The organism is Rhizobium sp. Leaf371, assembly GCF_001424045.1.
Taxonomy (GTDB): domain Bacteria; phylum Pseudomonadota; class Alphaproteobacteria; order Rhizobiales; family Rhizobiaceae; genus Ferranicluibacter.
This window is the reverse complement of record NZ_LMQB01000001.1, coordinates 913,187-969,931: the sequence shown is the minus strand read 5'-3', so window position 1 is coordinate 969,931 and position 56,745 is coordinate 913,187. Positions and strand designations below refer to the sequence as shown.

At 64.0% G+C, this 56,745-nt stretch carries 56 protein-coding genes, 1 tRNA gene, 1 pseudogene and 2 riboswitches (2 of these 60 only partly in view); of the genes and pseudogenes, 38 read left to right on the top strand and 20 right to left on the bottom strand.

The genetic code is table 11. The features are described 5' to 3' along the window. Both ASG39_RS04310 and ASG39_RS04305 read right to left on the bottom strand, forming a co-directional pair. A protein-coding gene (locus ASG39_RS04310; protein WP_062593087.1) for an AEC family transporter crosses the window boundary here: on the bottom strand, positions 1-916 show its 5' portion. 80 nt of this gene lie to the left of the window's left edge; 916 of the gene's 996 nt are visible here — the first part of the coding sequence; its start codon is at positions 914-916; its stop codon lies off the left edge, out of view. Between the two features lie 30 nt (positions 917-946). Further along, entirely contained in the window at positions 947-1,693 is a 747-nt protein-coding gene (locus ASG39_RS04305; protein ID WP_062593085.1) for a cytochrome c biogenesis CcdA family protein, read from the bottom strand. A gap of 361 nt (positions 1,694-2,054) precedes the next feature. Between ASG39_RS04305 and ASG39_RS04300 the strand changes: the two genes are divergently transcribed. Next, a tRNA-Lys gene (locus tag ASG39_RS04300) sits at positions 2,055-2,130 on the top strand. 272 nt (positions 2,131-2,402) lie between these two features. Then, complete coding sequence (locus tag ASG39_RS23640) at positions 2,403-2,543, top strand: hypothetical protein (RefSeq protein WP_156468003.1); 141 nt, start codon at positions 2,403-2,405, stop codon at positions 2,541-2,543. 48 nt (positions 2,544-2,591) lie between these two features. Here ASG39_RS23640 and ASG39_RS24060 read toward each other — a convergent pair whose 3' ends face one another. Then, complete coding sequence (locus tag ASG39_RS24060) at positions 2,592-2,735, bottom strand: hypothetical protein (RefSeq protein WP_162242407.1); 144 nt, start codon at positions 2,733-2,735, stop codon at positions 2,592-2,594. Between the two features lie 247 nt (positions 2,736-2,982). On the opposite strand from ASG39_RS24060, the gene ASG39_RS24660 reads away from it, so the two are divergent. After that, complete coding sequence (locus tag ASG39_RS24660; RefSeq protein WP_277995949.1) at positions 2,983-3,117, top strand: hypothetical protein; 135 nt, start codon at positions 2,983-2,985, stop codon at positions 3,115-3,117. A gap of 45 nt (positions 3,118-3,162) precedes the next feature. Here the strand turns inward: ASG39_RS24660 and ASG39_RS04295 are convergent, their stop codons facing one another. Next, positions 3,163-3,522, bottom strand: a complete 360-nt coding sequence (locus tag ASG39_RS04295; RefSeq protein WP_082476910.1) for a DUF4189 domain-containing protein — start codon at positions 3,520-3,522, stop codon at positions 3,163-3,165. 267 nt (positions 3,523-3,789) lie between these two features. Here ASG39_RS04295 and ASG39_RS04290 point away from each other — a divergent pair, with 267 nt between their 5' ends. Then, on the top strand, positions 3,790-3,975 hold the full coding sequence (locus ASG39_RS04290; RefSeq protein ID WP_244481111.1) for a DUF1508 domain-containing protein: 186 nt from the start codon (positions 3,790-3,792) through the stop codon (positions 3,973-3,975). A 109-nt stretch (positions 3,976-4,084) separates the two neighbouring features. Here the strand turns inward: ASG39_RS04290 and ASG39_RS04285 are convergent, their stop codons facing one another. Then, positions 4,085-5,113, bottom strand: a complete 1,029-nt coding sequence (locus tag ASG39_RS04285; RefSeq protein ID WP_062593081.1) for a murein L,D-transpeptidase family protein — start codon at positions 5,111-5,113, stop codon at positions 4,085-4,087. A 184-nt stretch (positions 5,114-5,297) separates the two neighbouring features. On the opposite strand from ASG39_RS04285, the gene ASG39_RS04280 reads away from it, so the two are divergent. Continuing rightward, complete coding sequence (locus ASG39_RS04280) at positions 5,298-6,407, top strand: mechanosensitive ion channel family protein (RefSeq protein ID WP_244481110.1); 1,110 nt, start codon at positions 5,298-5,300, stop codon at positions 6,405-6,407. A gap of 10 nt (positions 6,408-6,417) precedes the next feature. On the opposite strand, the pseudogene ASG39_RS04275 reads toward ASG39_RS04280, so the two are convergent. Further along, a pseudogene (locus ASG39_RS04275) lies at positions 6,418-6,789 on the bottom strand (copper chaperone PCu(A)C); the annotation flags it as partial. 310 nt (positions 6,790-7,099) lie between these two features. Next, positions 7,100-7,184: riboswitch (glycine riboswitch) on the top strand. Positions 7,185-7,187: 3 nt separating this feature from the next. Next, a riboswitch (glycine riboswitch) is annotated at positions 7,188-7,262 on the top strand. Between the two features lie 83 nt (positions 7,263-7,345). On the opposite strand from ASG39_RS04275, the gene gcvT reads away from it, so the two are divergent. From gcvT to gcvP, 3 genes are read left to right on the top strand one after another with little or no spacing between them, the layout of a single operon-like run. Continuing rightward, complete coding sequence (gcvT, locus tag ASG39_RS04270; protein ID WP_244481127.1) at positions 7,346-8,482, top strand: glycine cleavage system aminomethyltransferase GcvT; 1,137 nt, start codon at positions 7,346-7,348, stop codon at positions 8,480-8,482. Positions 8,483-8,497: 15 nt separating this feature from the next. Next, the gene (gene gcvH, locus ASG39_RS04265) at positions 8,498-8,860 is read left to right on the top strand and encodes a glycine cleavage system protein GcvH (RefSeq protein WP_062473564.1); all 363 of its coding nucleotides are present in this window, start codon (positions 8,498-8,500) and stop codon (positions 8,858-8,860) included. A gap of 11 nt (positions 8,861-8,871) precedes the next feature. Then, complete coding sequence (gcvP, locus tag ASG39_RS04260) at positions 8,872-11,742, top strand: aminomethyl-transferring glycine dehydrogenase (protein ID WP_062593452.1); 2,871 nt, start codon at positions 8,872-8,874, stop codon at positions 11,740-11,742. 114 nt (positions 11,743-11,856) lie between these two features. Here gcvP and ASG39_RS04255 read toward each other — a convergent pair whose 3' ends face one another. The 8 genes from ASG39_RS04255 to ASG39_RS04220 all read right to left on the bottom strand — a co-directional run bounded on the left by ASG39_RS04255 (position 11,857) and on the right by ASG39_RS04220 (position 21,011). Further along, a complete protein-coding gene (locus ASG39_RS04255) occupies positions 11,857-13,704 on the bottom strand; it encodes a PAS domain S-box protein (protein ID WP_062593073.1) in 1,848 nt (615 codons plus the stop codon). Between the two features lie 199 nt (positions 13,705-13,903). Continuing rightward, positions 13,904-14,296 carry a Fe-S cluster assembly scaffold SufA gene (gene sufA, locus ASG39_RS04250; RefSeq protein ID WP_062593071.1) on the bottom strand — a complete coding sequence of 131 codons (393 nt, stop codon included), beginning with the start codon at positions 14,294-14,296 and terminating at the stop codon, positions 13,904-13,906. Positions 14,297-14,369: 73 nt separating this feature from the next. Then, on the bottom strand, positions 14,370-14,762 hold the full coding sequence (locus ASG39_RS04245) for an SUF system Fe-S cluster assembly protein (RefSeq protein WP_062593069.1): 393 nt from the start codon (positions 14,760-14,762) through the stop codon (positions 14,370-14,372). Positions 14,763-14,772: 10 nt separating this feature from the next. After that, a complete protein-coding gene (locus tag ASG39_RS04240; protein WP_062593067.1) occupies positions 14,773-16,014 on the bottom strand; it encodes a cysteine desulfurase in 1,242 nt (413 codons plus the stop codon). A gap of 45 nt (positions 16,015-16,059) precedes the next feature. Then, the gene (sufD, locus tag ASG39_RS04235) at positions 16,060-17,334 is read right to left on the bottom strand and encodes a Fe-S cluster assembly protein SufD (protein WP_062593065.1); all 1,275 of its coding nucleotides are present in this window, start codon (positions 17,332-17,334) and stop codon (positions 16,060-16,062) included. Between the two features lie 14 nt (positions 17,335-17,348). Continuing rightward, the gene (gene sufC / locus ASG39_RS04230) at positions 17,349-18,104 is read right to left on the bottom strand and encodes a Fe-S cluster assembly ATPase SufC (RefSeq protein ID WP_062593062.1); all 756 of its coding nucleotides are present in this window, start codon (positions 18,102-18,104) and stop codon (positions 17,349-17,351) included. A 133-nt stretch (positions 18,105-18,237) separates the two neighbouring features. Then, positions 18,238-19,707, bottom strand: a complete 1,470-nt coding sequence (sufB, locus tag ASG39_RS04225; protein ID WP_062593059.1) for a Fe-S cluster assembly protein SufB — start codon at positions 19,705-19,707, stop codon at positions 18,238-18,240. 137 nt (positions 19,708-19,844) lie between these two features. Next, on the bottom strand, positions 19,845-21,011 hold the full coding sequence (locus ASG39_RS04220; RefSeq protein WP_062593450.1) for a cysteine desulfurase family protein: 1,167 nt from the start codon (positions 21,009-21,011) through the stop codon (positions 19,845-19,847). 267 nt (positions 21,012-21,278) lie between these two features. On the opposite strand from ASG39_RS04220, the gene ASG39_RS04215 reads away from it, so the two are divergent. From ASG39_RS04215 to ASG39_RS04205, 3 genes are read left to right on the top strand one after another with little or no spacing between them, the layout of a single operon-like run. Continuing rightward, on the top strand, positions 21,279-21,956 hold the full coding sequence (locus ASG39_RS04215) for an alpha/beta hydrolase (protein WP_062473597.1): 678 nt from the start codon (positions 21,279-21,281) through the stop codon (positions 21,954-21,956). Between the two features lie 54 nt (positions 21,957-22,010). Next, positions 22,011-22,250, top strand: coding sequence for a hypothetical protein (locus ASG39_RS04210; RefSeq protein ID WP_062593058.1), 240 nt, complete (start codon positions 22,011-22,013; stop codon positions 22,248-22,250). Then, positions 22,247-22,540, top strand: a complete 294-nt coding sequence (locus tag ASG39_RS04205) for a type II toxin-antitoxin system RelE/ParE family toxin (RefSeq protein WP_062593056.1) — start codon at positions 22,247-22,249, stop codon at positions 22,538-22,540. Before ASG39_RS04210 ends, ASG39_RS04205 begins: the two co-directional genes overlap by 4 nt. On the opposite strand, the gene ASG39_RS04200 is transcribed toward ASG39_RS04205, so the two are convergent. Then, positions 22,531-23,655, bottom strand: a complete 1,125-nt coding sequence (locus tag ASG39_RS04200) for an anhydro-N-acetylmuramic acid kinase (protein ID WP_062593054.1) — start codon at positions 23,653-23,655, stop codon at positions 22,531-22,533. The two genes, ASG39_RS04205 and ASG39_RS04200, sit on opposite strands and share 10 nt — an antisense overlap. A 124-nt stretch (positions 23,656-23,779) precedes the next feature. On the opposite strand from ASG39_RS04200, the gene tyrS reads away from it, so the two are divergent. Beyond that, positions 23,780-25,033, top strand: coding sequence for a tyrosine--tRNA ligase (gene tyrS / locus ASG39_RS04195; RefSeq protein ID WP_062593448.1), 1,254 nt, complete (start codon positions 23,780-23,782; stop codon positions 25,031-25,033). A gap of 71 nt (positions 25,034-25,104) precedes the next feature. Beyond that, a complete protein-coding gene (locus tag ASG39_RS04190; RefSeq protein ID WP_062593052.1) occupies positions 25,105-26,106 on the top strand; it encodes a dienelactone hydrolase in 1,002 nt (333 codons plus the stop codon). Between the two features lie 30 nt (positions 26,107-26,136). Here the strand turns inward: ASG39_RS04190 and ASG39_RS04185 are convergent, their stop codons facing one another. Beyond that, the gene (locus ASG39_RS04185) at positions 26,137-29,601 is read right to left on the bottom strand and encodes a DUF3971 domain-containing protein (RefSeq protein WP_062593050.1); all 3,465 of its coding nucleotides are present in this window, start codon (positions 29,599-29,601) and stop codon (positions 26,137-26,139) included. A gap of 356 nt (positions 29,602-29,957) precedes the next feature. Between ASG39_RS04185 and ASG39_RS04180 the strand changes: the two genes are divergently transcribed. The 5 genes from ASG39_RS04180 (at position 29,958) to ASG39_RS04160 (ending at position 35,132) form a co-directional block, all read left to right on the top strand. After that, entirely contained in the window at positions 29,958-30,431 is a 474-nt protein-coding gene (locus ASG39_RS04180) for a peroxiredoxin (RefSeq protein WP_062593048.1), read from the top strand. Between the two features lie 71 nt (positions 30,432-30,502). Then, entirely contained in the window at positions 30,503-31,312 is an 810-nt protein-coding gene (locus ASG39_RS04175) for a ferritin-like domain-containing protein (RefSeq protein WP_062593441.1), read from the top strand. Between the two features lie 90 nt (positions 31,313-31,402). Further along, the gene (locus ASG39_RS04170; RefSeq protein WP_062593046.1) at positions 31,403-32,737 is read left to right on the top strand and encodes a M23 family metallopeptidase; all 1,335 of its coding nucleotides are present in this window, start codon (positions 31,403-31,405) and stop codon (positions 32,735-32,737) included. Between the two features lie 200 nt (positions 32,738-32,937). Further along, positions 32,938-34,554, top strand: coding sequence for a DEAD/DEAH box helicase (locus ASG39_RS04165; protein WP_062593044.1), 1,617 nt, complete (start codon positions 32,938-32,940; stop codon positions 34,552-34,554). A gap of 128 nt (positions 34,555-34,682) precedes the next feature. Next, positions 34,683-35,132: an NUDIX domain-containing protein gene (locus tag ASG39_RS04160; protein ID WP_062593042.1), complete on the top strand. Its 450-nt coding sequence runs from the start codon at positions 34,683-34,685 to the stop codon at positions 35,130-35,132. On the opposite strand, the gene ASG39_RS04155 is transcribed toward ASG39_RS04160, so the two are convergent. The 3 genes from ASG39_RS04155 to ASG39_RS04145 are packed head-to-tail and all read right to left on the bottom strand — an operon-like array spanning position 35,121 to position 38,191. After that, positions 35,121-35,444, bottom strand: a complete 324-nt coding sequence (locus tag ASG39_RS04155) for a TfoX/Sxy family protein (protein WP_062593040.1) — start codon at positions 35,442-35,444, stop codon at positions 35,121-35,123. The genes ASG39_RS04160 and ASG39_RS04155 overlap by 12 nt on opposite strands. 3 nt (positions 35,445-35,447) lie before the next feature. Continuing rightward, positions 35,448-37,148 (bottom strand): molybdopterin-binding/glycosyltransferase family 2 protein, encoded by a 1,701-nt coding sequence (locus ASG39_RS04150; RefSeq protein ID WP_062593038.1) that lies wholly within the window; start codon positions 37,146-37,148, stop codon positions 35,448-35,450. Then, the gene (locus tag ASG39_RS04145) at positions 37,145-38,191 is read right to left on the bottom strand and encodes an XdhC family protein (RefSeq protein WP_062593036.1); all 1,047 of its coding nucleotides are present in this window, start codon (positions 38,189-38,191) and stop codon (positions 37,145-37,147) included. The genes ASG39_RS04150 and ASG39_RS04145 overlap by 4 nt, the downstream gene beginning before the upstream one ends. A 309-nt stretch (positions 38,192-38,500) precedes the next feature. Between ASG39_RS04145 and ASG39_RS04140 the strand changes: the two genes are divergently transcribed. The 13 genes from ASG39_RS04140 (at position 38,501) to ASG39_RS04080 (ending at position 49,079) form a co-directional block, all read left to right on the top strand. Continuing rightward, positions 38,501-39,589 (top strand): ABC transporter substrate-binding protein, encoded by a 1,089-nt coding sequence (locus ASG39_RS04140; RefSeq protein WP_082476904.1) that lies wholly within the window; start codon positions 38,501-38,503, stop codon positions 39,587-39,589. A 10-nt stretch (positions 39,590-39,599) separates the two neighbouring features. Beyond that, positions 39,600-40,619: a P1 family peptidase gene (locus ASG39_RS04135; protein ID WP_062593034.1), complete on the top strand. Its 1,020-nt coding sequence runs from the start codon at positions 39,600-39,602 to the stop codon at positions 40,617-40,619. 148 nt (positions 40,620-40,767) lie between these two features. Next, positions 40,768-41,445 (top strand): ribulose-phosphate 3-epimerase, encoded by a 678-nt coding sequence (rpe, locus tag ASG39_RS04130; RefSeq protein WP_062593032.1) that lies wholly within the window; start codon positions 40,768-40,770, stop codon positions 41,443-41,445. Continuing rightward, positions 41,442-42,008, top strand: coding sequence for a hypothetical protein (locus ASG39_RS04125; RefSeq protein WP_062593030.1), 567 nt, complete (start codon positions 41,442-41,444; stop codon positions 42,006-42,008). The genes rpe and ASG39_RS04125 overlap by 4 nt, the downstream gene beginning before the upstream one ends. 61 nt (positions 42,009-42,069) lie before the next feature. After that, positions 42,070-43,371, top strand: a complete 1,302-nt coding sequence (purB, locus tag ASG39_RS04120; RefSeq protein WP_062593028.1) for an adenylosuccinate lyase — start codon at positions 42,070-42,072, stop codon at positions 43,369-43,371. A 139-nt stretch (positions 43,372-43,510) separates the two neighbouring features. Continuing rightward, positions 43,511-43,813, top strand: a complete 303-nt coding sequence (locus ASG39_RS04115) for a PilZ domain-containing protein (RefSeq protein WP_062593026.1) — start codon at positions 43,511-43,513, stop codon at positions 43,811-43,813. An 85-nt stretch (positions 43,814-43,898) separates the two neighbouring features. Beyond that, entirely contained in the window at positions 43,899-44,471 is a 573-nt protein-coding gene (locus tag ASG39_RS04110) for an alpha/beta hydrolase (RefSeq protein ID WP_062593025.1), read from the top strand. 103 nt (positions 44,472-44,574) lie between these two features. After that, a complete protein-coding gene (locus tag ASG39_RS04105) occupies positions 44,575-46,413 on the top strand; it encodes an EAL domain-containing protein (protein ID WP_062593022.1) in 1,839 nt (612 codons plus the stop codon). 217 nt (positions 46,414-46,630) lie between these two features. Further along, positions 46,631-47,395: a phosphoribosylaminoimidazolesuccinocarboxamide synthase gene (purC, locus tag ASG39_RS04100; RefSeq protein ID WP_062593020.1), complete on the top strand. Its 765-nt coding sequence runs from the start codon at positions 46,631-46,633 to the stop codon at positions 47,393-47,395. A 43-nt stretch (positions 47,396-47,438) separates the two neighbouring features. Next, positions 47,439-47,681 (top strand): phosphoribosylformylglycinamidine synthase subunit PurS, encoded by a 243-nt coding sequence (gene purS, locus ASG39_RS04095; RefSeq protein ID WP_062593018.1) that lies wholly within the window; start codon positions 47,439-47,441, stop codon positions 47,679-47,681. Between the two features lie 18 nt (positions 47,682-47,699). Continuing rightward, positions 47,700-47,957, top strand: a complete 258-nt coding sequence (locus ASG39_RS04090) for a hypothetical protein (protein ID WP_062593016.1) — start codon at positions 47,700-47,702, stop codon at positions 47,955-47,957. Continuing rightward, positions 47,954-48,625, top strand: a complete 672-nt coding sequence (gene purQ / locus ASG39_RS04085) for a phosphoribosylformylglycinamidine synthase subunit PurQ (protein WP_062593014.1) — start codon at positions 47,954-47,956, stop codon at positions 48,623-48,625. The genes ASG39_RS04090 and purQ overlap by 4 nt, the downstream gene beginning before the upstream one ends. Before the next feature lie 64 nt (positions 48,626-48,689). After that, a complete protein-coding gene (locus ASG39_RS04080) occupies positions 48,690-49,079 on the top strand; it encodes a hypothetical protein (protein ID WP_062593012.1) in 390 nt (129 codons plus the stop codon). Between the two features lie 146 nt (positions 49,080-49,225). On the opposite strand, the gene ASG39_RS04075 is transcribed toward ASG39_RS04080, so the two are convergent. Further along, positions 49,226-49,501: a DUF1127 domain-containing protein gene (locus ASG39_RS04075; protein ID WP_156468002.1), complete on the bottom strand. Its 276-nt coding sequence runs from the start codon at positions 49,499-49,501 to the stop codon at positions 49,226-49,228. Between the two features lie 87 nt (positions 49,502-49,588). Here ASG39_RS04075 and ASG39_RS04070 point away from each other — a divergent pair, with 87 nt between their 5' ends. From ASG39_RS04070 to ASG39_RS04040, 7 genes are all read left to right on the top strand, one after another. Beyond that, positions 49,589-50,998 carry a PLP-dependent aminotransferase family protein gene (locus ASG39_RS04070; RefSeq protein WP_062593009.1) on the top strand — a complete coding sequence of 470 codons (1,410 nt, stop codon included), beginning with the start codon at positions 49,589-49,591 and terminating at the stop codon, positions 50,996-50,998. A 208-nt stretch (positions 50,999-51,206) separates the two neighbouring features. Beyond that, on the top strand, positions 51,207-53,438 hold the full coding sequence (purL, locus tag ASG39_RS04065) for a phosphoribosylformylglycinamidine synthase subunit PurL (RefSeq protein ID WP_062593007.1): 2,232 nt from the start codon (positions 51,207-51,209) through the stop codon (positions 53,436-53,438). Between the two features lie 52 nt (positions 53,439-53,490). Next, on the top strand, positions 53,491-53,724 hold the full coding sequence (locus tag ASG39_RS04060) for a BolA family transcriptional regulator (protein WP_062593005.1): 234 nt from the start codon (positions 53,491-53,493) through the stop codon (positions 53,722-53,724). 4 nt (positions 53,725-53,728) lie between these two features. Beyond that, entirely contained in the window at positions 53,729-53,959 is a 231-nt protein-coding gene (locus ASG39_RS04055; protein WP_062593003.1) for a hypothetical protein, read from the top strand. Between the two features lie 165 nt (positions 53,960-54,124). Further along, positions 54,125-54,460: a Grx4 family monothiol glutaredoxin gene (grxD, locus tag ASG39_RS04050; RefSeq protein WP_062593001.1), complete on the top strand. Its 336-nt coding sequence runs from the start codon at positions 54,125-54,127 to the stop codon at positions 54,458-54,460. A gap of 453 nt (positions 54,461-54,913) precedes the next feature. After that, positions 54,914-56,170, top strand: a complete 1,257-nt coding sequence (locus ASG39_RS04045; protein WP_062592999.1) for a multidrug effflux MFS transporter — start codon at positions 54,914-54,916, stop codon at positions 56,168-56,170. 30 nt (positions 56,171-56,200) lie between these two features. Next, positions 56,201-56,745 carry the 5' end (the start) of a multidrug effflux MFS transporter gene (locus ASG39_RS04040; protein ID WP_062592998.1) on the top strand. The gene runs 733 nt beyond the window's last position, so only the first 545 of its 1,278 coding nucleotides appear in the window; the start codon lies at positions 56,201-56,203; its stop codon lies beyond the right edge, outside the window.

Genomic DNA, 56,745 nt, shown 5'->3' with positions numbered 1-56,745 from the left:
TCGTGACGAGGATGGTGGCGGAAGCCCGCTCCTGCCAGACGCCGTACTGTTCGGCGATCACGAAAACATTCGTCGCCGTGGGAAGGGCCGCGAGCAGAACGGCCGCCTGCACCCAGATCGGGTCGAAATTGCCGATGGCGCTCAGGACGAGATACATCACGGCCGGGTGCAGCAGGAGCTTTACCGGAACGATATAGCTCAGTTCCACCGGCACCCGCTTCAGCGGTCTGAGCCCGAGAGTCACCCCCATGGCGAACAGCGCACAGGGCGCCGCCGTCGGCGCCAAAGCCTCGATCAGCCGCCGGATCGCGAGCGGCGGCTGCAGCTGGAATGCAGCGGCGCCGACGCCGATGACGGTCGCCAGAATGAAGGGATGCAGCAGGATCTTGCGCAGGACGGAAAAGGCGAGCCTTGCCGGGTTCTGCTTCTCGCTCCCCGCAATCGCCATCAGCGCCGGCGCCGTGATGAAATGCGCGACGTTCTCGACGGAGAAGATCAACGCCACCGGCACAGCCGCCCGTTCTCCGAGAGCCAGAAGCGCCAGCCCCGGCCCCATATAGCCGATATTGCCATAGGCGCCCGCAAGCCCCTGCACCGTGGCTTCTGCCATGGACGTTCGGCGCAGACACAGCGCGACGACGAACAGCAGGGTGAAGATGGAATAGGTCGCGGCGACATCGGCGAGGATGAAATCGAATCGGGTCAATTCATGGATCGGCGTGCGGGAGATGAGCGTGAAGAAGAGCGAGGGCAGAGCGAGATAGAGAATATAGGCATTGAGCCACGCCATGCCTTCGAGGCCCGGCTTCGACGCGCCAGCCGCCCCCGTCGATCGCCGGCCGAGGAGATACGCGGCACCATAGCCGAGAAGAATGAGGCCGAAGAACGGTGCGACGAGGCTGAAGATATCGCTCATGTCATGATCCCGAAAGGGTGCCTGCCCGTCTCAACCGATCTGCATCAGCACCGGAAACGTCTGCTGGAACCAGATGGAAACGGTGCTGACCAGACCGAACAGGAAGGCAAGGCCGGTGACGATGAGAAGCACGCCCATGATCTTCTCGACCAGCCCGAGATGCCGGCGGAAGCGCGACAGGAACCCCATGAAGGCGCCCGAGAACGCGGCCGCGATCCAGAACGGAATGGCAAGGCCGAGCGAGTAGACGGCGAGAAGCGAGGCCCCCTCCGACACCGTGTCGCGCGCTGCGGCGACGCCGAGGATGGTCCCGAGCACGGGCCCGATGCAGGGAGTCCAGCCGAAGCCGAAGGCGAGCCCCATGATATAGGCGCCCGACAGCGTCGCCGGCTTGCCGCCGCCCTGGAAGCGGGCCTCGCGTCCGAGCAGGCCGATGCGCAGCAGCCCGAGGAAGTGCAGGCCCATGATGATCACGACGATGCCACCGATCCGCGAAAGCAGATCCATATGCTGGCGAAGCAGCAGCCCGACCGATGACGCGCCGATCCCCAGCGAGATGAAGACGGTGGAAAAGCCGAGCGTGAAGAGAAGCGCCGACGGCAGAACGGCCCGGCGCGTCGCCACGGCCGCCTGCCCGTCGCCGCCGCGAAACTGATCGACCGAAACCCCCGCCATGTAGCAGAGATAGGGCGGCACCAGGGGCAGCACGCAGGGCGACAGGAACGACAGTGCCCCGGCCAGCACCGCGGTCCAGATCGAGATATCGGCAATCGACACAGTCCGTCCCTTCGAAACCCGGGTGACGCAGGGTTCGGCGCCATATATCCGCCCACCCCGCTTCGCCCACTCGCTTGACGCCTGTGTTATCGCGCGATGCCGCTCCCAGCAATGGCGCCTGACGTCGCATGTGAAGCCTGCGGTCGCTCATGACGGAAGCAATGCCGCTCATGGCCGGGGGCCGCAAAGGCCGCCACCCGGCAGCCTCCTGTCGATCGTCCCTGCCGAGGCTGACCGTTGATCACGGAACCGCGTTTGCCCGTTGAGAATTAAGCTGACGACGGAATTATGGGTTGACCGCAACCGCACGCCTATGCATATCTCCGCCAACTTTCGCCGGGCAACACACCGACCGGCGCGGGAGCGCGTAGCTCAGTTGGTAGAGCAACGGACTTTTAATCTGTAGGTCCAGGGTTCGAATCCCTGCGCGCTCACCACCACTTCTTCCTATCTCAGACATTGTCGGTGACGTCCGTACCGAGCATTTCCGAAATCATGTCGGCGCGATTCTCGGCCGTCCGGTCCGTCCATGAATCGGAGAACCGCCGGATCGAGAAGGACGAGGTGAGAGAGGGACTCGGCGATACGTTTACGGCATGAGCCCGCAGTTTGACCACTTCGGAACCGTCTTCAGGAAAATCGGAAAGCGGAACGAAACGGCATATTCCTAGTTGAAGCGGCGAAAGCGGGCTTTGACGGGAGAGATGCAATGCTGGATGCATGGAGACGACGGGGCCGAAAGGGCGCCGGGCTGGACGATTACCAGGCGTTCATGCTGCGCGAGCTTCTGGTCTGGCTTGTCGGCGTTCCCGTTCCGATCGCGATGGTGATCGGCATGTTCGTCCTTTAGGCGACGAAAGACGTCAAGGACTGTCATGCCGCCTTCGTTGCAACGCTCTCAAGCGGCGATGGTCAGCGCAAAAAACATTAGGAACGAGACGGCGCAGAGCGCCGCGATGACGACGATCAGCTCCTTCATCATGAAATCATACATGGTGCACCACCCTTTCTCGGCATGAGATGTATGATCGACGTCCGTCAACGCAAGGGCTCCCGCCCAGAGCCGCGCGCACCCTTTCGTGACCGCAACGGTCCGGATCGCGCATGCCGCACACGCCTGGCTGCAGAGGAGACAGCTAGCGGACAGTTTCTCCCGGCATAGTCCTATCTGCGTCGAGGCCCATCTCCGGATGTCGCCAACGCGCTTGTGTGTAAGACCTTGGAGTGCATGCCGCGACGACACCTGTATCGCGCCATGGCTTTCCGTCGACCGAGTGGACGCTGCAACGATGAAACCGACCTCCCTGCCCCTTGGCGTGATTCTGATTGCGTGCCTCGTTGCGACGGTTCTGACGATCGTCCTCGTGCCGCACCGGGGCGCCGCAGCACCCCGCGCCAATATCGAGTCTGTCCATCGGCTTTGATGGACACTGTCCTTCAGGCCATGTCCGGCACCCGTGCTGCCGGCGTCATTGACAATCGGAGACGACGATCTCGCAATTCGGGCACTCGTCCGTCGCCATCTTTTCGGCCGCCTTCACGGTCGAGCCATAGCCGATGCCGTAGTTGACGCGGTCGCCGGCATAGGCACCGCAGCGCTCGAACCAGACAGCCACCGTACACGCGTCGTTTCCGGCCGACTCGCACTCCCGCACGGCATTGCGCTCGGCTTCCTGGCGCGAACCTCCCCATCCCATGCCATATCCCGCTTCGCTGGCCGCCGTGCCTTGCGAATCGTTGACCGCAATCGCCCCGAAGGCGAAGGCGGACGAGACCGGACCGGCGACGAGGACGGTCGTTGCAATGGCCATGCGCAAAAAGGTTTTCATGGATCTCCCCCGAGACAACCCTCTGGACGACCGTTCAGGTGGGCGTCCAGCGTCCCCGCGGCAATCGCAGGGCCCCCGACGAAAAGCTACAGGACGTCGCGCGAGCCCACAATCGGTGGACCCCGGTCCTCGGGCATTTTATGTGCGCGATAGCTAATGCTGTTGGTTAACGAGGAGGATGTTCTCCAAGCCTCAACCTTCCCGAGCAGGCGATTGGTAGAGAAGAAGTCGCGGGTTACCTAAAAGATCATCGTCACGAACAGGGAGATGATGATGGCAGAATGCAAGGACGCAAACGGAGACAAGTGGGAGATCTATTCCTCGAACGGCTGGCGCTGGCGGCGGACGGCGAGCAACGGCAGGATCGTCGGGACGTCGAGCGAGAGCTATGTCAACCGGTCGGATTGCGTCGCGAACGCGCAGCGCAACGGCATGAAGTGCACGCCCGTCTGAAAGCGGCCGGTGACTGACGCGCTGAAAGGCGTCGGACGAACCGGAGGTGAAGATGGTCGGCGCAAGATCGGCGCCGGCCGTCATCCTAGTTGCCGGCTTACTTGCCGGCCTACTTGCCGGCAAAGGGATCGGCGAGGGCGGCTTCCGGACGGCTGATCGGGTACTTCGTGCCCGAAACTTTCGCCGCCATGTTTTTCGCACCCGCCTGCTTCAAAAGCGTGCGGAACACCGGATGCATGCCGCCGTCGACATAGGCGCTCATGGAAGAAGCGATCGGAACGGGCCCGCCGATCAGCGCATCGATTGCGCGATTCTCGTCCGCGATCTTGGCCAATGCCTGCGGCTCGATCCCCGGAGTTGCCTCCGGGCACGGCGCCAGCGGGTCCGCCGGCTCGCCGTTCAGGAAATTCTTGTCGAAGACATAGCGGCCGCCGCACGCCGAAACCTTCGGCTGCCGCCGGGTGACCTCGAAGGCATCGTAGCCCTCCTTCAGGATGCGCCAGAAGGCGAGATTGGCATCGCCGCGATGCGCCGCCATGTTCGCAGCCGTCATGCGGAAGGGATAGGCCTGAACCTGAAAGCTTTCCTGATCGCCGTCGAGCGCCTTTGCGACGATCGCGTAGATCTCGCCGACGCCCTGATCGGTCATGGCGTAGCAGCCCGAGGACGAGCAGGCGCCGTGCACCATCAGCGCTTCGCCCGTGTAGCCGAGCGCACTCTCGAGGCGGTTGGGATAGCCGAGATTGAACGAAACGTAGAATTGCGAGTTCGGATTGAGCATGCCCTTGGTGACATGGTAAAAACCTTCCGGCGCGTGCCGGTCGCCCGATTTGCGCTTCGGGCCAAGGTCGCCGGACCAGCGGCAGATCGGGTAACTCTTCAACAGCGCGTATTTGCCGCTGCGATCGACCTTCCAGATTTCCAGTTCGCTTTCCTGCTTGAAAATGCGCACCAGCACGGGGCTTTCGGCCTTCATGCCCTTCCGGGCCATCTCCGCCATCACCTTCGAAGACAGTTTTGGCGGCGCATCCGTCATGTCGAGCGCCATGCAGCCGCTCAACGCGATGCCCAACGCGGCGATCGCAGCGGTCTGGATGCAGGCCCGGCGAAGGGCTTTCAGGCTCGGAAATGCTGGCATAAGGCCTCTATCGATGACAATCGCGACGAAGTTGTGTCTGATCGGGGTCTGAAGCGCCCGATCCAGACACTCAGCTCTACAGGGTTAATCTTTCCTGAACCCGGTCGGGAAGGTCGCACCCCGAAAAAAGGGAGACGGGGCTGGATTATGCTGCACTGCACACTACCCTTCTCGCATGAGCGATTTGATCACATGGCTTGACCAATCTTTGCGCTGGGTGCCGGCCTGGACGGTCAGCATCGTCCTGCTCGCGCTGCTGTTCGGCATCGGGGTCTTTTCCCATAGGGTCCTGTTCGAGATCGCAACACGGATCGCCGCGAAATACGATCTGTTCTGGCGGTCTCTCGTCGCGCGCTCGGAGCGTCCGACACGTCTCCTCGCCATCATGATCGCTCTCTCCTTCGGCGTGTCGATGGCGCCTCTGACCGACCATCAGGCCGAGACGCTGCACCATATCCTGCTGCTCGGCTTCATCCTCGTCGTCGCCTGGATCGCGAAGGTCACCCTGCATATCTGGACGACCGTCTATCTGCGCCGGTTCAAACTGGACGCGGAAGACAATCTCCTGGCGCGCAAGCATGTGACCCAGTCGCGGATCATGGAGCGCATCGCCGGCTTCGTCATCATCATCCTCGGCGTCGCCGCCTGCCTGATGACGTTCCCGGCCGTGCAGCAATATGGGGTGAGCCTGCTGGCCTCGGCAGGTGTCGCGGGCATCGTGCTCGGTCTCGCTTTGCAGCCTGTGCTCAAAAACCTCTTCGCGGGCATCCAGCTCGCGATCACCCAGCCGATCCGGCTCGACGACGCGCTTCTGATCGAAGGCGAATGGGGCAATGTGGAGGAGATCACCGCGACCTACGTCGTCGTCAAGATATGGGACTGGCGCCGCCTCGTACTGCCGCTGAGCTATTTTATCGAAAAACCGTTCCAGAACTGGACGCGCGAGACCGCCGCCCTGATCGGCACGGTGATGGTCTATCTCGACTACAGTGTTCCGGTGGATGCCATCCGCAAGGAGGCCGAAAAGATCGCGGCCGCATCCACTCTCTGGGATGGGCAGGTCATCAATATCGCGGTGACCGATCTGAAACCCGAGACGGTCGAGATCCGCATCCTCTGCTCTGCCGCCAATGCCGCACGGGCCTTCGATCTGCGCTGCGAGATGCGCGAGAAGATCATCGGCTTTATCGCAGAGACATATCCAGGCGCCCTGCCCCACCTTCGGGCCGAGCTGAAGACGGCCGAAACGACCGGCAACATTGCAGTTAGCGCGCCCCGGCGTGCGCAGGCGTGAGGCAAGCGCGTCACTTGCCGGCGAGCGTGCCCACCGGAAGCGCGTAGGTGACCTTTCCGGCGGTCTCGAACTGCAGCGTCAACGGGATCGTGTCGCCTTGGCGAAACGGTTTTGCGACATCAATGAACATCAGGTGCAGCCCGCCGCCGGCGAGCGTCACCGTCTGGCCGGCCGGGACCGGGATGCCGTCGAGCTTGCGCATGCGCATCACGTCGTTTTCCATCGTCATTTCGTGCAGCTCGACGCGGCCGGCGGCCGGGCTCTCCACGGAGACGAGCCTGTCGGCGGACGGACCCGCATTGACGATGGTCAGTCCTCCGCCACCGACCTTCGCTCCGGGGGGCATCGGCTTTGCCGTCCCGCCGGACAGCGTCAGCGCGCCCGCCACGACCTGCCCGCCCGCGACTTCCGTCTCTGCGGACGTGGCCGGAAGAACGGCAAAGGCCAAGGGCGTCATGACCGAGAGGGCAGCCAGAAGGGTCTTCATCGAAGGCATATCTTCGTCTCCGTGGGCGCCCGCAGGGTGGCGGGCGGTTCGATCCTTCCTATCGTGGGCTCAGGATAAAGCAAGGATACAAACCGGCGGGATGCCGGCCGCCGCCCCGATTCTCCGCCATGCCAGCGGCGACGAAAATCTTGGTCGTTGCGACATTTTCCGCTTGCCAAGGATGGTCGATCCTTCTTATCTGAAGGCGATCTTGTTGGGAGAATCCAGCTTCGAGCTGGTGCCGAAGGAGCAACCGCCCCGGAAACTCTCAGGCCCACGAACCAGCAGGATGCCGGCAGGACTCTGGAGAGAAGCATTTCGCTCGCCGAAGGGATAACAATCTCAGGCACAGGAACAGAGGGGGCTCAATCGACGGCACGACTCCGTGCGCGTTGAAACGAGCCGGCGCATGGCGCCAACCTGGAGACCGGATTTGGACGATCACACCGCCTTGAACGACGCCGCGTTGAAGCAGACGCCCTTGAACGCCCTGCATGTGGAACTGGGCGCCCGCATGGTCCCCTTTGCCGGCTACGACATGCCGGTGCAGTACCCCGCGGGCGTGCTGAAAGAGCATCTGCACACCCGTGCCGCCGCCGGGCTGTTCGACGTGTCCCACATGGGCCAGGTCGAACTGCGCGCCGCCTCCGGCCCGCTGGAAGACGCCGCTCTGGCGCTGGAAAGCCTCGTGCCCGTCGATGTCCTCGGCATCGCCGAGGGCCGTCAGCGTTATGCGCTGTTCACCGACGACACGGGCGGCATCCTTGACGACCTGATGATCGCGCGGCTTGCCGACCGGTTCCTCATCGTCGTCAACGCGGCCTGCAAGGACGCCGATTTCGCGCATCTGAAGGCGCATCTCGGCGATCGCTTCGAGCTGACATTGCTTGAGGACCGCGCATTGCTCGCTCTGCAGGGACCGCGTGCGCAGGATGTTCTGGCCGAACTCTGGGCCGATGTCGCCGCCATGCGCTTCATGGATGTGGCCGAGGCGCTGATCCACGATGTCCCATGCATCATTTCCCGCTCCGGCTATACCGGCGAAGACGGGTTCGAGATCTCCGTGCCGGCCGACAAGGCCGAGGATATCGCCCGCCGGCTGCTCGATCACCCCGACGTCCTGCCGATCGGCCTCGGTGCCCGCGACTCGCTGCGCCTCGAAGCCGGTCTCTGCCTCTACGGCAACGACATCGACACGACGACGTGTCCGATCGAAGCCGCGCTCGAATGGGCCATCCAGAAATCGCGCCGCACGGGCGGTGCCCGCAGCGGCGGCTTTCCGGGCGCGCAGTCCATTCTGGATGCAATGACGAATGGCGCGGCCATCCGCCGCGTCGGCCTGAAGCCGGAGGGCAAGGCACCGGTGCGCGGCGGCGCCACGCTCTATGCCGATGCGACCGGCACGACGGAAGTCGGCAAGGTCACCTCGGGAAGCTTCGGCCCGACCGTCGGCCATCCCGTCGCCATGGGCTATGTCGACACCCCGCTCGCGACGCCCGGAACCACCGTCTTTGCGGAACTGCGCGGCAAGTACATTGCCATGACCGTTTCCACCCTTCCCTTCATCACCCCCACTTACAAGCGCTGATCAGGAGCCGATCCCATGCTGAAATTCACCGACGAACATGAGTGGCTGCAGATCGACGGCGACATCGCCACGGTCGGCATCACCAAGCACGCCGCCGACCAGCTCGGCGACCTCGTCTTCGTGGAGCTTCCCGAAGACGGCACGGCGCTGACGAAGGGCGAAAGTGCCGCGACCGTGGAATCCGTCAAGGCCGCGTCCGACGTGTATTGTCCGCTGGACGGCGAGATCGTCGAGACCAACCCGGCCATCGTCGAAGATCCCGCGCTCGTCAACGGCGATCCCCAGGGCGCCGGCTGGTTCTTCAAGCTGAAACTCTCCGACCCTTCGGCCGCCAATGCGCTGCTCGACGAGGACGCCTACAAGGAGCTGATTGCCTGATGACAACGCCTGTGACCACGCCGGCCGATTTCACCTTCACGGATTATCAGCCCTACGATTTCGCCAACCGCCGCCATATCGGCCCCTCGCCGTCCGAAATGGACGCGATGCTGAAGGTGATCGGCTATCCCACCCTCGACGCCCTGATCGACGATACCGTCCCGGCGTCCATTCGCCAGAAGGCGCCGCTCGCCTGGGGCGCGGCGCTCACCGAGCGCGAGGCGCTCGACACGCTGCGCGAAACGGCGAACATGAACAAGCCGCTTGTCTCGCTGATCGGCCAGGGCTATTACGGCACCATCACGCCGCCGGTCGTCCAGCGCAACATCCTGGAAAACCCCGCCTGGTACACGGCCTACACGCCATACCAGCCGGAAATCAGTCAGGGTCGCCTGGAAGCCCTGCTGAACTACCAGACCATGGTCTGCGACCTCACCGGCCTCGACGTCGCCAATTCCTCGCTGCTGGACGAAGCGACGGCAGCCGCCGAAGCCATGGCCATGGCGGAGCGCGTCTCGAAGTCCAAGCAGAAGACCTTCTTCGTGGATGAGAACTGCCACCCGCAGACCATCGCGCTCTTGCAGACCCGGGCCGAGCCGCTCGGCTGGACGATCCTCGTCGGCAATCCGTTCGAGGACCTGCAGTCGGCCGACGTTTTCGGTGCGATCTTCCAGTATCCCGGCACCTACGGCCATGTCAGCGACTTCACCGGCCTGATCTCGCGCCTGCACCAGACCGGCGCGATCGCCGTCGTCGCGGCCGATCCCATGGCGCTTGCTCTGCTGAAATCGCCCGGCGAAATGGGTGCCGACATCGCCATCGGTTCGACCCAGCGTTTTGGCGTTCCCGTCGGTTACGGCGGCCCGCATGCCGCCTACATGGCCGTCAAGGACACGCATAAGCGCTCGATGCCCGGACGCCTCGTCGGCGTCTCGGTCGACAGCCGCGGCAACCGGGCTTATCGCCTGTCGCTGCAGACGCGCGAGCAGCACATCCGCCGTGAAAAGGCGACTTCCAACATCTGCACCGCGCAGGTGCTGCTCGCCGTGATGGCATCGATGTATGCCGTCTTCCACGGCCCCGAAGGCATCAAGGCGATCGCCCAGAGCATCCACCAGAAGACGGTGCGGCTTGCCAAGGGTCTCGAGGCGCTCGGTTATGAGGTCGAGCCGGAAACCTTCTTCGACACGATCACGGTCGAGGTCGGCAAGCTGCAGTCCGTCATCATGAAGGCGGCGGTGGCGGAAGGCGTCAATCTGCGCAAGATCGGCGAGACCCGCATCGGTATCAGCCTGGATGAGCGGTCGCGTCCGATCACGCTGCAATCCGTCTGGCGCGCCTTCGGTGGCGATTTCCAGGTGGCGCAGTTCGAGCCGGATTACCGCCTGCCTTCGTCGCTTCTGCGGCGCAGCGCCTATCTCACCCACCCGATCTTCCACATGAACCGGGCGGAAAGCGAGATGACCCGCTACATCCGCCGGCTGTCCGATCGCGACCTCGCGCTCGACCGCGCGATGATTCCGCTCGGCTCCTGCACGATGAAGCTGAATGCGACGGCGGAAATGCTGCCGATCACCTGGCCGGAATTTGCCGAAATCCATCCCTTCGTTCCCGCCGATCAGGCGCTCGGCTACAAGGCGATGATCGACGATCTCTCCGAGAAGCTCTGCGCCGTCACCGGCTACGATGCGATTTCCATGCAGCCGAACTCCGGTGCGCAGGGCGAATATGCCGGCCTGCTCACGATCCGCGCCTACCACCTCGCCAACGATGAGGGCCATCGCGACATCTGCCTCATCCCGACCTCCGCCCACGGCACCAATCCCGCCTCGGCACAGATGGTCGGCATGAAGGTCGTCGTCGTCAAGGTCAGCGCCAACGGCGATATCGACATGGACGATTTCCGTGCAAAAGCAGAGCAGTATGCCGATACGCTCGCCTGTTGCATGATCACCTATCCCTCGACGCACGGCGTGTTCGAAGAGAGCGTGCGCGAGGTCTGCGAGATCGTCCACAAGCATGGCGGCCAGGTCTATCTCGACGGCGCCAACATGAACGCCATGGTCGGCCTGTCCCGTCCGGGCGACATCGGCTCCGACGTCAGCCATCTCAACCTGCACAAGACCTTCTGCATCCCGCATGGCGGCGGCGGTCCGGGCATGGGGCCGATCGGCGTCAAGGCGCACCTCGCGCCCTACCTGCCGCGCGACCCGTCCAATCCGGACAGTGCCGGTACGGGTGCTGTTTCGGCTGCGCCCTTCGGCTCGGCATCCATCCTGCCGATTTCCTGGAGCTACTGCCTGATGATGGGTGGCGAAGGCCTGACGCAGGCGACCAAGGTTGCCATCCTCAACGCCAACTATATCGCCGCCCGGCTGAAGGGCGCCTATGACGTGCTCTACAAGTCGGCCAAGGGACGTGTCGCCCATGAATGCATCATCGACACGCGCCCGCTGGCCGACAGTGCCGGCGTCACCGTCGACGATGTCGCCAAGCGCCTGATCGATTGCGGCTTCCACGCCCCGACCATGAGCTGGCCCGTGGCCGGCACGCTGATGGTCGAGCCGACCGAGTCGGAGACCAAGGCCGAGATCGACCGCTTCTGCGACGCGATGCTGGCCATCCGCGAGGAGGCCCGCGACGTCGAGGACGGCCGCCTCGACCGGACGAACAACCCGCTGAAGAACGCCCCGCACACGGTCGAAGACCTCGTCGGCGACTGGGATCGTCCTTATTCGCGCGAACAGGCCTGCTTCCCGCCCGGCGCCTTCCGGGTCGACAAGTACTGGTCGCCCGTCAACCGCGTCGACAACGTCTATGGCGACCGCAATCTGGTCTGCACCTGCCCGCCGCTCGAGGACTACGCCGAAGCCGCGGAATAGGACACTCGCGGCGCCGCTTCGCGTAAGCGGCGCCGCGTCTTGCCATAGACCAGGAATGACGCCTGCCTCATTCTCCGTCGCCCATCCGCTCCGGGCGGCGTCTTCAGCCATATCTCAGGCAGACGGCAGGGTGACGATGAAGCGGGCGCCCGTCCGATAGTCCGGGTCGAGCACGATCGTGCCGCCATGGCTTTCGGCGATCCGTCTGGCGAGCGACAATCCGACGCCGGTTCCGGGATAGATGTCCTCGTTGCGGTGAAGCCGCTGGAAGATGTCGAAGATCCGCTCGGCGTGACGGGGGTCGATGCCGACGCCATTGTCGGGAAACGCGATGTGCACGAGGCCACCCTCGCGCCACCCGTTGACGGTGAGTTCGGGCGTCACGCCTGCCCGGCGATATTTGATCGCGTTTCCGATGATGTTCTGGAACAGGCGCTTCAAGAGTTCGGCGTCGCCGATCACGTCCGGCAGGTCCTCGACCGTCACCCGTGCGCCGCTTTCCTCGATGTGGCTCTGCAAATTGCCCAGCGCGTCCTCGACGACGTCACGCAGCGCCACACGCTGGGGGCTGAAGATCCGATCGGCGATCCGCGCATAGTCGAGCAGGCTATCGACCAGCTGGATCAGGCGCCGCGATTTTCCGCGCAGCTTGGACGCATAATCCGCAACATTGCCAAGATCGTTCGCCGCGATATCGTCGGCGATCATATCGGCGAACATCGAGATCTGCCGCATCGGTGCCTTGAGGTCGTGGGAAACGCTGCTCGTGAACTGTCCAAGGGCTTCGTTCTTGCGTTGCAGCTCGAAACTCTGCTCGGCGATCCGCATCTGCTGCTGTTTCATCTCCGTGATATCGCGCCCCACGGTGACATACTCGCTGAGCTGCTGGCCCTCGAAGACGGCAAGGTTCGACCAGAGGATCCAGACATCGTCGCCCCCCGCCGTCGTGCGACGTTGTTCCCGCGTCGTTGCCGGCGCCTCCGGCGTCAACCCGAAAAGGATTTTTGCCAGCGGGTCGTCCTTAGCGATGAAATCGCGGCAGCGCCGCCCCACGATCTCATCCTGAGACAAGCCGATCAGAGCGGCAAAACGCTGGTTGACGAAGGTGTAGGTCAGATCCGGCGCAAGGCGGGTGATGAGATCGGGTATGGTTTCCACCAGCGTCGCATAATCCTGCCGCTGACGCTCCAGCGCCATCTCGATGCGCTTGAGATCGGTGACGTCGACGCGGATGGCGACGGTGTTGCCGTCGGCCATGAGTGTGTTTTCGGCCCGCAGCCAGCGGCCATTGTTATAGGAGAAGATCTCGGCCTTGCCATCGGCGCGTCGGAAAAGGTCGATCTGGCGCCGCACCCACGCCTTGGCTTCCGGAGAGCCCGAAGGCGCCGGCGCCATGCCGTCTCCCGATGCGATGTCCAGCGCGATCTCGGCCACCGGCATGCCGATCCGCAGGCGCTCTCCGACAGGACCGAGCAGCGCACGATAGGCCCGGTTGCAGAGCAGCAGCCGTTCATCCTTGTCGTAGATCGCAATCCCCTCGGCGATGACGTCGAGCGCGGTATCGACGGCGCGGGAGGACGACGCCATGCCCGACAGTTCCTGATCAGGCAGTTTCTGATCAGGCAGATCGGGGCGATCAGCGGTGGAGATGATGCGGATAAGACGAGCCTCTGCCTCCGCCTCGCCGCCAACGGCGATGGCTCGCGTTCTCCCCGCAAAACGGGAGCCGTCCGCGCGCGTGTAGTGGACGGTGCCTGAGTCGACGCTGATCCCCTGCGCCTCGGAGACGCGATCCAGCAAAACGGAAAAGGGTTGGCCGACCGGGAAAGCGAGGTCGAAGCCAAAAAGGTTCGATGCGGCCGGATTTGCCGAGAGAATCACGCCCGCACGGTCCGTCACGATAACGGCGTCGGCAAGGTCGTTATAGAGCGCCTCGAGAGTGGTCCGGTCCGGGATCGGCAAGTGCAGCCTCTGCAGCTTTGATGGGCAAGGCGCGAGAGAGAAGACGTGACGCCGCGCCGGTTTACGATCGGCCCGGGATCATACGGAAAACCAATGCGGAGGCCAGTGCATCGCGGAAGCAAAGATGTCGCGAAAAATGACGATAACGCTGCAAGGCTCGGTCCGAGGCGTCCCGCACCGCCGCGTCATAAGGTGCCGCTCAGCTGACCCGAACGACAGCATCGCCTTTGGCGGCGAGTGCCGCGAGGTCCGCGGGCTTCAGTTCGACCGATTCGCCGCAACCGCAAGCCGATGTCTGGTTCGGATTGTTGAAGGTGAAGCCGGAGCGCATCTTCGTCACCTCGAAATCCATGCGGGTGCCGAGAAGATAGAGAACGGCCTCCGGCGCGACCCAGACACGGGCGCCGGCATGCTCGATCAGGTCGTCCTTCGCCTTCGGTTCGGTCACGAGATCGACGGCATATTCCATGCCGGCGCAGCCGCCCTTCTTGATGGAGAGCCGGATGCCCTTCGTGTCGCCGCCCGCAGTCTCGACGATGGCGTTGACGCGCTGCGCAGCCGCGTCGGACAGGCTCATGACCGCAAAACCCATGGAAAGTCTCCTTGCAACAACCGGGTTCAAGGCCCGGTGCTGGATGTGAATGTAAGACCCTATCGCCCGGCGATCAATACCAGCCGACGGCGACCTGTGCCTCCTCGGACATCCGGTCCGGCGTCCATGGCGGGTCAAAGGTCATCGAGACCTCGACGCCGGAAATGCCCTCGACGGCACCGACGGCATTCTCGACCCAGCCCGGCATTTCCCCCGCCACCGGGCAACCGGGCGCGGTCAGCGTCATCGCGATCTTCACCATGCGGTCGTCCTCGATGTCGATCTTGTAGATCAGCCCGAGCTCGTAGATATCGGCCGGAATTTCCGGGTCGTAGACGGTCTTCAGCGCCGAGATCACGTCGTCGGACAGACGCGCCAGCTCTTCCGGCGGAATGGCCGACGGAACGATCCCGTCGCGGGCGTCCTGCGTCTCGCCGGCAGTCTCGGCCTGGGTCTCAACAGTCATGCTCGTATCCTCACGCAAAGAATGTCCGCGCCTGTTCCAGCGCGGCGACCAGCACGTCGACTTCGGCGCGCGTGTTGTAAAGCCCGAACGAGGCCCGGCAGGTGGACGTCACCCCGAATCGCTTCAGCAGGGGCATGGCGCAATGCGTGCCCGCCCGCACCGCGACACCGGCACGGTCGATAACCGTGGAGACGTCGTGGGCGTGCACCCCTTCGATCTCGAAGGAGAAGATGCCGCCCTTGCCGGGCGCCTGCCCGATGATGCGCAGGGCGTTGACCGACTGGAGCCGCTCCGCCGCATAGGCGGCAAGATCCGCCTCGTGCCGCGCGATCCTGTCACGACCCACGTTCTCCATGTAGTCGAGCGCGACACCGAGGCCGATCGCCTGCACGATCGGCGGCGTGCCGGCCTCGAACCGGTGCGGCGGCTCGTTATAGGTGATGGCGTCTTCGCTGACCTCGATGATCATCTCGCCGCCGCCCATGAACGGCCGCATCTCCGCCAGCCGCTCCTTCTTGCCATAGAGCACGCCGATGCCAGAGGGGCCGTAAAGCTTGTGGCCGGTCATGACATACCAGTCGCAATCGATATCCTGCACATCGACCGGCATGTGCACGGCCGCCTGGCTGCCATCGACCAGAACCGGAATGCCGCGCTCATGCGCGATCCGGCAGATTTCCTTCACATCGACGATCGTGCCCAGCGCGTTCGACATATGCGTGATCGCGACCAGTTTCGTCTTCGGCGTCAGGCACTTGACGAAATCGTCGATATGGAACGCACCCTGATCGTCAACCGGCGCCCAGACGAGCTTTGCGCCCTGCCGTTCGCGGATGAAATGCCAGGGCACGATGTTGGAGTGGTGCTCCATGATCGAGATCAGGATTTCGTCGTCGGCACCGAGCTTCGGCATGCCCCAACCGTAGGCGACCGTGTTGATCGCCTCGGTCGAGGACTTGGTGAACACGATCTCGTCCACGGACGGCGCATTCAGGAACCGCCGCACCGTCTCGCGGGACAGCTCATAGGCGTCCGTCGCGGCATTCGACAGGAAGTGCAGGCCGCGATGGACATTGGCATATTCATTGGCATAGGCGTGGCTGATCGCGTCGATGACCGCCTGCGGCTTCTGGGCCGACGCGCCATTGTCGAGATAGACGAGCGGCTTGCCGTAGACCGTCCGCGACAGGATGGGAAAATCCTGCCGTATCCGCTCGACGTCATATGCCTGTGTGGAGACCGTCTGGTCCATGATGCCTCTGCTTTCTGCCTCGATGCGAACGCTCGCCGGATACGGTCAGGCGTGCCGCGCCAGCCATTGCGCGATGATGAACTCCAGCGGTTCGATCAGCGCCTCGTTCTCCAGCTCCTCGACGATCTCGTCCACGAACGCATTGACCAGCATGGCGCGCGCCCGGTTTTCCGGGATACCACGCGCCTGAAGATAGTAGAGATGCGTCGGGTTGAGGTCGATCACGGTTGCGCCGTGGCCGCATTGCACGTCGTCTGCAAAGATCTCGAGTTCGGGCTTTGCGGAGAAATCCGCATCGTCCGACAGGAGCAGCGTGTTGCACGCCATCTTCGCGTCCGTCTTCTGCGCGTCCTGCGCCACCCGGATCTGACCCTGAAACACGCCGCGGGCCTTGTCGAAAAGCACGTTGCGAATGATCTCGGTCGAGGTGGTGTTTGCCACGTCGTGGCCGAGCGTGAAGGTCACGTCCGTCAGCGTGTCGCCACCCATCAGGTTGATGCCGCGCAGCTTGAAGTCCGAGCCTTCGCCCGTCACCACGCCGTGCACTTCCTGGCGCACGAGCTTGCCGCCGGCATTGATGACGAACAGCCGGAAGGAGGCGTTTTCGCCCAGCTCGAAATTCAACTGTCCGAGATGCGTGTCCTCCTCGCCCTGCTGCTGCAGCAGAATCCATGTGACCTCGGCACCGTCCTCGATGATGAGGTCGGAAACGGAGGAAACAAGGCTTGGCCGGCCGTCGACCGAGAGATGTCGCTCGATGACGGTTGCCTTGGACTTCGGGCCGAAGGTCACCGGAAAGCGGCTGTGGCTCTGCCCGGCGCTCTGCACGATCTGCAGTTCCAGCGGCTGTGCCAGAACGGTCTCTTCCGGAATTTCGATTTCGAAACCATCGCGAACGAAGGTCCCGTTGATCCGCCCGATCGCATCTTCGGTGTTCCGCGCGACGAGATCGCCGGCCGCGGTGCCATCGAGCAGGCTTTCGCCATAGCGCTTGACGATAACGCCCTCGGGCGCCTGCCCGGCATCCGCCTGACCGTTGACGACGGTCAGGACGGCGGAGCCGACGGCCAGGGGCTCGACCGCTTCCGCGAAGGCGGAGCCGTCATAGGCAGGGACGTTGCGCAGCAAGGCCCGCAGGTCCGTATAGTGCCAGGCTTCCAGCCGCCGCGTCGGCAGGCCGGCATCCTTCAGGTCGGAGAGCAGCGTATCGCGCGCCGAGAGAACGGCGCCGTCACCCGGCAGATCGCTCAGCTGATGGTTATACGCCTCCAGCAGCGCCGTTTCGGCCGCCGTCCGCGTGATCGTGTTCTGAATGTTCATGAGCAAACGCTCCTTCAAGCCGCCGCGCCGATGATGTCGGCATAGCCGTTGGCTTCCAGATCAAGCGCCAGCGACTTGTCGCCGGTCTTGATGACCTGGCCCTTGTAGAGAACATGGACCGTATCCGGAACGATGTATTCCAGCAGGCGCTGGTAATGCGTGATGACGATCACGGCGCGATCCGGCGACCGTAGCGCGTTGACGCCATCGGACACGATCTTCAGCGCATCGATGTCGAGGCCCGAATCGGTCTCGTCGAGAATGCAGAGGCTCGGCGCCAGCAGCGCCATCTGCAGGATCTCGGCGCGCTTCTTCTCGCCACCGGAGAAGCCGACGTTCAGCGGACGCTTCAGCATATCCGGATTGATCTTCAGCTCGGCGGCGGCTTCCTTCACCCGGCGGATGAAGTCCGGGGTCTTCAGCTCTTCCTCGCCGCGATACTTCCGCTGCTCGTTCATCGCCACCTTGAGGAACTGCATGGTGGCAACGCCGGGGATTTCGACCGGATACTGGAAGGCGAGGAAAATCCCCTTCGCCGCGCGCTCGGACGCGTCGAGTTCCAGAATGCTCTCGCCGTTATAGAGGATGTCGCCCTCGGTGACTTCGTAGTCTTTGCGGCCCGAGAGAATGTAGGACAGCGTCGACTTCCCCGAGCCGTTCGGCCCCATGATGGCCGCCACTTCGCCGGCCTTAACGGTCAGGTTCAGCCCGCGAATGATCTCGGTGCCATCCTCGGCGATCCGGGCATGGAGGTTTCTGATTTCAAGCATTGGTTCACTCTTTCGTACGACGATACCAACCTGTCATCCCAAGGTCGGTCGTTCCATTCAATTCGTGTTCGCGGCGATGCCGGCCAGCCTTTTCCAGCCGGCCCGGCTCGTCGAAGCCGATCGTCCCGGCTGGTCAGCCCACAGACCCTTCCAGCGAAATCCCGATCAGCTTCTGCGCCTCGACCGCGAATTCCATTGGCAGTTCCTGGATGACCTCCTTGACGAAGCCGTTGACGATCAGGGCGATCGCCGCTTCTTCCGGAATGCCGCGCTGCAGGCAGTAGAACAGCTGGTCCTCGGAGATCTTGGAGGTCGTGGCCTCGTGCTCGAACTGCGCCGTCGAGTTCTTCGCCTCGATGTAGGGCACCGTATGCGCGCCGCAGCGGTCACCGATCAAAAGCGAGTCGCACTGCGTGAAGTTGCGGGCATTGGTCGCCTTGCGATGGGCCGAGACCTGACCGCGATAGGTGTTCTGCGATACGCCGGCCGCGATCCCCTTGGAGATGATGCGGCTCGACGTGTTCTTGCCGAGATGGATCATCTTCGTGCCACTGTCGATCTGCTGGTGGCCGTTGGAAACCGCGATCGAGTAGAACTCGCCCCGGCTGTCGTCGCCGCGCAGGATGCAGGACGGGTATTTCCAGGTGATGGCGGAGCCGGTCTCGACCTGCGTCCACGAGATCTTCGACCGGTCGCCGCGGCAATCGCCGCGCTTGGTGACGAAGTTGTAGATGCCGCCCTTGCCGTCCTTGTCGCCCGGATACCAGTTCTGGACCGTCGAATATTTGATTTCGGCATCGTCGAGCGCCACGAGCTCCACCACGGCCGCATGCAGCTGGTTTTCGTCGCGCTGCGGCGCCGTGCAGCCTTCGAGATAGGAGACGTAGGCGCCTTCTTCCGCGATGATCAGCGTCCGCTCGAACTGGCCGGTGCCCTTCTCGTTGATGCGAAAATAGGTGGAAAGCTCCATCGGGCAGCGAACGCCCTTGGGAACGAAGACGAAGGAGCCGTCGGTGAACACCGCCGAATTCAACGTCGCGTAGTAATTGTCGGTCGTCGGCACCACGGTGCCCAGATATTTCTTCACGAGATCCGGGTGCTCGCGGATAGCTTCCGAGATCGACATGAAGATCACGCCGGCTTTCTTCAGCTCTTCCTTGAACGTCGTGACGACCGACACCGAGTCGAACACGGCATCGACCGCGATCTTCGACGTCTTCACGCCGGCGAGCAGTTCCTGCTCGCGCAGGGGAATGCCGAGCTTCTCGTAAATCTTGAGGATTTCCGGATCGACATCATCGATGGATGTCGGGCCCGGCGTGCTCTTCGGCGCGGCATAGTACGAGATCGCGTTGAAATCGATTTTCGGATAGTTGACGCGCGCCCAATCCGGCTCGGTCAGCGTCAGCCAGCGGCGATACGCCTCCAGACGCCATTCGAGCATCCAGTCGGGCTCATCCTTCTTGGCGGAAATGAACCGGATGATCTCTTCGGACAGGCCGTTCGGGGCCTTGTCCATCTCGATCATCGATTCGAAACCATACTTGTACTGGTCAACGTCGATCAGCTTCACCTGATCGATTGTTTCCTGCACGGCAGCCATGTCATTCTCCCGTCTTGCCGGATGTCAAGGATCCGGCCCTCTGTGAGGCACGATCGTGTCGTGCCGTTCATGTAATGGGTCGTTCGGGCAGTTTCACCCTGTTCGCACCCGCAAACTTAAGCTTTCACACGCTTTCTTCACGCTGCCGCGCTGTTGGAGCGCCGCCGCCCGGCAATGCGGGCGAAGATGTCGATCGTCCGGTCGATCTCCTCGGCCGTTGTGGTGGGGCCGATCGAGATACGCAGCGCACCGAGCGCCGGATCTTGCCCCATCGCCATCAGCACGTGGCTCTGCCCGACCTTGCCCGAGGAACAGGCCGATCCGGCGGAGAGAGCGACCCCTTCCAGATCGAAGGCAATCTGCCCCGTCTCGGCCTTGAGACCGGGAAGGCTGAAGAATGTGGTATTGCCGACGCGGGCGCTGTCAGCCCCATGGATGAGCACGTCGGGCGCAGCACTCCGCATGCCCGTTTCCAGCCGGTCGCGCAAGGCCGTGACATCGGAGATGTACCCGTCGAGCGCATCCTTTGCCCCGCGCGCGGCCGCTCCGAAGCCGGCAAGGGCCGCGGGGTTCTCGGTGCCGGAGCGATGCCCCTTCTCCTGCCCGCCACCATGGATGAGCGCGCGCGGCATCAGCACTTCGCCGCGGGCAACGAGCGCGCCAGCCCCTTTCGGCCCGCCGATCTTGTGCGAGGCGAGAATGAGGAAATCCGCACCCAGCGCCGAAATCGACACCGGCATGCGCCCGACCGCCTGAACGGCATCGACCAGAAGCAGGCCGCCCGCAGCCTTCACGCGCGCAGCCACCTCCGCGATCGGCTGGATCACGCCCGTCTCGTTGTTGACGAGCATGACGGCCACCATCGGAATGCCGTCCTCTTTCGGATGAACCGAGAGCGCCCGGTCGAGCGACTCGAGATCGACCGTTCCAGCCGGCGTGACCGAAAGTTCCAGCACACGATCCCTTTGAAAGCGGCCACCCTCGCGCACGGCCGGATGCTCGATGGCCGACACATAGAGGCGCCCGATACGAAGCGGTGTCCGGCCCATGCGGAAATCCGGCGTGAGCACCATATTGGCCGCTTCCGTTGCGCCGCTCGTAAAGGTGATGCAGGCAGGCTCGGCGTCGCAGAGTGCGGCCACGTCCCGGCGCGCGGCCTCGATCACCGACTTCAGACGGCGGCCCTCCGCATGGACCGACGAGCCGTTTCCGGTCAGGTCGAACGCGGACAGAAACGCATCGCGCGCGGCGGCCGAAATCGGCGCCGTGGCGTTCCAGTCCATGTAGATCCGCGTCATGGCCATGTCGATCGTCCGTGTCCTCTCCCGCGCCTGCATTCCGCGGGCCGGGAGCTGTTCTTGCCAAATGCGCATGCCGGCCCATCTAAACCGAGGCAGGCACCGCATTTTCCTTGAAGTTTTCGCTACGCTTGCCGTAAGAGACGACACCTGCACGCACGTCGTGCCAAGTTTTGAATGGTTCTAAACTGTTTTAGAAAAGCTGAGTGCTTTCGTCAAGACTGCTCGGCCGTCTTATCCGCAACTTGGAACCATGCTCACGCCGGAGACCCAATGCCCGAAGTCATTTTCAACGGACCCGCTGGCCGACTGGAAGGCCGTTATCAGCCTTCCAAGCAGAAGAATGCCCCGATTGCGATCGTTCTGCACCCCCACCCCCAGTTCGGCGGGACGATGAACAACCAGATCGTCTACCAGCTCTTCTATATGTTCCAGAAGCGCGGCTTCACCACGCTGCGGTTCAATTTTCGCTCCATCGGCCGCAGCCAGGGCGAATTCGACCATGGCGCGGGCGAACTGTCCGATGCCGCCTCGGCGCTGGACTGGGTGCAGAGCATGCATCCCGACTCGAAGAGCTGCTGGGTCGCGGGCTATTCGTTCGGCTCCTGGATCGGCATGCAGCTTCTCATGCGCCGCCCGGAAATCGAGGGATTCATCTCGGTCGCCCCGCAGCCCAACACCTACGACTTCTCGTTCCTGGCGCCCTGCCCCTCCTCCGGCCTGATCATCAACGGCGATGTCGACAAGGTCGCGCCGGAAAAGGACGTCAACACGCTGGTGGAAAAGCTCAAGACCCAGAAGGGCATCCTCATCACCCACCGCACCGTGCCCGGCGCCAACCACTTCTTCAACGGTCAGGTCGATACCCTCATGGGCGAGTGCGAGGACTACCTCGACCGCCGCCTGAACGGCGAGCTGACGCCGGAACCTGCGGCCAAGCGCATCCGCTAGACCGCTTGAGCAGGGGCCGCGATTGGCCTAAAGTCAACGGATGGAGCGTGCGCGATGACCAAGCATACCATCACCTTGACGGAGCCGATCGCAAACCTGCTCGATCGCCAGATGAGCTTGAACGGACACCGCTCCGTCAGCGACTATGTCGCGGATCTCGTGACCCGCGATGCCGCGACGCAGGAAAGCGCAACGGCAGAGCTGAAAGCCATGCTGGAATCGGCAAAGCAAAGCGGCACCAGCAGCCGCGATCTCCATGAAATTCTGCGGGAAGCGCGAGCCAGGCTATCGTGACCGGTCGCATCCGGTTCACCCGGAATGCCGAAGACGATATTTTCAATACCTACGAATACACCGCGAAAACACATGGCGCGCGACAGCTCGAAAAATACGAGATGGCACTGAAGGCAGCGTTCGAGGTGCTGGAGGCCAATCCCGAGATCGGCGTCGATCGCAGCGCTGTGCGTCCGGGCACCCGAAGATACCTGTTCGAGAGCCATGCGATCTATTACGAAGTGGATAGATCCGACATTCTCGTTCTCCGTATCCTCAACGTGAAACAGGATCCCGGCCGTCATCTGTGAGGATTTAGGACGCCCCCGCTCACCTCTTCTCGCACCCCGGTCGTTCCCGGAAACGTCAGCGGCAGCCCACGCACCGACCGCACTGCGAGATAGGCCCACGCCTCTGCCTCCATCGCCCCGCCATCCAGCCCCACCGCATCGGACGACAAGACGCGGGCGCCGCTTCGTCCAGCCAGTGCCGAAAACTCCTGCATGATGACAGGATTGAGCCGGCCTCCACCCGACACGACATAGGTCTTCGGCCGGGCCGGAAGATGCGTCGCACAGCGCAGGATCGCGGCACCGGTTACATGAGCAAGCGTGCGGGCGCCGTCCTCCAGCGAAACCTCGCCCTTCACAGGCGGCGAAAAATCGCTGCGATCGAGCGAACGGCGGAGATTGTCGGTGAAGAACCGGTGGTCCAGATAGCGGGCTGCAAGCTCCGGCACCACGACGCCCGCCGCCGCAACGGCACCGCCAGCATCGAACGATCCGCCGTCATGCGCCTCGATCCACTGGTCGATCAGCATGTTGCCGGGGCCGCTGTCGAAGGCTGAGAGCGCGCCATCCCCGCCGACGAAGGTGAGATTGGAAATCCCGCCGATGTTGACGAAGACGACGGGCGTTTCGAGATCTCCGGGAAGATTGGCCGCAAGCGCCTGGTGATAGACAGGAATAAGCGGCGCACCCTGTCCGCCTGCCCTCATGTCGGCGGCCCGCATGTCATGCACGACATCGATTCCCGTTTCCGCGGCCAGCAGGGCCCCGTCGCCGATCTGGACGGTCAGGCCTTCATCCGGCCGGTGCAGCACCGTTTGGCCATGAAAGCCGATCACGTCGATATCGCCAGGCTTCAGGCCGTTGGCATGCAGAAAGTCATGGACGGCGACCGCATGCAGGAGCGTCAGATCCCGCTCGATCCGCACGAGATCGCCCGGCCGCTCGCCGCGGTCGCGGATCGGCGCTGCCATGACGAGCGCCGCCTTCAGCCGCGCGCGAAAACCGCTGTCATAGGCGAGCCCATGCGACGGGCCGCGCCGCAGGACGGCTTCGCCGTCGGTTTCCAGGAGCGCGAGATCGATTCCGTCCATGCTGGTGCCGCTCATCAGCCCGATCGCCGTCATGATCTGCGCCATACCGTCCGTCTCCTGCCCGATTCGCAGTCTGCGAAGGCTTTCAACATTCATGCCCGAGACGGATGCACTTCGCAAAAAACAATGCTAAAGGCCCGGCTTCAGCCAGATCGAAGAGTTCATGTCCATGTCCAGGTTCAAGTCCGATTTCCTCCGCACCCTCGACGAGCGCGGCTTTCTCCACCAGCTCTCCGACGAGAGCGGCTTGGATGCGCTGTTCCAGAAAGAGGTCGTGACGGCCTATATCGGTTATGATCCCACGGCATCGAGCCTGCATGTCGGCCACCTCACCCAGATCATGATGCTGCACTGGTTGCAGGAAACCGGTCACCGGCCGCTCTCGCTGATGGGCGGCGGCACCGGCATGGTGGGCGATCCCTCCTTCAAGGAGGAAGCCCGCAAGCTGATGACGGTGGAAACCATCGAGGAGAACATCGCCTCGATCAAGCGCTGCTTTGCCAATTACATCGACTACGACAAGCCCGGAAATGCGGGCCTGATGATCAACAATGCCGAATGGCTGCGCCCGCTGAATTATCTCGAATTCCTGCGCGATGTCGGCCGGCATTTCTCCGTCAACCGCATGCTCTCCTTCGATAGCGTCAAGACAAGGCTCGACCGCGAGCAGTCGCTGTCCTTCCTCGAATTCAACTACATGATCCTGCAGGCCTACGATTTCGTCGAACTGGCCAAGCGATACGATTGCCGCCTTCAGATGGGCGGCTCGGACCAGTGGGGCAACATCGTCAACGGCATCGACCTTGGCCACCGCATGGGCACACAGCAGCTCTACGCGCTGACCTCGCCCCTGCTCACCACCTCGTCCGGCGCGAAGATGGGCAAGTCCGCCTCCGGCGCGATCTGGTTGAATGCCGAACTGCTGCCCGTCTATGACTTCTGGCAGTACTGGCGCAACACGGAAGATGCCGATGTCGGCCGCTTCCTGAAACTGTTCACGACGCTGTCGATGGACGAGATTGCCAGGCTGACGGCGCTCGGCGGGGCCGAGATCAACGAAGCCAAGAAGACCTTGGCAACGGAGGTCACCGCGATCCTGCACGGCCGCACAGCCGCAGAGGCCGCCGCCGAAACCGCGCGCAAGACGTTCGAGGAAGGCGCACTCGCCGAGGACCTGCCCTCGGTCGCCATTCCCGCAGCCGAACTCGAGGCAGGCCTCGGCCTGCTGACGCTCATCGTCCGGTCCGGCCTTGCCGCCTCCAACGGCGAAGCCCGCCGCCACGTCCAGGGCGGCGCCGTCCGCATCAACGACACCGCGATCTCCGACGAACGCACATCCATCGGTACGGGCGAACTGACCAAGGACGGCGTGATAAAACTCTCCCTCGGCAAGAAGAAACACATCCTCATCCGCCCCGCGTGAGGGCGTCATATTTATAAGGCATTCCGCATATAGATCCGATATCAGGAATAGTTCTGATTTCGGATCTTACGATGCGCATCCATCTGCTCCACGCGATCGTCTTTTTCATCATCTCGGTCGCTCCGGCCCAAGCCGCAGAAAGCCTCGGCACGGGCCTGAGGAGGATCGAGTTCACCGATCCGGTCGGGCACGGTCCCGTTGATGCCGTCGCGTTCTATCCCGCCGCGGAAGCGACGAGCTCGACGCATCCCGGCCCTTTCGAGGTTGCCGCATCGAAGGGCGTTTCCATTGCCAGCGGACGATACCCGTTGTTTCTCATGTCTCACGGCAGCCTCGGGAGCCTGTGGGGAAACCACGATCTCGCGACGTTTCTGACCCGACATGGCGCCATCGTCGTCAGCGTTACCCATCCAGGTGATAATTTTCAGGACGCCAGCAGGGTCAGTTCGTCGCTTGCCGTGTTCGGGCGCGCCATGCAGATTTCAGCGGCGCTGACCGCCGCATTGAACGACCCGTTCCTGGCTCAGCACATCGATCCCGGCCGTATCGGCTTCGTGGGATTTTCTGCCGGAGGCACGACGGGATTGATCCTTGCCGGAGCAAAACCGGACTTCGCGCGTCTCGTAGCCTATTGCAAGGGCCGCACGCAGGATCGGGTTGTCTGCGAAGCGCGGGGACAAATCCGTCGCGAGCGACCCGATATCGGACCGGTCCCCGACGACCGAATCCGCTCGTTCGCGCTTCTGGCACCGCTCAGCGTCGTCTTTTCGCCCGAAGCTCTCAGGCCCGTCACGGCCCCGCTTTCCGTCTTCGTCGGCGACAAGGATGAGGAACTGTCTCCCCGGGACAATGCCTTGGATCTCGCGCGCGGTCTTGGAAACCGGACCGAGTTGCATGTCATCGAAAATGCCGGTCATTTCACGTTTCTGGCACCGTGCACGGCAGAGTTCATGCGCGAAATGCCTGCCCTCTGCGCAGACCGTCCCGAAATCGACCGTGTCGCCCTGCATCGAAGCGTCAATGCCGATATCGCACGTTTCTTCGACAGCACTTTGGGGAGGTCGCCGCAATAGCTGCGGCGCCAAGCCTTTTGGAATGCCGCCTCAGTTGAACTCGAAAATGTTCCGGAACACGCCCGGCGCGATGAGCGACAGGGGATTGATCGTGAGGCTCGGTTTGGCGAAGGAGCCGGTCAGCTTGAAGGTGATGCCGAGCAGGCCTCGGTCGCGGCCGTTTCCGAGCAGGGTGCCGATCAGGGGCAGTTCGCTGAAGAGACGGTTGAGGCCGTAGGCCGGCATGAAGGTGCCGGTCATGTCGATCTTGCCGTTGGCGTCGCGCACCACACCCTGGAACGTCGCGCCGACGTCGTTGCCGCGCACGACGCCGTTGTCGAGCGCGATCTGGCCTCCATCGAGCGCGAGATTGGCAAAGCCCCGCTCGAACTTCACCGAACTCAGGTCGATGTCCTTCTTCACGGCCTCTCTCAGGCTCTGACCGTTGGATCCCGACGGCGAGGACACCATCGATTGCAGGCGCTGTTCGTTGACGAGCGCGAACTTGCGCAGGTCGAGCGTGCCGCGCCACGAATTGCCGCCCCGATCCCGCAGCTTCAGGTTCAGCAGGCCGCCGCGCATATTGGCGTAGATGTCGGCGAACCGGGCCAGGGCGCCGGCGTCCCCGCTCGTGAGCTGGACGATATTGTCGGCGCCGGACGATACGAGGTCGCCGACGACGGCCTGTCCGGTCGAGGTGACCGCCTTCAGCTTGAGCCCTTCGATCGCGCGGCCGCGGGCCGTGTAGGACAGATCGACATTCGAGAGCGCCTCGGAATGAAACCCCTGCACGCTCTTCAGCGACGCATCGATCGAGACCCGCTTGGCAGCCGCCTGGGACACGTCGCCCTTCGTATCCGGGGATTTCAGGCCGTCGATGACGGATCGGATATCGGCCGAGCTGCCGTTGACGGTCACGCCATAGCCGCTCTTCTGCCGCTTGACCGAAACGGCAAAATCGTCGCCGGCCGCAAGACGTACGGAGGAGAGGTCTGCCGCCGCCAGCCCTGCCTTGTCGATGGTGAGCGATCCGCCGGCCCCGAAACCTTCGCCGGAAATCTTGAAGTCGCTGATCGAGGTCACGCCGTCTTTCGTGACGGCCGACAGGCTCGACGTCGCGGCCACGCCACGCCCCTTGCTCCAGCCGATCCATGGCAGGGAGAGGCTGGCGTTTTCGAGATCCACCTTGACCAGCTGCCGGTCGCCCTCCTGCAGATCCACGTCCAGCCCGATGGGGCCATCCACGATCCCGTTCAGTCCGGGCGCGAACTTCGCAAGCGCCCCGTCCGGCAGGGTTCCGGACACGGTGCGGCTGCGCTTGACCGGGCTGTTCGCCCCGATCGGCTCCACCGCGTCGAGATTCATCGTCACGCCATCGACCGCTGCCTTCGCATCGAGAACGGCGTGCTGGGGATCGATGCGCAGCGTGCCGTCAATGTCGGAGATCGTGCGGCCGGCCATGGCCGGTTTCAGCGAAACGCCATCGAGGCGCATCTCGGCCTGCCATTCCGGCGGCGGCGGATGCTGGTCGCGGGCAAGGCCGAAGCGGGCGCCGACATTCGCGGTCATCGGGCCCGAAAAGTCGTCCGCCTTGAACGGGGTTTTCTGCAGGGCCTCCAGCGGGCGGTAGCTGACGAGTTCGGCGATCGCGTCCGCCTGCCCAGTCACCTGCAGCTTCAGCTCCGCCATCAGCGGTTTGGCGTAGGTGTTCGGGAGAATCAGGTTGCCGTTGTTGACCGCAACCGTTCGCCCGGACGGGAAGTAGGCGGTCCCGCTGTTGATATCCACTTCGGCGCGTTCGCCGCGCAGCGTGAAATGCCCGGTGGCGTCGCGCAGCGGCGGGATATCGCCGGCGATGTTGACGCGCGCGCCGTCGATGCCGAAATCGATCGTCAGCTCGCCGGCCCCCAGCTCGACCGGCCCCGCCGTCTGGGCGAGACGGCCCTCCTCGATCGCCACTTCGATCCTGCCGTTGTTGACCGTGCCGCCGAAGATATTCGAGATGACCCAGGCCCGCGCCTTCTTGCCCACCCACCATGGCCAGAGCTGCTTGATACCGGCCGTCTGCATATCCGTGGTCAGGCCCGCGAAATTGATCTGCGGCGAGGTGCTGGAAAACGCGATCGACAGGGAGCCGGCAAAGGTGCCGAGCTTGCTGGAGACCGTCAGCTCGCGAAACAGCAGAGCATGTCGCTCGGATTGGAAATCGCCCGCGACCTTGGCGTCGAAGGTCAGCGGCGGTTCGTTGACGTCGATGGGCGCGGACGTTCCGCCCTGGACCAGCACATCGATGCTGAAACCCTTCGGGAGGGCAAGGGAAAGAGGATCGGACGGCGGCGTGCCTTCCGCAAGCGTTGCGGCCGGCGCCATGGATGCAGCACTCGCGGAATCGATGTCGCGCACGGCGCCGCTGAACGGAAAGACCGACTTGCCCAGCCGCACGGTCGATGGCTTGACCTCGATGCTGCCCCGACCGAAATCATAAGCGAGATTGACGTCGGACGGCAGAAGTTCGGACTGCAGCCCGCTTGCAACGAAGACGCCCTGGTCGAGAGCGCCGGACATGGTGAGTTCGGGCGCGATGCCCTCACCGGCACGCACGGCCGTCAGATTGACGGAAGCCTTGGTATCCAGCCCGAACGGCGGTTCGGTCTTGGTTTCCGCGCGATAGAGCAGCGCCGAGGTCGGCAGCCCGGTCAGGGCACCGCCGAGCCGGACGATTCGCCCCTTGTCGCTGTCGGCCGTCAGTTGCAGGGCCGTCGAAGTTCCGTCGATCGCCGCGTCGCCGCGAATCGTCATCGATCCGTTTTCGGCACGGGCGAAATCGAGGGAGTGGACATCGAGTTTCACGACGCGGTTGCGTGGGCCAGACAGCGGCAGCATCACATCTGCGATCCGCACCACCTGCGTGCCGCTGCGGGCGATCAGGCTCGAGATCGTGTCCATCTGGGCAAAGATGGCCTCCATCGCCCCGCTGACATCGGCAATGCGGACGCGCGTCAGGTCGAGCGGCTTGCCCTGGGGCAGGATCGCCGGCGCGAGACGAGCGCCTTCAGCCTCGATGCGGGACACGGAGACCCTGCCCGACAGCAGCGACAGCGGATCGAGCTCGATGAAAACCGATTCGGTCGTCAGCAGTTGTTCGCCGGAGGCGCTTCGCTTCAGCGAAACGTCCTGCGCCTTCAGCGCCAGCGCCCCGTCGCCGGTCAGGCGCACCACGGTGCTGGAAACATCGACATGATAGGCATCGCCGAGCGCGTTGTTCAGCGCCATCTGGGCGCGCGTGTTCAGAATGCGATCGATCCCGCCGGCTTCCACAGCGACCACCAGTCCGGCGACCAGCAGAATCAGGACGCAACCGAGGCCGAGGAGACCTTTCAGGCATCGGCGCGGCCAGCGACGACGGGTGGTGGCATGCAGGATGCAGGGATCGTGCGCCTGGGCCGATGGCAGCGAATGCAACGCAACGATATCCTCCTTGCGGAAGACGGTCTTCTCACCCCGTATCTCACTCATGAGAGGTGTCGGCCTCTGCAAAGGTCGAAAAATGCATCTGTCGGCAAAATCCCGTGGCTCGAGGCGTAAGTCTATTCTAACAAATCAGTGCGGCCACCGCCCTCATCCTGCCTCTCGGCGGACGATGCGGCAACCCGGCGTCGAGCGCTTTCGCTATGAACCCGTCCGTGCGCGTCGATGACCAGGATGAAGCAGGCGAGCCGTCGATCCGCCGTCGATGATCGGTCATGATCCCGGAGGGATGACGACATGCTGCCTTGCACCATATAAGTGAGGCGACAAATGGTCGAAACGGCATCGGCGATGAAAAATCGTCGACGATCCGATGAGCATAGGCGATTAAAACAGGAGCCACCATGACCGTCATCTCCACAGGTGCAAAAGCGCCGGACTTCACCCTGCCGCGCGATGGCGGCGGAACCGTCTCTCTCGCCGAACAGGCAGGTCGCCACGTCGTCCTCTTCTTCTACCCGAAAGACGAAACGTCCGGATGCACCGCCGAATCGATCGCCTTCACGGCGAACATCAAGGCGTTCGAGGCGGCAAATGCGGTGGTCATCGGCATGTCGCCCGATTCGGCCAAGAAGCACGACAAGTTCGTCGCCAAGCACGACCTCGCCGTCATCCTCGCGGCAGACGAGGAGAAGACAGTGCTCGAAGCCTATGGCGTCTGGACCGAGAAAAGCATGTACGGCAAGAAATACATGGGTGTGGAGCGCACCACGGTGCTGATCGGCCCGGACGGCATCGTCACGCGCGTCTGGGAGAAGGTGAAGGTACCAGGCCACGTGGACGAGGTCCTCGCCGCCGTTCAGGCTGCCGCGGCGTGACGGACGGGTCGATGTCGGACCCGACCGCGGCGGGTGCCCCCGCCGGCGACGGCGGCAACGGGTCACTCGCCATGCGCTCGCTGCGCGACGGGGCGGCTCTCGCCATCCGCGCCTCCGATCTCGACCTCAAGGCAGACCTCGCGCAGGAGGCCGCTCGACGCTGGAGCGAGCGGCGGCTGTCGCTGCGCTCGCCGCTCGACACGAGCGTCCCCGTCCGCCCCGGTCGGCCCGAAAAGCCGGAGCTCATTCCGCCACAGCGCGTGCCGCGGCGCGCGCTGACGACGCTGCGCGGGCGCATCGCGCTTCTGCATGCGATCGCGCATATCGAACTGAATGCCGTCGATCTCGCGCTGGATATCGTCGCCCGATTTGCGACCGAGCGCGTGCCGAACTCCTTCTTCGATGGCTGGATGCGTGTGGCCTATGAGGAGGCCAAGCATTTCCGGCTGGTGCGAAACCGGCTGCGCGACCTCGGCGCGGACTATGGCGATCTTCCGGCCCATGACGGGCTGTGGCAGGCGGCGCACGATACCCGCAACGACCTGACCGCGCGCCTTGCCGTCGTCCCCCTTATCCTCGAAGCGCGCGGCCTCGACGTGACGCCGGCTCTGCAGGAGAAGATGCGCCAGTCCGGCGACGCAGCGAGCGCCGCGGTGCTCGACATCATCTACGAGGACGAGAAGGGCCACGTGGCCGTCGGTGCCAAATGGTTTCGTTTCCTGTGCGCCCGCGAGGGCAAGGACCCCGCCCGCGCCTTCCAGGATCTCGTGCGCGCCAACTTCCGCGGCCCCTTGAAGGCTCCGTTCAACGATGTCGCGCGGGCCGAAGCGGGACTGACGCCCTCGTTCTATCGCTCGATGACGGCCTCGGTGAACATCTGAGGTGGCGTCAGGCCTCCGCGGTCGCAAGCAAATATTAACCTTAACAGGGTCTACTCTCCCCACAGCAAGTGCATGCGGCGGGAGTGTTTTGTGTCTCAGAGTTCGGGAAGCCCGATATTCGGCAAGCGCAAGGAACAGCCCATCCTGATCCTCGCCCGCGGCGAAAAAGTCCATCACATGACGGTTCGCCCCTGGATGACCGCCGTCGGCGTCTCCATCGGCGCTCTCTTCGCCATCGGCTATCTCGCCTCGACCTCCTATCTCGTTCTGCGCGACGATCTCATCGGCGGCACCATGGCGCGCCAGGCGCGCATGCAGCACGATTACGAGGATCGCATCTCTGCCCTCCGGGCGCAGGTCGATCGCGTCACCAGCCGGCAGCTTCTCGACCAGCAGGTCGTGGAGGAAAAGGTCGAAAAACTTCTCCAGCAGCAGCAGGCCCTGACCTCGCGCCATGGCAAGCTCGGCTCCCTCATCGAGCGTGCCGAGGACTCCGGCCTTGCCGATCCCGGCAAGGACAAGGACGAGACCGAAAAACATGCGGATGCGACCGGCGGCATCCAGGCCATCGAGCGCCTGATGGGCCTTGCCGCAAAGACCGCGCCGAAGGGACCCGCCCTTGCCTATGCCGCGCCGTTTTCGCGCAGCGATCCGCGCGGCGGCGACACGATCACCGACCGCGCCGACCGGCTTTTCTCGCGCGTCACCCATTCCCTGAAGGACATCGAGCGCGGGCAGAAGGACCGGATCGCCTCGCTGACCTCCGGCGCCGTCAGCGCGACGGATGCCATCGAGACGATCGTCGCACGCACCGGCCTTTCCGTCACGCCGGAGGGTGAGCAGGCCCGTGCGACGGGCGATGCCGCCGGTCGGATGACGGAAACGGGCGATACCGGAATGGGTGGCCCCTATGTGGCTCCGGAAGCGACGGACATGTTCGACCGCCAGTTGGTCGAACTCGACACGGCGCTCGTTCGGCTGGAGCAGGTGCGCGGCGAGGTGCGCAAGCTGCCTTTCAGCAACCCGGCCCCGCAGAGCGACATCACCAGCCGGTTCGGCAATCGCATGGACCCCTTCCTCGGACGGCTTGCGCTGCATGCCGGAATCGACTTCCGCGTTGCCATCGGCACCAGCGTCCGCTCGACGGCACCGGGCAAGGTCGTGGTCGCCGGCCGCAATGGCGGCTATGGCAACATGGTCGAGATCGATCACGGCAATGGCGTCAATACCCGATACGGCCATCTCTCGACCGTTCTCGTCAATGTCGGCGACGTGGTGAAGGCGGGAGAAGCGATCGGCCGCTCCGGCAATACGGGCCGCTCGACGGGCCCGCACCTCCATTACGAGGTCCGCCTGCATGGCGATGCGGTCGATCCCATGCGCTTCCTGAACGCCGGGATGAAGCTCAGCAGCTATATCGACTGAACCTCTTCCAAAACCGCATTTCAAACCCATATCAAGCGTGTCCGAGACGGATTTCCCGCCTCGGAGCGTCTCGATCGCCGCAAAGCGCCAGTTTTCTTGACTTTCCGCAAGCTTGGGCCTATGAGCGCCCACGACGGACCTCGAGAGCGCGGCCCGCGGCACCAGAGTTCGTTTGAACCGGAACGGAAACAGATTTCCCTTTGACCACGTTTGCTGATCTTGGCCTGAGCCAAAAAGTTCTCTCCGCCGTTACCGATGCGGGCTACACGATCCCGACGCCCATCCAGGCGAACGCCATTCCGCCGGCGCTGATGCGCCGCGATATCCTGGGGATCGCGCAGACGGGAACGGGCAAAACGGCCTCGTTCGTGCTGCCCATGCTGACGCTGCTGGAAAAGGGCCGCGCCCGCGCCCGCATGCCGCGCACCCTGATCCTCGAGCCGACGCGGGAACTCGCCGCACAGGTCGCCGAGAATTTCGAGAAATACGGCAAGAACCACAAGCTCAACATCGCGCTCCTCATCGGCGGCGTTTCGTTCGACGAACAGGACCGCAAGCTGGAACGCGGCGCCGACGTGCTGATCTGCACGCCCGGCCGCCTGCTCGACCATTGCGAGCGCGGCAAGCTGCTGATGACCGGCGTCGAGATCCTCGTGATCGATGAAGCCGACCGCATGCTGGACATGGGCTTCATTCCCGATATCGAACGCATCGCCAAGCTCATTCCCTTCACGCGCCAGACCCTGTTCTTCTCGGCCACCATGCCGCCGGAAATCCAGAAGCTGGCCGACCGCTTCCTGCAGAACCCCGAGCGGATCGAGGTTGCCCCGCCCTCCTCGACCGCCAAGACCGTGACGCAGCGTTTCGTCGCCACCCACGGCAAGGATTACGAGAAGCGCGCCATCCTGCGCGATCTCATCCGCTCGCAGGACGAACTCAAGAACGCGATCATCTTCTGCAATCGCAAGCTCGACGTCGCCGATCTCTTCCGCTCGCTCAGCCGCCATGGCTTTTCGGTCGGGGCGCTTCACGGCGACATGGACCAGAGCTCGCGCACCAAGATGCTTGCGGGCTTCAAGGACAACCAGATCACGCTTCTCGTCGCCTCGGACGTCGCCGCCCGCGGCCTCGACATCCCGGATGTAAGCCATGTCTTCAATTTCGACGTTCCGATCCATGCCGAAGACTACGTTCACCGGATCGGTCGGACCGGTCGTGCGGGACGTTCCGGTGCCGCCTTCACGCTGGTCAGCCGTCGCGATCTGAAAGCGTCCGATGCGATCGAAAAGCTGATCGGCCAGAAGATCGAATGGCACAATGGCGGTCTCGATGACCTGCCGGCGCCGATGGAAAGCACGGACACCGGTCGCTCCGAGAAGAAGGGCGGCCGTGACGGCAAACGTCGTGGACGCGAGCGGGAGCGTGATCACGCTCCCCGCCACGTCGTGGACCACAATCCCGATGCACCCCGCCCCTACGGCACGAAGCCGGACGGCTACAGCTCTGAAAGCTACAAGCCGGATGCGGTGAAAGCCGACGGCGTCAAGGCCGACAGTCACAAGTCCGACATCAAGACAGACGATACTCCGATCGAAACCGTATCGGCGCAGCCAAGGATTGAACCCGTGAGAGCAGAACGCAAGGCAGACCCGAAGCCGCAGAATGCCGGCCCCCGGAACCACCGCCCGGCTTCGCCTGCCAACGACGACAATCGCGACCGGCGCAATCGCTACCGTCGTGATCACGACGACGGCCCGACCCCGGTCGGCTTCGGCGACGAGATCCCGGCCTTCATGCTGGTTGCCGGCAAGGCCTGATCCACAATCATCGCATTGCGGAAGCGCGGCGTGTTCGAGGAACCGCCGCGCTTTTCGCGTTCTGCACATCCCGTCGCCAGCCGCTCGGGCCCGCCTCTGCGCGCCGAAAGCCTTGAAGGAGTTCCGCTTTGTCCCTCTCGCACACGGCCGCTCCCGGCATCGACTTCCCCGGCGTCGGCTGCGGTCTCGCGATCCTGCGCGACAATCGCATCCTGCTCTGCCGCCGATTGAAGGCGCCCGAGCGCGGGCATTGGACCATCACCGGCGGCAAGGTCGACATGATGGAGGACAGCCGGTCTGCGGCGCGTCGCGAGGGTATCGAGGAGAGCGGGCTCGTCATCGGCGATGCCATCGATTTCCTCTGCGTCAGCGAGCAGGTGCTCGAAGAGGACCGGCAGCATTGGATCTCGCTGATCTACGTGACATCCGACACGCAGGGCGATCCGCAGGAGACCGAGCCGGACAAGCTGGCCGATATCGGCTGGTACGATCTCGACGCCCTGCCCGCGCCGCTCTCCCGCTTTGCGGCCGATGCGATTGCGGCGATCTGCGCCGCACATCTCGATCTACGTGGCTGATCGCACCGCGGCGTCATAGGCAAGCAGGGCCCAGCGGGTCATCTCGTCTGGATCGTCGAGCGCGACATCGGGAATGGACCAGTAGGGCATGAACACCGGCTTCTTGCCGGCTTTCCCTTCGTAGCTCCATTGGTGTGCACCCGCAGCCTCAAACAGAGGCGCGGTCTCGCGGTCCGCCTTCAGCATCAGTTCGCTGTTGAGATCGATCGCCACGATCAGGCCGTTGCGATAGACGCCCTTGCCGCCGAACATGCGTTTGATGGTCACCGGTCCCAGACCGGAGAACAGATCCTCGATCGCTTCCGCATCCATCGACTACCCCCTCAACACGCCGCCAGCTGCCGCGATCGCGTCCGGCGTGTCAAGATCGAGATGCGCCGCCGGGCCGATATCGACATCGACGACCGGCAGGTTGCCGTTTTCGATCACGTGCCGGGCGCCGACATCGCCTTCGAGCCTGCGGAGTGCGGGAAAGAGCGCGCGCGGAAGGATCACCGGATTGCCCCGCTTGCCGCCATAGACGGCCCGCACCACGGCTTCCCCGCCATGCGCCTCGCTCCCGTGCGCCTCAAAGGCCGCGATCAGCCGGCGGAGGTCGTCGGCGGTCACCCCGGGCATATCCGCCAGAAGCACCAGCATCCCGTCCGCCTCCGCCCCGATGCTGTCGAGACCCGTGATCAGCGACGAGGCCATGCCGGAGGCGAAATCGTCGTTCTGTGCAAAAACGAGGTCGAGGCCGGACAGCGCGTCGCGAATGTCCGCCTCCCGATGCCCCGTCACCACCGTGACCGGCGCAGCGCTCGCGGCAAGCGCCACCTCCGTCGTCCGGCGCACGAGCGGCACGCCATCGAACTCCGCCAGCAGCTTGTGATGCCCCGCGGACCCCATGCGGCTCGCCTGCCCGGCAGCCAGAACCACGGACCGGACGATCAGACGGGGCCTGGCCTTCTCCTCGCTGCCATCGACTTTGCCGCGCGCGCGCGGCCGCGGCCTCGTCGGAATCTCCGCCAGCAATCCCCCGACGCCCATGCCCGTGATCTCCGTTGCCCCGACCGTCTCGCCGGCGATAAGCCGGTCGAGCACCCAGTCGAAGCCGTTCTCCTTCGGGCTGCGCGCACAACCCGGCGCTCCGATGATCCTGACATCGCCGATGGTGCCGAGCACCAGGAGATTGCCCGGGTCGACCGGCATGCCGACATGATCGACCGTGCCTCCGGCCAGGCGGATGGCCGCGGGAATGACGTCGTCGGCATCCGTGACGGCAGATGCCCCGAAGACAATGACCAGTTTTGGTCGTTCCGCAGGTTCAGCTCCGGGTTTGGCCCCAGGTTCAGCCCCGGGGTCGTCGATGGCCCGACGGATCGCATCGGCAACCGCATCTTCCCGGTGCGCCACGCGACTTTCGCGCACCAGGCAGCTTCCGGATCGTCGCAGTCGATCGTCCAGCACGCGGCGCGTCTTGTCCATCACCTGCGGTTTCAGCGACGGCAGCGTCGTGGCGATGAGCGAGACCGTGTGCGCGAGAAACGGTTTGACGGCAAATGCGGGCGCTTCTCCGAGAATCGCTGCGGCCTCCTCGGCCCGCCGGCGGTTCACCGCGAGCGGAATGATCTTGATCGTCGCAACCATGTCCCCGGCGCGCACCGCCACATGATCGGCGAGACAGGCGAGCGTCATCGCCGGATCGACGCGGTTGAAACGATCGACACGCGCGCGCGTCGCGACGAACAGGCCATCGACGGCAGCATGCAGGTTGAGGCGACCGGTCGAGGCCGGCGACAATGTCATATGATCCGGCGCGATCCTTGTTGCGATCAGCGTTGCCGCCTCGTCCTCGCCGATATCCTCGGCGTCGAGACGCGCCACCACGATCTCGCCCATCCCGATGGCGGAGAGAGCCTCGATATCGGCGGCGCCAAGAGATCGCCCCTTGGCAAGGCGCCGATCGGGAAGCGCCACCGCATGGGCAAGCACCGAGCCTTCCGCCTCGGCGAGCGGCACAGGACCGAACCTCATGCCTCGACCGTCCCGGCGCGTTTAGGCGCAAGCAGCACACTGTCCGAAGCCGGCCGCACGCGCAGCGACTGGATCACGTCGGCGAGAATGGAAACCGCAATCTCCGCCGGCGTCGCCGCTCCGATGGAAAGGCCGATGGGTGCGGAGATACGGGCAATCGCTTCGGGTGCGAGGCCAAGCGCCTGAAGGCGCTCGACCCGCCGCCCATGCGTCTTGCGGCTGCCGAGCGCCCCCACATAGAAACAGCCCGCCTCGATCGCTGCCTTCAGCGCGGTATCGTCGATCTTCGGATCATGCGTGATGGCGGCGAGCGCGGTATAGGCGTCGAGCGGTCGCTCCGGCAGCACGTCCTCCGGCCAGTCCGCCACGAGATCGACGCCGGCGAACCGCTCGGGCGTTGCAAAGGCCGTCCGCGGGTCGATGACGAGGGTGGCGAAGCCTGCGATCTCGGCAATCGGCACCAGCGCCTGGGCAATATGCACGGCGCCGATGATGACGAGGCGCGGCAGCGGCCGATAGATGTTGATGAACGCCAGCCCATCGGCCGAAAGCTTGGGAAACCCAGAGGCAAGGGCCGCCCGGACATCCTCAGGGCCGCTCTTATCCTCGCCGAAAACCGTCGTGCGACCCGTCGCAAGCTCGGTCCGGGACGCAGCGGCCTGTCGGGCAGAGCGCAGATCATGAAGCCGGCTAAGGGACGACGGGTCCAGTCCGGCGCCGAGCTTCTGGACGAGAACCCGTATCTGCCCACCGCAGGACAAACCGACCTGCCAGGCCGTCTCGTCCGCTACGCCGAACGACAGCACCCGTGCCGCGCCCGATGCGATGATATCCACCGCTTCGGCGACGACGGCGCCCTCGACGCAACCGCCGGAAACCGAGCCGTCGAAATTGCCGTCCGCGTCGATGACGAGATGGCTGCCGATCGGCCGTGGCGCCGACCCCCAGGTCTCGATCACGGTGGCGAGCGCAACCTCCCGACCCTCCCGGGACCAAACCTGCGCGAGGTGGAGCGGATCATGCGCGTCTGCATCGATTGTCATGGAAATGTCCCTGATCGTGGAACCGGCGCAAGGGTGAACCACGCCGCTGCCGCATGAGGCTTTATATAGGACGTCCGTCCCGGTTTTCAGCCTCGGAGTCTTTGATCGATCGACGGACGAGACCGACGCTTGCCGGCAAGACGGCGAAAACATGGGCATCTCGGACGGGACCTGCGGTTTTCCTTTGACGCGGGTTCCCGGATTGCCGAACATGTGGGAAGGCGGGCTTTCCTGGCCTCGATCCGAAGTCCGAGATACGGTCGAAGCCGTCGATATGCCGTCCGTCTCCTCCGTAACGTCGAAAGTCCCATGTTCCGCGTCCTCTCCGTTCTCCTGCCCGTTGTCACACTTGCTGCTGCAAATGCATCCGGGGCCACCGCCGCCGGGCTGAAGGTGGGCGTCGTCGCGCCGGTCGAAGGCCCCCTCGCGCTGATCGGCCGACAGGTCCTCGAAGGCGCGCGGTTTCAGGCCGAGGCGCGCGGCTCCGAGATCGTGGCCATTCCCGAAACCTGTGAAGCCGGCGATGCGGAAGCCCTGAAAGCCGCCGTCGCGGCGGCCGCGGCCGAAGCGCTGGTCGGCTTCCTGTGCACGGAAAGCCTGGAGGCGATCCTGCCGACCCTTGGCGGCACCGGCGTTCCCGCCGTCAGCCTCAGCGTCCGCTCCGATGTCCTGATGGAGGACGTCCGCAAGAACGGATGGCCGTTCTACCGGCTGGTGCCGAGTGCCCGCAAGGAAACCGAAAAGCTCGCCAGCGTCATCCTCGAACGCTGGAAGGGCGAGCCCCTCGCCTTGATCGATGACGGCACGATTCATGGGCGCGATCTTGTGGAAGGTGTGCGTTCCGCCCTGGCCGAGACAGGCCTGACGCCGGTGTTTTCAGACACTTACCGTCCGGCCCAGGAGCAGCAGGTCAGCCTCGTGCGCCGCCTCGGCCGCAGCGGAGCGACCCATGTCCTGATTGGCGGCGACCGGAGCGATGTCGCGATCATCGCCCGTGATGCCGCCAGCGAGAAGCTGGCGCTGACGCTGCTGGGCGGCGAAGCGCTCGATGCGGCCGACCAGCCGGTTCCCCTGGCGGACGGCGTCCTCGCGGTCACGCTTCCGGAGGCAGAGACCTTGCCGGAAGCCGTGCAGACCGCAGCGGCAATGCGTGCCGCCAATCTCGTGCCCGAGGGTTACACCCTTCCCGCTTTCGCCGCGATCGGCTTGTTGGAGCAGGCCAAGGATCGCGCGCTGAAGGACGGAACGCCGCTCGCCGATGCGCTTGCGAAAGCGCCTTATTCGACTGTTCTCGGCACGATCCGGTTCGACGCCGGACACGAGCTCACCGACAATCCCTACAGGCTGATGGTCTGGCGGCAGGGGCGCTTCGTCGATGCGCCCCTGCCGACCGAATGAGACGGCGGAGATGACGTTTCGCCGCGGGCCCCTCAACGCCTTGACCGATGTCCCCGGGCTGACCGTCGGCCACGCGCAGGACGAGAGCCTGAAGTCGGGGGTCACGGCGATCCTCTGCGATCCCCCGGCCGTCGCCGCCGTGTCGATCATGGGCGGTTCGCCCGGCACGCGCGAAACCGACCTCCTGGAGCCCCACAACAGCGTGCAGACCGTGGACGCGCTCTGCCTCTCCGGCGGCTCGGCCTTCGGCCTCGATGCGGCGTCGGGCGTGCAGGCCGCCTTGCGCGCCATGGGCCGCGGGCTGAAGGTCGGGCCGGCCATCGTGCCGATCGTCCCCGCCGCCATCCTGTTCGACCTCAACAATGGCGGGGACAAGAATTGGGGGACCTATGGCCCCTATCGCGATCTCGGCTTCACCGCCGCGATGGCCGCCACGCGTGAGATGGCCACGGGCAGCGTCGGCGCCGGCACGGGCGCCGCCACCGCAACCCTCAAGGGCGGCCTCGGCACGGCCTCCACCGTTCTCGCAAGCGGCATCACGGTGGGCGCGCTCGCCGCCGTCAACCCGCTCGGCTCGGCGACCATCGGCGATACCGCCTGCTTCTGGGCCGCACCCTTCGAGCTGGAGGGAGAGTTCGGCGGCCTTGGCCTGCCCATGCCCATGCCTGCAAACGCGACGGCCGTTCGCACCAAGCTCGACGCCGTCGCGCCGATGGCCAACACGACCATCGCCGTCATCGCCACCGATGTCGCGCTCTCCAAGGCCGAAGCCAAGCGCCTGGCGGTCGCGGCGCATGACGGGTTCTCCCGCGCGCTCTGGCCATCGCACACGCCGCTCGATGGCGATCTGGTCTTTGCCGTTTCCACAGGCCGGCGACCGGGAAATCTCGATCCGGCGGCGTTTCTGGACCTCTGCGCCGCCGCCGCATCCACCATGGCGCGGGCGATCGCGCGCGGCGTCCACAACGCCACACCGGCTGATGGCGACCTGCGCCTATGCTGGCGCGATCTTGCGTCCGTCTCGACCTGACGAGAACGCAGGATCGCTCCCGACATTGCCGGTCCCCCCGACCAATGCTACTGCAGTCAGCATTCGAGCCGGAATCGGCCTGAAGAGCGATGATGCCGGGTTTCTCCTCGTCTTGATCGCGAGGCTCACGCATCCCGGAGATTTCAGCATGCCGCGTCCCATTCGTATCGCCCCTTCCATCCTCGCCTCCGATTTCGCGCGGCTCGGAGAAGAGGTCCGGGACGTCGTGGCCGCAGGCGCCGACTGGGTCCATCTCGATGTGATGGACGGGCATTTCGTTCCGAACATCACCTTCGGCCCGGATGTGGTGAAAGCGCTGCGTCCGGTGACCGACGCCACTTTCGACTGCCACCTGATGATCTCCCCGGCCGATCCCTATCTCGAAGCCTTCGCCAAGGCCGGTTGCGACAGCATCACCGTCCATGCCGAAGCCGGACCGCACCTGCACCGCTCGCTGCAGACCATCCGCAATCTCGGCAAGAAGGCCGGCGTCGCCATCAATCCGGCTACGCCGGAGGCGACGATCGAGTATCTGCTGGATACGGTGGACCTGGTGCTGGTCATGACCGTCAATCCCGGTTTCGGCGGCCAGAAATTCGTGGTCCCCACGCTCGACAAGATCCGTCGCGTCCGCGACCTCATCGGCGACCGCCCGATCGACATCGAGGTCGATGGCGGCATCACGGAAGCGACGATCGCAACGGCCGCCAAGGCCGGGGCCAACGTCTTCGTCGCGGGCTCCGCGATCTATGGCGGCGGCTCGCCGGACGCCTATCGCACGGCCATCGACAGGCTGCGCACGCTCGCGGAAAGCGGTCGCGGATGAGCGGAAACGGCAGCCCTGCGCGGCTGCCGCCGCTGCCGGCAGTACACACTGCGCCGCAAGGCCTCGGCGCCTGGGTCGCCGCCCGGCTGCAGGCGGGCTGGCGCGGCGCGAGTGACAGACTGCCGCTCGCACCGGTCTGGGGCATGCTGATGGCGCTCTGCGCTTTCACCGCCCTGTTCCTGCAGGGGCGCGTCGGCACCGGCCAGATCGCGGCGATCCTCCTTCTCTTCTTTGCCGGCGGCATGCTCGCCTTCCCCATCACGGTTTTCCTCGCGCAGGGCCTTGCGCTCGGTCGCCGCGCCGAGACGCGTTTTGCCGGCAGCTTTCTGTGCCTGACGCTGTCGACGATCGTCGTCACCGCCATCCTCTTTGCCCTGCAGTACCGCTTGTTCTTCGCGCGGTGGCATGCCCCCTTCGCCACGCGGATCTGGTTCTATCAGTTCGCCTTCACCGGTGCGGGCGCGATCTACCAGTTCATCGTCATGGGCATTCGCCTCTATATGCCGCTTGGCCTTCCCGCCCTCCTCGGCATGAGCCTCTGGCTGACGCGCGTTCAGCGTTGAGCTTGCAGGACATCTTTGATAGAGGCTCGGCCAACGATATCCGAGAGAAAGCTGACAGCCGATGATCCCCCGCTATTCCCGTCCGGAAATGGTCGCCATCTGGTCGCCCGAAACCAAGTTCCGCATCTGGTTCGAAATCGAGGCCCATGCCTGCGACGCGCTGGCCGACCTCGGCGTTATCCCCAAGGAGGCCGCCCGCACCATCTGGGAGAAAGGCGGCGCTGCCACCTTCGACGTCGACCGGATCGACGAAATCGAGGCCGTCACCAAGCATGACGTCATCGCCTTCCTCACGCATCTCGCCGAAATCGTCGGCCCCGACGCGCGTTTCGTTCACCAGGGAATGACCTCGTCGGACGTGCTCGACACCTGCTTCAGCGTCCAGCTCGTCAAGGCGACGGACCTGCTTCTGGCCGATATGGACCGCCTGCTGGAGGCGCTGAAGCGCCGCGCGTTCGAGCACAAGGACACCGTCACCATCGGCCGATCGCATGGCATTCATGCCGAGCCCACCACCTTCGGCGTCAAGCTGGCGCTCGCCTATGCCGAGTTCGAGCGGTGCCGCGCCCGCCTCGTCGCCGCCCGCGAGGAAATCGCGACCTGCGCCATCTCGGGTGCCGTCGGCACCTTCGCAAATATCGACCCACGCGTCGAAGAGCATGTCGCAGCCGCCCTCGGCCTCAAGCCCGAGCCGGTCTCCACGCAGGTCATCCCGCGCGATCGCCACGCCATGTACTTTTCCATCCTCGGCGTCATCGCGTCCTCGGTGGAGCGTGTCGCAACCGAGATCCGCCATCTTCAGCGCACCGAAGTGCTGGAAGCCGAGGAGTATTTCTCTCCGGGCCAGAAGGGCTCGTCGGCCATGCCGCACAAGCGCAACCCCGTTTTGACCGAGAACCTGACCGGTCTTGCCCGCATGGTCCGCGCCTTCTCCATCCCGGCCATGGAAAACGTGGCGCTCTGGCACGAGCGCGACATCTCCCACTCCTCGGTCGAGCGCATGATCGGCCCGGATGCGACGGTCACGCTCGATTTTGCCCTCGCGCGTCTAACCAATGTCATCGACAAGCTGCTGGTCTATCCCGACAACATGATGGGCAATCTCAACAAGTTCCGCGGCCTCGTCCACTCGCAGCGCGTCCTTCTGGCCCTGACGCAGGCGGGCGCCTCGCGCGAGGATGCCTACCGCCTCGTCCAGCGCAATGCGATGCGGGTCTGGGAACAGGGCAAGGACTTCCTGGAAGAACTGCTCGCCGACGAAGAGGTCCGCGGTTACCTGCCGGAGGCCGACATTCGCGAGAAATTCGACCTCGGCTATCACACGAAGCATGTCGATACGATCTTCCGCCGCGTATTTGGCTGACCTGACGCGACAGCGTGCCAAAACTGACGGAAACGGTCGTGTTCGATAGAATGCGACCGTTTCCAACAAGGCTTTCGTGACGGTTTCTCCCTATTTTGTAACTCTACGCGAACTTAGAGGGCAAGGGAGCAAACCAGCAATGCCGGCACAATCGGGTATGGAACGCGAGACGCGCTCCCGCTTCAAACTGATGGGGCGCGTCACCTGCCGGGACAAGGCCAGCAGCGCCACGGTGGTGGATCTCTCGGATGCGGGCATGAGCCTGCAACTGACCTACGACATCCAGGCGACGCAAGGGCAGAGCGTCGTGTTCGAGACCGAGGAACTCGGTCGGCTGAACGGCTCGGTCCAGTGGGCGCGCGGCAATCAGATCGGCGTTCGTCTGAACACCTCGTCGAACACGACCGCGAAAATCGCGTCCTTCTACAAATTTTTCCGCTGAGCCCGGCTGCAGCCAGGACCCTCCCGGATGTCAGGAACCTCAGGGGTCTTGACAAGAACGGCGTGCCGCCTCACATCGCGACATCATGAAAGCCTCGGAAGCAGACATTCTCATCGTCCCCGGATACACCAATTCCGGCCCCGATCACTGGCAGACCCGCTGGGAAGGCAAGCTCGCCTCCGCACGCCGCGTCGAGCAAGCGGAATGGGTGAAGCCCGTCCGCGAGGACTGGGTGGCGCGGATGAACGAGGAGATCGCGGCCGCGACGAAGCCGGTGGTCATCGTCGCCCATTCTCTCGGTGTGGCGACCGCGGTCCACGCGATTTCCAAGGAGAACCAGCACAAGATCGCCGGTGCCTTCTTCGTCGCGCCGCCGGACGTCGAAAACCCGAACATTCGTCCGAAACACCTGATGACGTTCGGACCCTACCCGCGCGATCCGCTTCCCTTCCCGTCGATGATCGTCGCCAGCCGCAACGACCATTTCGGATCCTATGAGCATGCCGGCGATATCGCCAATGCCTGGGGCTCGATCCTCGTGGATGCGGGCGAATCGGGACACCTCAACGCCGAATCCGGTCATGGCCCCTGGCCGGAGGGAACCATGGTCTTCGCCCAGTTCCTCAGCCGCCTCAAGCCGCCGCTGCCCAATAGCTGAAGTCTTGACTTACCCCACCAACTGGGTGAAGCCTGATGACCGGTGGAGTGCTTGAGAGCGAGCCTGTCGAGGGCGCCGCTTCCCGAGCGGGGCGGACCTGGATGTGACGAGCGAACCAAGCAACGGGCAGTGCGAGGGCAGCGGCGAGGCTCAAGACAGGCTGCCGCCGGACGATATTGCCCGCCGGCTCAGGCTCGCGCTCGATGTGTCCAAGATCGGCGTTTTCGATGCCGATCTCGAAACCGGCCGCGTGAAGCGGGATGCCGTCCTCATGCAGATCTTCGGCTATGGCGATGAGGCTCACGAAGACGAGGGCGATGTCCTTGAACGGACCCTTCATCCTGAGGATCGCGATCGCACATGGGTGACGATCGACGCGGGCATCGCGTCGGGCGAGCCCTTCTACAACGCCTTTCGCATCATTCGGCCCGATGGTGAGGTCCGTTACATCCGGTCTCGATCCGTCACCTTCAGCGACAGCAAGGGCCATCGTCGCCTGCTCGGCGCCAACTGGGACGCGACCGACGACGTCATGCTCCAGCAGAATCTCGAGCAGGCGCGCGCACTGGCGGAATCCCGCTATACGGCGCTGGAAAGCGCCTGGCGCGAAATCGAACGCCGGGCTCTGCAGGACCAGCTGACCGGGCTCTCGAACCGTCACGCGCTGCTCCTTCACCTCGACAAACTCTTTTCCGAGCCCGCACCTCACATCCATCCCCGCCCCTGTCCCCGCCCCTGTCCCCGCCATGCCGTCTTGCAGATCGACCTCTCCCGCTTCAAGGAGATCAACGATACGCTCGGGCATCAGGCGGGCGATGCCGCGATCCTCTGCGTTGCCGGTCGGCTGGAGGCTCTGCGCGAAGAAAAGGAATGCCTCGCCCGCATCGGCGGCAACGAGTTCGCGCTGGTGCTGGACGCCGGCGACAGATCGGAGAACGCAACGCATCTGGCGACGAAGATCGTTCAAAGCCTCGAACAGCCGATCCCGTGCGAGGGGCACCTCTTTCGCTGCGGCGTCAGCGTCGGGCTCGCCTGGACCAGCGACGATGTCGACGGCCCCCAGGCACTGATCAATGCGGCAACAGCCCTTTCCGCGGCCAAGGCGCGCAAGGGCGGCGGCACGGTCCTCTTCACGGAGGAATTCGACGGCCGCAACCGCGCGATCCGGCAGACGGCGGACGATATCCTGCGCGGGATCGATGAGGATGCCTTCATCCCGTTCTATCAGCTGCAGTTCGATGCAAAAACACTCGATGTCTGCGGCGCGGAGGCTCTCGCCCGTTGGCGGCATCCCTTGCAGGGGATCCTCACCCCGGATCGCTTCCTGAAGATCGCCGAAGACATCGACGTCATGTGGCGCATCGACCGGTCTCTGGCGGAAAAAGCCTGCGCCGACTTCCTGCGCTGGCGGAACAACGGCAGTGGTGTGGATCGCCTTTCGATCAACGTCTCCGTCCGCCGTCTCATCGATCCGCACCTGATCTCGGCCTTTCCGACCAAGGATCTGCCGAAAGGCACCTTCGTCTTCGAAATGCTCGAATCGATCTTTCTGGACGTGCTCGACGACGACATGGCAAAAGCCATCGATCGCATTCGCAAAGCCGGCATCGCGATCGAGATCGACGATTTCGGCACCGGCCACGCGTCCGTCCTCGGTCTCACGACGCTGCAGCCGAAGCGCCTCAAGATCGATCGCGCCCTGATCGCCCCGATGACGCGTGGCGACCGGCATCGTCGGCTCATCGCCGCGATCATCGAGATGGGGCATGCCCTTGAAATCGAGATCATAGCCGAAGGGGTGGAAACCACGGCGCAGGTCCAGCTTCTGCAAGACATGGGCTGCGACGTGCTGCAAGGCTTCGCCCTCGCTCGCCCCATGGACGCTGAAGCGGTCGAGGCTTTCCTGCGGGCACGAAAGAGGGCGCGGCGGCCGTCGCTGTGAGCGACGCCCCTCGCCGTCCATCCCGCGGTTCCGCCGCGCCATGTCCCCGACGCAGGCCTGCATTGCCATTCGCATGCGCTCGTTTCGCAGCCCGGAGACGAGACGCCGATTGTGAAACGGTTTCTTTTCCGCTATGGACCCGGGAGAAAATCCTGCCCGAACTGCATCAACGAAAGGGCGCATCTTCCAGCGCCCGCAACAATAAGAGACAGAGTCTATGAACCGTCGCCGCCGAATCTATGAAGGCAAGGCCAAGATCCTTTATGAAGGCCCGGAGCCAGGCACGCTGATCCAGTTCTTCAAGGACGATGCCACGGCTTTCAACAAGAAGAAGCATGACATCATCGACGGCAAGGGCGTGCTGAACAACCGTATTTCCGAATACATCTTCACGCATCTGAACCGTATCGGCATCCCGACGCATTTCATCCGCCGCCTGAACATGCGCGAGCAGCTGATCAAGGAAGTGGAGATCATTCCGCTCGAGATCGTCGTGCGCAACGTCGCGGCCGGCTCCCTGTCCAAGCGCCTCGGCATCGAGGAAGGCACCGTGCTGCCCCGCTCGATCATCGAGTTTTACTACAAGGCCGATGCGCTCGACGACCCCATGGTCTCCGAAGAACACATCACGGCTTTCGGCTGGGCGAGCCCGCAGGAACTCGACGACGTGATGGCGCTCGCCATTCGCGTCAACGACTTCCTGACCGGCCTGTTTCTCGGTGTCGGCATCCAGCTGGTCGATTTCAAGATCGAGTGCGGACGTCTGTTCGAAGGCGACATGATGCGCATCATTCTCGCCGACGAGATCTCGCCGGACAGCTGCCGCCTCTGGGACGTCGAAACCAAGGAAAAGATGGACAAGGATCGGTTCCGCCGTGACATGGGCGGTCTGGTCGAAGCCTATCAGGAAGTCGCCCGCCGGCTCGGCATCATGAACGAGAACGAGCCGCCGCGCGGTTCGGGTCCGGTTTTGGTCAAGTAAGCCGCCAGAGCCCGAGAGCATCCAGTTTCGAGGAAGACGAAAAGTGATCACCGCACGCGTAACCGTAACGCTCAAGAACGGCGTACTCGACCCGCAGGGCAAGGCAATCGAAGGCGCCCTCGGCGCCCTCGGTTTTGACGGCGTCGGCCAGGTTCGCCAGGGCAAGGTGTTCGACCTCAAGGTCGACACCGACGACCGAGCGAAAGCCGAAACCGACGTAAAAGCCATGTGCGATAAGCTGTTGGCAAACACCGTGATCGAGAACTATACTATCTCCCTCGACTGAAGGTTGCGGGAGAGTGGCATGACGAACGTCACGAACGAACTGATGTACGAACTCCTGAAGCGGATGAATGGCGATATATCGCACATCAGACATGCCGTGACGGAGCTGAAGAGCGAGATGCAGAGCATGCGTGGCACGCTCGTGTCGGTTCAGCAGGACATTCACAACATCTACGGGGTTCTCGGACGCCACGAGACCCGTCTCGACCGCATTGAAAACCGCCTCGAGCTGCGCGAGCTCGCCGAGGCACAGTCAAGGTTCGATCCGCATCCATGAAGTCCGCCGTCGTTCAGCTCCCCGGTCTCAATCGCGACCGTGACATGATCACCGCCCTGACCATGATCTCCGGCAAGCCGCCGGTCACCGTCTGGCAGACGGAAACCGAAATTCCGGATGTCGATCTCATCGTCATTCCCGGCGGTTTCTCCTATGGCGATTACCTGCGCTGCGGCGCCATCGCCGCCCGCATGCCGGTCATGCAGGCGATCAAGGCCAAGGCGGAACAGGGTGTGCGCGTTCTCGGCGTCTGCAACGGCTTCCAGATCCTGCTCGAAGCCGGCCTGCTGCCGGGTGCGCTGATGCGCAACGCCTCGCTGAAGTTCGTCTGCAAGGAGATCAAGCTCGAGGTCGTCAACGCCTCGACCGACTTCACCCGCGCCTATGCGGAGGGCCAGATCATCCGCTGCCCGGTTGCCCATCACGATGGCAACTATTTCGCCGATGCCGAGACGCTGAACGCGATCGAGGGCAACGGCCAGGTGGTTTTCCGCTACGCGGCCGGCACCAATCCGAACGGTTCGATGAACGATATCGCCGCCGTCACCAACGCCCGCGGCAATGTGCTCGGCATGATGCCGCACCCGGAAAATCTGATCGAAGCGGCCCATGGCGGCTCGGACGGTCGTGCCCTGTTCGCCTCGGCTCTCGACGTCATCGCGGCCTGATTCCCGGCCGCGATCCCTTCCGACACTGCTGCCGGACGATCCGGCCCATTTCCGAGACCCAGCGATGAATCCTGCCTGCCTGTCCTCCATCGCTGCCGCCATCGCGGCGCTCCTCTCCGGCTGCCAGTCGGCACCTGCACCCGCGCCGGTGCGCAATGTCGCAGCACTGCCGACGATGGAACGCATCGCGATCAGCGCCAATGCCTGCTGGTTCAAGTCGGGCGATGCCGCCTTCAAGCCCTATCGCCTCGCACCGGAACTCAATTCCTTCTCGGGCCGCCCGCGCATCCTGCTCGTCAAGCGCAACAATCCGGAAGCCCGCCCGCTCGCGGTCATCCAGGCCGAGGGCCATCCGGCCAAGGTCGACGCCTTCGGCCCCTTGTTCAGCGAACCGGTCGGCACCCGTATGACGGGCGACATCAAGCGCTGGATGGCCGGCGACAAAGGCTGCTGAGCGCACGATCGCGCGCATCGAGCCATTCGCACAGCAAGTAACGTCTCGGCGTAGCCCGTAGGGGCGCCGCTGCCCCGTTTCCGTCTGGCAGACTGTCGGCTTGCACGGAACCGTGCGAGCAAAGCCTCACGCCGCTGAAAAGCCATCTACTTGATGAAAGCCGACCTTTCGAGCTCCGCGCGGATATCCCAGCGCGTTAGGCCGATATCGTTCAGCTGATCGTCCGTCAGGTCCCTGAGCACCAGCCGTCCCGCGCGCTTCATCGGCCAATGGGCGAGCCTTTCCCAGACACGCGCGAAAATTCCGGGTCCGACCGGTCCCGTGGCGGACAGCATATCGCCGCTCGAGCGGAACAATCGTTCGCGCTCAAAACCATCTGGATATATTGTATCAATTGTATTGTTATAGCTCTGGGGTGCCATGATCGTAATCCTCGGATGGCGGAAACTCTGGTACTGAGCAATAGATACAATTGACAAATACAATCAGACAATGTCATTATTGTCACCATGACAAACTGGCTTCCCGACCTCTCCGCCGGAGAGGGACCGCTCTATCTCAAGCTCGCGCAGTCCATCGAGGCTGCGATCGACAGCGGCGCTTTGCCGCCCGGTGAAAAGCTTCCGGCCCAACGCAATCTGGCCTTCGATATCGGCGTGACGCTCGGCACGGTCAGCCGTGCCTATGCTCTCGTGCACGAACGCGGCCTCGTTGCGGGGGAAGTCGGGCGGGGAACCTATGTCCGCGAGCGAAAGGCACACACCGATACGCCGACGGGAGGGATCAGATCATTAGCCGGCACACAGCCTTTCGAGGCGCCGGTCGGCAAGCTGCGATTCGATGCGACCGGGGCGCCCCATGTCGGACAGGCCGCCGTGATCGAGGCGATCCTGACAAAGGTCGCAGCCGATCACCCGACGGAGATCTCGGATTACACCCGCTCGGCACCGGGGCATTGGCAGGAGGCGGGCGCCCTCTGGATGGCGCGCGCCGGCTGGACGCCCGAGACAGAGGGCATCGTCGTGACGCAGGGCGCCCATGCCGCCATCGTTTCCGTCGTCACGGCGGTAACGGCACCGGGGGATCGGATCCTGTTTGAAAACCTCACCTACAGCCAGGTCGCCCGGGCGCTGAGCCTCATGGGCCGGCGCATCCTTGCCGGGGAAACCGACGCGCAGGGGCTCGTGCCGGACGATTTCGAGCGCATCTGCCAGCAGCAGCATCCGGCTGTCGTCTTTCTCATGCCGACCCTCCAGAACCCGACCCTTGCCGCGATGGACCGGGCACGCCGCGAGACGATTGCCAACCTCGCCCGGCGCTACAATGTTCTCGTGATCGAGGACGATATCTACGGCGTCCTGTTGAACGACACGCAGCCGATGCTCGCCTCTCTGGCTCCGGAACGGACCTTCGTCATCTCCGGCCTGTCGAAATCCGTGTCGCCCGGCGTGCGCGGCGGCTGGGTGTCCTGCCCGCCCCATTTCGCCGCCCGGGTCAAGATCGCCCACAAGATGCTCACCGGCGGCACGGCTTTTCTGCTTGCGGAATGCGCCGCGAGACTTGTTCTCTCGGGTGAGGCGAAGGCGATCCGGACCCGTGTCGTCGCAGAACTTCAGGCGCGGGAAACACTGGCACGCGCGATTTTCGAGGGGCATACCTTCCGCTCCCTGCCCCAGATCCCTTTCCTCTGGCTGCAATTGCCGGAGCCCTGGCTGTCCGGAACGTTCAAGGCAGCCGCCTTCGACGCCGGAGTCCTCATCGACGGCGAGGACGAGTTCAAGGCCGGGCGCTCCGACAAGGTGCATCATCGGGCGCGCATCGCCTTCTCCAATCATGGCAGCGACGACATCCGACGGGGGTTTCAGCTCCTCCGGAACGTTCTCGACGGCGGCGTCGCCGGCTACGACAGCGCCAGCTAAGCCGAATGCGCCCGTCGCGCGCATGCGCCTCGTCCGCCGGGCCCGGGGCGGCTCCGCAGGACGACGTCTGACCGGCGGGCCGCCCTTCAAAAACAGGATCTGGAAAAACCGCATTTCCCGCCATCCCACGCCATTCCCATGGCATTTTCCTATCGCGCGACGGGCAGGCTTCGGCTAAGAACCGGCCAACGTCTCAGGGAACTTGCACATGGCCATCTCAAATGCCCGCCCGATCACGCCGGACCTCATTGCCTCCCACGGCCTGAAGCCGGATGAATACCAGCGCATCCTGGATCTGATCGGCCGCGAGCCGAGCTTTACCGAACTCGGCATCTTCTCGGCCATGTGGAACGAGCACTGCTCGTACAAATCCTCCAAGAAGTGGTTGAAGACGCTGCCGACCAAGGGGCCGCGTGTCATTCAGGGTCCAGGCGAAAATGCCGGCGTCGTTGATATCGACGATGGCGACTGCGTCGTCTTCAAGATGGAAAGCCACAACCATCCCTCCTTCATCGAGCCCTATCAGGGCGCGGCCACCGGCGTCGGCGGCATTCTGCGCGATGTGTTCACCATGGGGGCCCGGCCGATCGCCGCCATGAATGCGCTGCGTTTCGGCGCGCCGGATCATCCGAAGACCCGCCATCTCGTGTCCGGCGTCGTGGCCGGCGTTGGCGGCTACGGCAATTCCTTCGGCGTTCCCACGGTTGGCGGCGAGGTCGAGTTCGATGCGCGCTACAACGGCAACATCCTCGTCAACGCGTTCGCGGCGGGCCTTGCCAAGACCGACGCGATCTTCCTGTCGGAAGCCAAGGGCGTCGGCCTGCCCGTCGTCTATCTCGGTGCCAAGACCGGTCGCGACGGTGTCGGCGGCGCGACGATGGCCTCGGCCGAATTCGACGAATCGATCGAGGAGAAGCGCCCGACCGTCCAGGTCGGCGACCCCTTCACCGAAAAATGCCTGCTCGAAGCCTGCCTTGAGCTGATGAAGACCGGCGCCGTGATCGCCATTCAGGACATGGGTGCCGCCGGCCTCACCTGCTCGGCCGTCGAGATGGGCGCCAAGGGCGACCTCGGCATCGAGCTGATCCTCGACCAGGTGCCGGTGCGCGAAGAGCGCATGACGGCCTATGAAATGATGCTGTCGGAAAGCCAGGAGCGCATGCTCATGGTGCTCGAACCCTCCAAGGAAGAGGTCGCCAAGGCGATCTTCGTCAAATGGGGTCTGGACTTCGCCATCGTCGGCAAGACCACGGACGATCTGCGTTTCCGGGTTCTGCACCAGGGCGAAGAAGTCGCCAACCTGCCGATCAAGGAACTGGGCGACGAAGCCCCGGAATACGACCGCCCCTGGACGCCGGCCAAGGTTCCGGCCCCGCTGGCCGCAAACGACATTCCCCAGGCCGATATCGCCGACGCCCTGCTCAAGCTCGTCGGGTCTCCGAACAATGCCTCGCGCCGGTGGGTTTACGAGCAATATGACACGCTGATCCAGGGCAACTCGCTGCAGCTGCCGGGCGGCGATGCCGGCGTTGTCCGCGTCGAGGGCCACGCGACCAAGGCGCTCGCCTTCTCCTCCGACGTCACGCCCCGCTATGTCGAAGCCGATGCGTTCGAAGGCGGCAAGCAGGCGGTGGCCGAATGCTGGCGCAACATGACCGCGACGGGCGCACTGCCGCTTGCCGCCACCGACAACCTCAATTTCGGCAATCCGGAAAAGCCCGAGATCATGAGCCAGCTGGTTCATGCCATCAAGGGCATCGGCGAAGCCTGCCTCGCACTCGATTTCCCGATCGTGTCCGGCAATGTCTCGCTTTACAACGAGACGCACGGCCAGGCGATCCTGCCGACCCCGACCATTGCCGGCGTCGGCCTCATCGACGACTGGTCGAAGATGGCGCGCATCCGCTTTGCCGCCGAAGGCGAGACGATCCTCCTCGTCGGCGCGCCGGTCGAACTCGGCACGCATATCGCCCAGTCGGTCTATATGCGCGACATCCACGGTCGCACCGACGGTCCGCCGCCGCCTGTCGATCTGGCACTTGAGCGCAAGTCGGGCGATCTGGTCCGCGAACTCATCCGCGATCGCCTCGTCACGGCGGTGCATGACTGCTCGTCCGGCGGCCTGGCGCTTGCCATCGCCGAAATGGCCATTGCCTCCGATATCGGCGCCGTGATCGACGCAGTCGACGGCCGCGATCCGATCCCCGTCTTCTTCGGAGAGGACCAGGCCCGCTACGTCGTCACGGTGAAGGCCGACGATGTCGAGGAAATCCAGAGAATCGCGGAAGTTCGCGGCGTCCACGCCCCCGTCATCGGCAAGACCGGCGGCGCGACGGTCACGCTCGGCGCTGCCCGCGCCGTTCCGATCGAGAGATTGCAAAAGGCGTATGAATCGTGGTTCCCTGACTTCATGTCCGGCGAATTGCCGGCGACCGAATAAGCCGATTGCCGACCCGAGGGTCGAGCAGGCATGGGAACAAGGAGGACACCAGATGGCGATGAAACCGGGCGATATCGAGGACATGATCAAGACCGGCATTCCCGGTGCGCAGGTCACCATCCGCGATCTTGCCGGCGACGGCGATCATTACGCGGCCGAAGTCGTGGCCGAAGCCTTCCGCGGCAAAAGTCGCGTGCAGCAGCACCAGATGGTCTACAACGCGCTTCAGGGCAATATGGGCGGCGTGCTCCACGCGCTGGCTCTGCAAACCTCGGTTCCGGAGTAAGCCGATGGCAGGGCTCATGAAGCTTCTGATGTCGGGCGTCGTCGACGGGGTCTTGAAGGAGATCCTGAAGAAGAGCGGCACGACCGCGACGAAGCGCAGGAGACGGCAAGCCCGCACGCCGACCGGCATGGTCACGGAGCTCGTCAAGGACGCGATCGTCAAGGCTGTGGCGCCGAAGAAACAGGTGAGCCGCAAGCGCACCACCGCGGCGCGCAGCAAGCAGAAGCGGGTCTGACGGATCGGCTGCGGAGACTGCAGCATGAGGCAGGGGACGGGCTCGACCGGTTATGCGGAGGTCCCATCCTTTTTTCGCCGAGACGGGTGAAAATCGCGTGGCGGCATGCTATGTGAAGGCTTGTCGACACCCGTCCTTGAAACGGGACAGAGAAGGAATTCCAGAATGAGCGGTATCAACGATTTCATCGACAATGAGGTCAAGACCAACGACATCGTGCTCTTCATGAAGGGCACCCCGCAGTTTCCGCAATGCGGCTTCTCCGGACAGGTCGTCCAGATCCTCGATTACCTCGGCGTGGATTACAAGGGCGTCAACGTGCTGGCGGATGCAGACCTTCGTCAGGGCATCAAGGATTATTCGAACTGGCCGACGGTTCCCCAGCTCTACATCAAGGGCGAGTTCATCGGCGGATGCGATATCGTCCGCGAGATGTTCCAGGCCGGCGAGCTCCAGACCCACCTTCAGGAAAACGGCGTCGAGGTCAAAGCCTCGGCCTGATCCCGCCTTCTCCGGAAGACCTCCGATCCCCGGCCGAGCGCCGGGGTCGTTGTTTTGAGGACATTGCCGCGAAATCGGCGCTTTTACGGTAAGCTCGCCTTCGACACGGTCTGCGTGTGGTCGCGGACGGTCATTCGTCACCGATCTGTTGCCGGATTGCGCTATCGAAGGCGTGGGGGCCGCGATATGTTATGTGTCGGGTCCCGAATCACGCGTTGACCCCTCCTCACAAACAGACCGGGACAGCAGCGATGCCTCCCATCATCGCCGGTTTCCGGCAGATTTCGTTGAAAAGCGCTATGGGCTGTCGATCTCGGGATTAAGCCCGGGATCAAACTTGATCCCCGGGATCATCTGCGACCTATGGCTGAACATCCGGCCGATGCGTGACGCCGCCGCGTGCGCCTGTCGGATCGCCTGCCGCGAAGCGGCGGGAGGGAAGGACTTTTGAGAATGACGTCCACAACCGAGCCCGTAGCCGCGGAACCCGCCATCGCGATGCCATTGTCGAAGGGCCAGTTCATCGCCATCATGGCCATGCTGATGTCGATCAACGCCGTGTCGATCGACATGATGCTGCCCGGCCTGCAGCAGATCGGGCAGAGCCTCGGCGTCGCCGACGAGAACAGCCGCCAGTTCGTCATCACCTCCTATCTGATCGGCATGGGCAGCGCCCAGCTGTTCTTCGGGCCACTGTCGGACAGGTTCGGGCGGAAGATACCGCTGATCGCCGGCCTGCTCATCTACGCGCTCTGCGCCTTCGCCATCGTCTTCGTGCCGAGCTTCGGCGCCCTGCTCGCACTGCGCTTCGTGCAGGGCCTGGGTGCTGCCGCCACCCGCGTCATCAGCGTCTCCATCGTCCGCGATATCTATGGCGGGCGCATGATGGCTGAGGTCATGTCCCTCGTCATGATGGTCTTCATGGTCGTGCCGGTCATCGCGCCGAGCATCGGCCAGCTCGTCATGCTCTTTGCCGAATGGCACATGATCTTTCTGGTCATCTCCGTCTATGCCTTCGTCGCCACCGTGCTGGTCATGATCTACCTTCCCGAGACGCTCGCGACGGATCGCCGTCGGCCGTTCACGATCAAGGGCATTTCCGCCTCTTTCGCCATCGTCCTCGGCAACCGCACGGCGCTCTGCTATGCGCTCTCGATCTCCTTCATCTTCGGCGCGCTGTTCGGCTTCATCAATTCGGCCCAGCAGGTCATGGTCGGCGTTTTCGGCCTCGGCAACTACTTCCCGCTGGTCTTTGCCTGTTTCGCAGGCCTGATGGCGGTGGCCTCCTTCACCAATTCGCGCCTCGTCGGCCGCTATGGCATGCACCGGGTGTCCCATATCGCGCTTCTGCTCTTCGTCGTCGCCAGCGCCTTCTGGGCGCTGTTTTCCGCCGCCGGCTTCCTGCCGTTCTGGCTGTTCGCCATCCTCTATGGCAGCGCGATGTTCCAGTTCGGCCTGATCGGCGCCAATTTCAACGCCATGGCGATGGAGCCCCTCGGCCATGTCGCCGGCACCGCGTCGTCCGTCATCGGCTTCATGCAGACCATCGGCGGCGCGCTGATCGGCGCCATGATCGGGCAGGCCTTCGACGGCACGGTGACGCCGCTGGCCTTTGGCTTCCTCGCCGTCGCGATCATCGGCCTCTTCTTCGTGCTTCTGGCCGAGCGGGGACGCCTGTTTTCCTCCGATCACCACCACCCCGCCGGCTGAGCCGCAACCACCTTTGAAATCGAGATCCGTATGTCCACCTCATCCACGCCGCCTCTGCCGCAAGGCTCGCAACGCATCGGGCTCGGCTTCCGCGAATTCGTCGTCACCATCGCCCTGATGACGGCGAGCATCGCCGTCGCGATCGACAGCATGCTGCCCGCTTTGCCGCACATCGCCAGCTCGCTGAACGTGCCAAATCCGAACGACGCGCAGCTCGTCATCGCCGTCTATTTCTTCGGCTTCGGCTTTGCCCAGCTCGTCTTCGGCAGCCTGGCGGATGCGTTCGGCCGACGCACGATCCTGCTGCTCGGCCTTGCCATCTTCACGGTCACGACCTTCGCCGCCGCCTGGACGGAAAGTTTTACCGCCCTCCTCGCCTTTCGCTTCGCGCAGGGCGTCGGCGGCGCGGCGATCCGCATCACCACCACTGCCATCACGCGCGACTGCTTCGACGGCCGCGAGATGGCGCGGGTGATGTCCTACATCATGATCGTCTTCATGCTGGTGCCGATCCTCGCGCCGTCCTTCGGCCAGGCCGTGCTCACCTATGCCGATTGGCACTGGATCTTCATCCT

Bases quoted from the DNA above. Each gene is read 5' to 3' on its own strand.
- ASG39_RS23640 (WP_156468003.1), top strand. From the start codon at position 2,403: ATGCTGGATGCATGGAGACGACGGGGCCGAAAGGGCGCCGGGCTGGAC.
- ASG39_RS24660 (WP_277995949.1), top strand. From the start codon at position 2,983: ATGAAACCGACCTCCCTGCCCCTTGGCGTGATTCTGATTGCGTGCCTC.
- ASG39_RS04295 (WP_082476910.1), bottom strand. From the start codon at position 3,522: ATGAAAACCTTTTTGCGCATGGCCATTGCAACGACCGTCCTCGTCGCC.
- ASG39_RS04290 (WP_244481111.1), top strand. From the start codon at position 3,790: ATGATGATGGCAGAATGCAAGGACGCAAACGGAGACAAGTGGGAGATC.
- ASG39_RS04285 (WP_062593081.1), bottom strand. From the start codon at position 5,113: ATGCCAGCATTTCCGAGCCTGAAAGCCCTTCGCCGGGCCTGCATCCAG.
- gcvH (WP_062473564.1), top strand. From the start codon at position 8,498: ATGCTGAAATTCACCGACGAACATGAGTGGCTGCAGATCGACGGCGAC.
- sufA (WP_062593071.1), bottom strand. From the start codon at position 14,296: ATGGGTTTTGCGGTCATGAGCCTGTCCGACGCGGCTGCGCAGCGCGTC.
- ASG39_RS04245 (WP_062593069.1), bottom strand. From the start codon at position 14,762: ATGACTGTTGAGACCCAGGCCGAGACTGCCGGCGAGACGCAGGACGCC.
- ASG39_RS04240 (WP_062593067.1), bottom strand. From the start codon at position 16,014: ATGGACCAGACGGTCTCCACACAGGCATATGACGTCGAGCGGATACGG.
- sufD (WP_062593065.1), bottom strand. From the start codon at position 17,334: ATGAACATTCAGAACACGATCACGCGGACGGCGGCCGAAACGGCGCTG.
- sufC (WP_062593062.1), bottom strand. From the start codon at position 18,104: ATGCTTGAAATCAGAAACCTCCATGCCCGGATCGCCGAGGATGGCACC.
- sufB (WP_062593059.1), bottom strand. From the start codon at position 19,707: ATGGCTGCCGTGCAGGAAACAATCGATCAGGTGAAGCTGATCGACGTT.
- ASG39_RS04220 (WP_062593450.1), bottom strand. From the start codon at position 21,011: ATGGCCATGACGCGGATCTACATGGACTGGAACGCCACGGCGCCGATT.
- ASG39_RS04215 (WP_062473597.1), top strand. From the start codon at position 21,279: ATGCCCGAAGTCATTTTCAACGGACCCGCTGGCCGACTGGAAGGCCGT.
- ASG39_RS04210 (WP_062593058.1), top strand. From the start codon at position 22,011: ATGACCAAGCATACCATCACCTTGACGGAGCCGATCGCAAACCTGCTC.
- ASG39_RS04200 (WP_062593054.1), bottom strand. From the start codon at position 23,655: ATGGCGCAGATCATGACGGCGATCGGGCTGATGAGCGGCACCAGCATG.
- tyrS (WP_062593448.1), top strand. From the start codon at position 23,780: ATGTCCAGGTTCAAGTCCGATTTCCTCCGCACCCTCGACGAGCGCGGC.
- ASG39_RS04190 (WP_062593052.1), top strand. From the start codon at position 25,105: ATGCGCATCCATCTGCTCCACGCGATCGTCTTTTTCATCATCTCGGTC.
- ASG39_RS04185 (WP_062593050.1), bottom strand. From the start codon at position 29,601: ATGAGTGAGATACGGGGTGAGAAGACCGTCTTCCGCAAGGAGGATATC.
- ASG39_RS04180 (WP_062593048.1), top strand. From the start codon at position 29,958: ATGACCGTCATCTCCACAGGTGCAAAAGCGCCGGACTTCACCCTGCCG.
- ASG39_RS04175 (WP_062593441.1), top strand. From the start codon at position 30,503: ATGCGCTCGCTGCGCGACGGGGCGGCTCTCGCCATCCGCGCCTCCGAT.
- ASG39_RS04155 (WP_062593040.1), bottom strand. From the start codon at position 35,444: ATGGATGCGGAAGCGATCGAGGATCTGTTCTCCGGTCTGGGACCGGTG.
- ASG39_RS04150 (WP_062593038.1), bottom strand. From the start codon at position 37,148: ATGAGGTTCGGTCCTGTGCCGCTCGCCGAGGCGGAAGGCTCGGTGCTT.
- ASG39_RS04145 (WP_062593036.1), bottom strand. From the start codon at position 38,191: ATGACAATCGATGCAGACGCGCATGATCCGCTCCACCTCGCGCAGGTT.
- ASG39_RS04140 (WP_082476904.1), top strand. From the start codon at position 38,501: ATGTTCCGCGTCCTCTCCGTTCTCCTGCCCGTTGTCACACTTGCTGCT.
- ASG39_RS04135 (WP_062593034.1), top strand. From the start codon at position 39,600: ATGACGTTTCGCCGCGGGCCCCTCAACGCCTTGACCGATGTCCCCGGG.
- rpe (WP_062593032.1), top strand. From the start codon at position 40,768: ATGCCGCGTCCCATTCGTATCGCCCCTTCCATCCTCGCCTCCGATTTC.
- ASG39_RS04125 (WP_062593030.1), top strand. From the start codon at position 41,442: ATGAGCGGAAACGGCAGCCCTGCGCGGCTGCCGCCGCTGCCGGCAGTA.
- purB (WP_062593028.1), top strand. From the start codon at position 42,070: ATGATCCCCCGCTATTCCCGTCCGGAAATGGTCGCCATCTGGTCGCCC.
- ASG39_RS04115 (WP_062593026.1), top strand. From the start codon at position 43,511: ATGCCGGCACAATCGGGTATGGAACGCGAGACGCGCTCCCGCTTCAAA.
- ASG39_RS04110 (WP_062593025.1), top strand. From the start codon at position 43,899: ATGAAAGCCTCGGAAGCAGACATTCTCATCGTCCCCGGATACACCAAT.
- purC (WP_062593020.1), top strand. From the start codon at position 46,631: ATGAACCGTCGCCGCCGAATCTATGAAGGCAAGGCCAAGATCCTTTAT.
- ASG39_RS04090 (WP_062593016.1), top strand. From the start codon at position 47,700: ATGACGAACGTCACGAACGAACTGATGTACGAACTCCTGAAGCGGATG.
- purQ (WP_062593014.1), top strand. From the start codon at position 47,954: ATGAAGTCCGCCGTCGTTCAGCTCCCCGGTCTCAATCGCGACCGTGAC.
- ASG39_RS04080 (WP_062593012.1), top strand. From the start codon at position 48,690: ATGAATCCTGCCTGCCTGTCCTCCATCGCTGCCGCCATCGCGGCGCTC.
- ASG39_RS04075 (WP_156468002.1), bottom strand. From the start codon at position 49,501: ATGGCACCCCAGAGCTATAACAATACAATTGATACAATATATCCAGAT.
- ASG39_RS04070 (WP_062593009.1), top strand. From the start codon at position 49,589: ATGACAAACTGGCTTCCCGACCTCTCCGCCGGAGAGGGACCGCTCTAT.
- purL (WP_062593007.1), top strand. From the start codon at position 51,207: ATGGCCATCTCAAATGCCCGCCCGATCACGCCGGACCTCATTGCCTCC.
- ASG39_RS04060 (WP_062593005.1), top strand. From the start codon at position 53,491: ATGGCGATGAAACCGGGCGATATCGAGGACATGATCAAGACCGGCATT.
- ASG39_RS04055 (WP_062593003.1), top strand. From the start codon at position 53,729: ATGGCAGGGCTCATGAAGCTTCTGATGTCGGGCGTCGTCGACGGGGTC.
- grxD (WP_062593001.1), top strand. From the start codon at position 54,125: ATGAGCGGTATCAACGATTTCATCGACAATGAGGTCAAGACCAACGAC.
- ASG39_RS04045 (WP_062592999.1), top strand. From the start codon at position 54,914: ATGACGTCCACAACCGAGCCCGTAGCCGCGGAACCCGCCATCGCGATG.